52 protein-coding genes and 4 tRNA genes (1 of these 56 only partly in view) are annotated in these 55,113 nt (G+C 63.7%); 32 read left to right on the forward strand and 24 right to left on the reverse strand.

All coding sequences use genetic code 11. The features are described 5' to 3' along the window. Positions 1 to 395: 395 nt before the first annotated feature. Positions 396 to 1,775 carry a nitrite extrusion protein gene (locus tag VI26_RS08020; protein ID WP_053074315.1) on the forward strand — a complete coding sequence of 460 codons (1,380 nt, stop codon included), beginning with the start codon at positions 396 to 398 and terminating at the stop codon, positions 1,773 to 1,775. An 8-nt stretch (positions 1,776 to 1,783) separates the two neighbouring features. Then, positions 1,784 to 2,464: an energy transducer TonB gene (locus VI26_RS23190; protein WP_156183801.1), complete on the forward strand. Its 681-nt coding sequence runs from the start codon at positions 1,784 to 1,786 to the stop codon at positions 2,462 to 2,464. Positions 2,465 to 2,560: 96 nt separating this feature from the next. Here VI26_RS23190 and VI26_RS08030 read toward each other — a convergent pair whose 3' ends face one another. After that, positions 2,561 to 3,028: a MarR family winged helix-turn-helix transcriptional regulator gene (locus tag VI26_RS08030; RefSeq protein WP_019103187.1), complete on the reverse strand. Its 468-nt coding sequence runs from the start codon at positions 3,026 to 3,028 to the stop codon at positions 2,561 to 2,563. Between the two features lie 586 nt (positions 3,029 to 3,614). Between VI26_RS08030 and VI26_RS08035 the strand changes: the two genes are divergently transcribed. The 5 genes from VI26_RS08035 (at position 3,615) to VI26_RS08055 (ending at position 10,520) form a co-directional block, all read left to right on the forward strand. After that, a complete protein-coding gene (locus VI26_RS08035) occupies positions 3,615 to 4,799 on the forward strand; it encodes a cell division protein ZipA C-terminal FtsZ-binding domain-containing protein (protein ID WP_048409233.1) in 1,185 nt (394 codons plus the stop codon). 127 nt (positions 4,800 to 4,926) lie between these two features. Further along, positions 4,927 to 7,338: an NAD-dependent DNA ligase LigA gene (gene ligA, locus VI26_RS08040; RefSeq protein WP_048409234.1), complete on the forward strand. Its 2,412-nt coding sequence runs from the start codon at positions 4,927 to 4,929 to the stop codon at positions 7,336 to 7,338. A 199-nt stretch (positions 7,339 to 7,537) separates the two neighbouring features. Continuing rightward, positions 7,538 to 8,965 carry a tetratricopeptide repeat protein gene (locus VI26_RS08045; protein ID WP_048409235.1) on the forward strand — a complete coding sequence of 476 codons (1,428 nt, stop codon included), beginning with the start codon at positions 7,538 to 7,540 and terminating at the stop codon, positions 8,963 to 8,965. Positions 8,966 to 9,037: 72 nt separating this feature from the next. Next, positions 9,038 to 9,910, forward strand: a complete 873-nt coding sequence (gene galU, locus VI26_RS08050) for a UTP--glucose-1-phosphate uridylyltransferase GalU (RefSeq protein WP_048409318.1) — start codon at positions 9,038 to 9,040, stop codon at positions 9,908 to 9,910. 67 nt (positions 9,911 to 9,977) lie between these two features. Beyond that, positions 9,978 to 10,520, forward strand: a complete 543-nt coding sequence (locus VI26_RS08055) for a hypoxanthine-guanine phosphoribosyltransferase (RefSeq protein WP_048409236.1) — start codon at positions 9,978 to 9,980, stop codon at positions 10,518 to 10,520. Positions 10,521 to 10,886: 366 nt separating this feature from the next. Here the strand turns inward: VI26_RS08055 and VI26_RS24965 are convergent, their stop codons facing one another. From VI26_RS24965 to hemP, 6 genes are all read right to left on the reverse strand, one after another. Beyond that, entirely contained in the window at positions 10,887 to 11,702 is an 816-nt protein-coding gene (locus tag VI26_RS24965; protein WP_048409237.1) for an ABC transporter ATP-binding protein, read from the reverse strand. After that, positions 11,695 to 12,681, reverse strand: coding sequence for an iron ABC transporter permease (locus VI26_RS08065; RefSeq protein WP_231580976.1), 987 nt, complete (start codon positions 12,679 to 12,681; stop codon positions 11,695 to 11,697). The genes VI26_RS24965 and VI26_RS08065 overlap by 8 nt, the downstream gene beginning before the upstream one ends. Beyond that, on the reverse strand, positions 12,678 to 13,469 hold the full coding sequence (locus VI26_RS08070; protein ID WP_048409238.1) for a hemin ABC transporter substrate-binding protein: 792 nt from the start codon (positions 13,467 to 13,469) through the stop codon (positions 12,678 to 12,680). Before VI26_RS08070 ends, VI26_RS08065 begins: the two co-directional genes overlap by 4 nt. Further along, complete coding sequence (locus VI26_RS08075; protein WP_048409239.1) at positions 13,459 to 14,502, reverse strand: hemin-degrading factor; 1,044 nt, start codon at positions 14,500 to 14,502, stop codon at positions 13,459 to 13,461. The genes VI26_RS08070 and VI26_RS08075 overlap by 11 nt, the downstream gene beginning before the upstream one ends. Positions 14,503 to 14,562: 60 nt before the next feature. Next, on the reverse strand, positions 14,563 to 16,752 hold the full coding sequence (locus VI26_RS08080) for a TonB-dependent hemoglobin/transferrin/lactoferrin family receptor (protein ID WP_053074317.1): 2,190 nt from the start codon (positions 16,750 to 16,752) through the stop codon (positions 14,563 to 14,565). 82 nt (positions 16,753 to 16,834) lie between these two features. Further along, positions 16,835 to 17,008, reverse strand: a complete 174-nt coding sequence (gene hemP, locus VI26_RS08085) for a hemin uptake protein HemP (protein ID WP_048409321.1) — start codon at positions 17,006 to 17,008, stop codon at positions 16,835 to 16,837. 164 nt (positions 17,009 to 17,172) lie between these two features. Here hemP and VI26_RS08090 point away from each other — a divergent pair, with 164 nt between their 5' ends. Continuing rightward, positions 17,173 to 17,859: a 4'-phosphopantetheinyl transferase superfamily protein gene (locus VI26_RS08090; protein ID WP_048409240.1), complete on the forward strand. Its 687-nt coding sequence runs from the start codon at positions 17,173 to 17,175 to the stop codon at positions 17,857 to 17,859. 60 nt (positions 17,860 to 17,919) lie between these two features. Here VI26_RS08090 and VI26_RS08095 read toward each other — a convergent pair. The 4 genes from VI26_RS08095 to VI26_RS08110 all read right to left on the reverse strand — a co-directional run bounded on the left by VI26_RS08095 (position 17,920) and on the right by VI26_RS08110 (position 18,244). After that, positions 17,920 to 17,994: transfer RNA gene (locus VI26_RS08095), tRNA-Glu, on the reverse strand. 9 nt (positions 17,995 to 18,003) lie between these two features. Then, positions 18,004 to 18,080: transfer RNA gene (locus VI26_RS08100), tRNA-Arg, on the reverse strand. A 3-nt stretch (positions 18,081 to 18,083) separates the two neighbouring features. Continuing rightward, a tRNA-Glu gene (locus VI26_RS08105) sits at positions 18,084 to 18,158 on the reverse strand. 9 nt (positions 18,159 to 18,167) lie between these two features. Further along, a tRNA-Arg gene (locus VI26_RS08110) sits at positions 18,168 to 18,244 on the reverse strand. Between the two features lie 626 nt (positions 18,245 to 18,870). On the opposite strand from VI26_RS08110, the gene VI26_RS08115 reads away from it, so the two are divergent. From VI26_RS08115 to VI26_RS08125, 3 genes are all read left to right on the forward strand, one after another. Beyond that, entirely contained in the window at positions 18,871 to 19,128 is a 258-nt protein-coding gene (locus VI26_RS08115) for a hypothetical protein (RefSeq protein WP_048409241.1), read from the forward strand. A gap of 79 nt (positions 19,129 to 19,207) precedes the next feature. Next, positions 19,208 to 20,509 carry a Y-family DNA polymerase gene (locus tag VI26_RS08120; RefSeq protein WP_048409242.1) on the forward strand — a complete coding sequence of 434 codons (1,302 nt, stop codon included), beginning with the start codon at positions 19,208 to 19,210 and terminating at the stop codon, positions 20,507 to 20,509. Positions 20,510 to 20,623: 114 nt separating this feature from the next. After that, a complete protein-coding gene (locus VI26_RS08125) occupies positions 20,624 to 22,036 on the forward strand; it encodes an exonuclease domain-containing protein (protein ID WP_231580977.1) in 1,413 nt (470 codons plus the stop codon). Between the two features lies 1 nt (position 22,037). Here VI26_RS08125 and ubiB read toward each other — a convergent pair whose 3' ends face one another. The 5 genes from ubiB to queA form a co-directional block, all read right to left on the reverse strand. Next, positions 22,038 to 23,564 carry a ubiquinone biosynthesis regulatory protein kinase UbiB gene (ubiB, locus tag VI26_RS08130; protein WP_048409243.1) on the reverse strand — a complete coding sequence of 509 codons (1,527 nt, stop codon included), beginning with the start codon at positions 23,562 to 23,564 and terminating at the stop codon, positions 22,038 to 22,040. Positions 23,565 to 23,570: 6 nt separating this feature from the next. Continuing rightward, positions 23,571 to 24,155, reverse strand: a complete 585-nt coding sequence (locus VI26_RS08135) for an SCP2 domain-containing protein (protein ID WP_048409244.1) — start codon at positions 24,153 to 24,155, stop codon at positions 23,571 to 23,573. Between the two features lie 163 nt (positions 24,156 to 24,318). Continuing rightward, complete coding sequence (gene ubiE / locus VI26_RS08140; RefSeq protein WP_048409245.1) at positions 24,319 to 25,053, reverse strand: bifunctional demethylmenaquinone methyltransferase/2-methoxy-6-polyprenyl-1,4-benzoquinol methylase UbiE; 735 nt, start codon at positions 25,051 to 25,053, stop codon at positions 24,319 to 24,321. Positions 25,054 to 25,055: 2 nt separating this feature from the next. After that, on the reverse strand, positions 25,056 to 25,427 hold the full coding sequence (locus tag VI26_RS08145) for a gamma-butyrobetaine hydroxylase-like domain-containing protein (RefSeq protein ID WP_048409246.1): 372 nt from the start codon (positions 25,425 to 25,427) through the stop codon (positions 25,056 to 25,058). A gap of 28 nt (positions 25,428 to 25,455) precedes the next feature. Beyond that, positions 25,456 to 26,478 (reverse strand): tRNA preQ1(34) S-adenosylmethionine ribosyltransferase-isomerase QueA, encoded by a 1,023-nt coding sequence (gene queA / locus VI26_RS08150; RefSeq protein ID WP_048409247.1) that lies wholly within the window; start codon positions 26,476 to 26,478, stop codon positions 25,456 to 25,458. A 278-nt stretch (positions 26,479 to 26,756) separates the two neighbouring features. On the opposite strand from queA, the gene aroQ reads away from it, so the two are divergent. The 10 genes from aroQ to VI26_RS24445 all read left to right on the forward strand — a co-directional run bounded on the left by aroQ (position 26,757) and on the right by VI26_RS24445 (position 35,513). Beyond that, positions 26,757 to 27,206, forward strand: a complete 450-nt coding sequence (gene aroQ / locus VI26_RS08155) for a type II 3-dehydroquinate dehydratase (protein WP_048409323.1) — start codon at positions 26,757 to 26,759, stop codon at positions 27,204 to 27,206. A gap of 36 nt (positions 27,207 to 27,242) precedes the next feature. Further along, positions 27,243 to 27,698, forward strand: a complete 456-nt coding sequence (gene accB / locus VI26_RS08160) for an acetyl-CoA carboxylase biotin carboxyl carrier protein (protein WP_048409248.1) — start codon at positions 27,243 to 27,245, stop codon at positions 27,696 to 27,698. A 131-nt stretch (positions 27,699 to 27,829) separates the two neighbouring features. Next, entirely contained in the window at positions 27,830 to 29,188 is a 1,359-nt protein-coding gene (gene accC, locus VI26_RS08165) for an acetyl-CoA carboxylase biotin carboxylase subunit (RefSeq protein ID WP_048409249.1), read from the forward strand. Further along, positions 29,188 to 30,084, forward strand: coding sequence for a 50S ribosomal protein L11 methyltransferase (gene prmA / locus VI26_RS08170; protein WP_048409250.1), 897 nt, complete (start codon positions 29,188 to 29,190; stop codon positions 30,082 to 30,084). Before accC ends, prmA begins: the two co-directional genes overlap by 1 nt. Further along, entirely contained in the window at positions 30,081 to 31,187 is a 1,107-nt protein-coding gene (locus VI26_RS08175; RefSeq protein WP_048409251.1) for a DUF3426 domain-containing protein, read from the forward strand. The genes prmA and VI26_RS08175 overlap by 4 nt, the downstream gene beginning before the upstream one ends. Positions 31,188 to 31,448: 261 nt before the next feature. After that, complete coding sequence (locus VI26_RS24420; protein ID WP_156183802.1) at positions 31,449 to 32,453, forward strand: hypothetical protein; 1,005 nt, start codon at positions 31,449 to 31,451, stop codon at positions 32,451 to 32,453. Beyond that, a complete protein-coding gene (locus VI26_RS24425) occupies positions 32,444 to 32,947 on the forward strand; it encodes a hypothetical protein (protein ID WP_156183803.1) in 504 nt (167 codons plus the stop codon). Before VI26_RS24420 ends, VI26_RS24425 begins: the two co-directional genes overlap by 10 nt. 470 nt (positions 32,948 to 33,417) lie before the next feature. After that, a complete protein-coding gene (locus tag VI26_RS24435; protein WP_156183804.1) occupies positions 33,418 to 34,455 on the forward strand; it encodes a hypothetical protein in 1,038 nt (345 codons plus the stop codon). Further along, positions 34,446 to 34,955 carry a hypothetical protein gene (locus tag VI26_RS24440; protein ID WP_156183805.1) on the forward strand — a complete coding sequence of 170 codons (510 nt, stop codon included), beginning with the start codon at positions 34,446 to 34,448 and terminating at the stop codon, positions 34,953 to 34,955. Before VI26_RS24435 ends, VI26_RS24440 begins: the two co-directional genes overlap by 10 nt. Positions 34,956 to 35,000: 45 nt before the next feature. After that, positions 35,001 to 35,513 (forward strand): hypothetical protein, encoded by a 513-nt coding sequence (locus VI26_RS24445; RefSeq protein ID WP_156183806.1) that lies wholly within the window; start codon positions 35,001 to 35,003, stop codon positions 35,511 to 35,513. Between the two features lie 97 nt (positions 35,514 to 35,610). Here VI26_RS24445 and queF read toward each other — a convergent pair whose 3' ends face one another. From queF to murJ, 3 genes are read right to left on the reverse strand one after another with little or no spacing between them, the layout of a single operon-like run. Then, positions 35,611 to 36,450, reverse strand: coding sequence for an NADPH-dependent 7-cyano-7-deazaguanine reductase QueF (queF, locus tag VI26_RS08190; protein ID WP_048409252.1), 840 nt, complete (start codon positions 36,448 to 36,450; stop codon positions 35,611 to 35,613). 40 nt (positions 36,451 to 36,490) lie between these two features. Continuing rightward, entirely contained in the window at positions 36,491 to 37,258 is a 768-nt protein-coding gene (locus tag VI26_RS08195; RefSeq protein WP_053074320.1) for a CPBP family intramembrane glutamic endopeptidase, read from the reverse strand. A 2-nt stretch (positions 37,259 to 37,260) separates the two neighbouring features. After that, a complete protein-coding gene (murJ, locus tag VI26_RS08200; RefSeq protein ID WP_048409253.1) occupies positions 37,261 to 38,796 on the reverse strand; it encodes a murein biosynthesis integral membrane protein MurJ in 1,536 nt (511 codons plus the stop codon). Positions 38,797 to 38,922: 126 nt separating this feature from the next. Here murJ and rpsT point away from each other — a divergent pair, with 126 nt between their 5' ends. Next, positions 38,923 to 39,186, forward strand: coding sequence for a 30S ribosomal protein S20 (rpsT, locus tag VI26_RS08205; protein WP_048409254.1), 264 nt, complete (start codon positions 38,923 to 38,925; stop codon positions 39,184 to 39,186). A 94-nt stretch (positions 39,187 to 39,280) separates the two neighbouring features. Then, entirely contained in the window at positions 39,281 to 40,330 is a 1,050-nt protein-coding gene (locus VI26_RS08210) for a phospholipase A (protein WP_082150953.1), read from the forward strand. An 83-nt stretch (positions 40,331 to 40,413) separates the two neighbouring features. Here VI26_RS08210 and VI26_RS08215 read toward each other — a convergent pair whose 3' ends face one another. Genes VI26_RS08215 through fabI form a run of 3 tightly spaced genes read right to left on the reverse strand, consistent with a single transcriptional unit; the run spans position 40,414 to position 43,288 of the window. After that, positions 40,414 to 41,568 carry an acetate/propionate family kinase gene (locus tag VI26_RS08215; protein ID WP_048409256.1) on the reverse strand — a complete coding sequence of 385 codons (1,155 nt, stop codon included), beginning with the start codon at positions 41,566 to 41,568 and terminating at the stop codon, positions 40,414 to 40,416. After that, positions 41,565 to 42,500, reverse strand: coding sequence for a phosphate acetyltransferase (locus VI26_RS08220; protein ID WP_048409257.1), 936 nt, complete (start codon positions 42,498 to 42,500; stop codon positions 41,565 to 41,567). Before VI26_RS08220 ends, VI26_RS08215 begins: the two co-directional genes overlap by 4 nt. A gap of 11 nt (positions 42,501 to 42,511) precedes the next feature. After that, on the reverse strand, positions 42,512 to 43,288 hold the full coding sequence (gene fabI / locus VI26_RS08225; protein WP_048409327.1) for an enoyl-ACP reductase FabI: 777 nt from the start codon (positions 43,286 to 43,288) through the stop codon (positions 42,512 to 42,514). Positions 43,289 to 43,552: 264 nt separating this feature from the next. On the opposite strand from fabI, the gene VI26_RS08230 reads away from it, so the two are divergent. The 6 genes from VI26_RS08230 (at position 43,553) to VI26_RS23200 (ending at position 49,841) form a co-directional block, all read left to right on the forward strand. Then, entirely contained in the window at positions 43,553 to 43,813 is a 261-nt protein-coding gene (locus VI26_RS08230; RefSeq protein ID WP_048409258.1) for an FmdB family zinc ribbon protein, read from the forward strand. Positions 43,814 to 43,837: 24 nt separating this feature from the next. Then, the gene (locus VI26_RS08235) at positions 43,838 to 44,488 is read left to right on the forward strand and encodes a DUF502 domain-containing protein (RefSeq protein WP_231580978.1); all 651 of its coding nucleotides are present in this window, start codon (positions 43,838 to 43,840) and stop codon (positions 44,486 to 44,488) included. An 84-nt stretch (positions 44,489 to 44,572) separates the two neighbouring features. Next, positions 44,573 to 46,366 carry an aspartate--tRNA ligase gene (gene aspS, locus VI26_RS08240; protein ID WP_048409260.1) on the forward strand — a complete coding sequence of 598 codons (1,794 nt, stop codon included), beginning with the start codon at positions 44,573 to 44,575 and terminating at the stop codon, positions 46,364 to 46,366. Positions 46,367 to 46,656: 290 nt separating this feature from the next. After that, positions 46,657 to 47,271, forward strand: coding sequence for a peroxiredoxin (locus VI26_RS08245; protein WP_048409261.1), 615 nt, complete (start codon positions 46,657 to 46,659; stop codon positions 47,269 to 47,271). A gap of 144 nt (positions 47,272 to 47,415) precedes the next feature. Then, positions 47,416 to 48,618, forward strand: a complete 1,203-nt coding sequence (locus VI26_RS23195; RefSeq protein ID WP_053074321.1) for a GGDEF domain-containing protein — start codon at positions 47,416 to 47,418, stop codon at positions 48,616 to 48,618. Beyond that, the gene (locus VI26_RS23200) at positions 48,615 to 49,841 is read left to right on the forward strand and encodes a GGDEF domain-containing protein (protein WP_053074322.1); all 1,227 of its coding nucleotides are present in this window, start codon (positions 48,615 to 48,617) and stop codon (positions 49,839 to 49,841) included. The genes VI26_RS23195 and VI26_RS23200 overlap by 4 nt, the downstream gene beginning before the upstream one ends. Before the next feature lie 5 nt (positions 49,842 to 49,846). On the opposite strand, the gene VI26_RS08260 is transcribed toward VI26_RS23200, so the two are convergent. Beyond that, on the reverse strand, positions 49,847 to 51,094 hold the full coding sequence (locus tag VI26_RS08260; protein ID WP_048409262.1) for an MFS transporter: 1,248 nt from the start codon (positions 51,092 to 51,094) through the stop codon (positions 49,847 to 49,849). 134 nt (positions 51,095 to 51,228) lie between these two features. Then, entirely contained in the window at positions 51,229 to 51,828 is a 600-nt protein-coding gene (locus VI26_RS08265; protein ID WP_048409263.1) for an arylesterase, read from the reverse strand. A 2-nt stretch (positions 51,829 to 51,830) separates the two neighbouring features. Here VI26_RS08265 and VI26_RS08270 point away from each other — a divergent pair, with 2 nt between their 5' ends. The 3 genes in view from VI26_RS08270 to VI26_RS08280 are tightly spaced (at most 54 nt apart) and all read left to right on the forward strand, a layout consistent with a single transcriptional unit that may run on beyond the window. Beyond that, positions 51,831 to 52,523, forward strand: coding sequence for an ABC transporter ATP-binding protein (locus tag VI26_RS08270; protein WP_048409264.1), 693 nt, complete (start codon positions 51,831 to 51,833; stop codon positions 52,521 to 52,523). After that, on the forward strand, positions 52,520 to 55,012 hold the full coding sequence (locus tag VI26_RS08275) for an ABC transporter permease (RefSeq protein ID WP_048409265.1): 2,493 nt from the start codon (positions 52,520 to 52,522) through the stop codon (positions 55,010 to 55,012). The genes VI26_RS08270 and VI26_RS08275 overlap by 4 nt, the downstream gene beginning before the upstream one ends. A 54-nt stretch (positions 55,013 to 55,066) precedes the next feature. Next, on the forward strand, positions 55,067 to 55,113 hold the 5' end (the start) of the coding sequence (locus tag VI26_RS08280) for a DUF2946 family protein (RefSeq protein WP_048409330.1). The gene runs 478 nt beyond the window's last position; the window shows 47 of its 525 coding nt (coding positions 1-47); the start codon lies at positions 55,067 to 55,069; its stop codon lies beyond the right edge, outside the window.

Genomic DNA, 55,113 nt, shown 5'->3' on the forward strand with positions numbered 1-55,113 from the left:
GCGAGCGGAAGCTGAATACCAGCTTGCAGTTCATCCACTTGGCTTTCCTGGCTCTATTGCTCCGGAGATCGTAAACAGGTTCTAAGAACCTGTTTACGATCTGCTGCGCGTCGGCGATACGGCGTTGAAACCCGCTTCGAAATGCTCATGTACCACGTGTACATTCCGCTTTTTCAGCCGCAAGGTCTTTGGTATCCGACAACCGGCTACTGCCGGTGGCAAAGCCCGCCTGGCACCCGCCGGGTTTGTTAGCCATCGTTTAAACGGGCTGGCGCGGACTATTGCCGTCAGTTACAGTTTGACGGCGCGCAAACTAGGCCGCGCGCGCGGCTGGCATACTGCGCAGCTTCCCGGCGGCAACGGCCGTCGGGCGATATCGTTGCTGGATGAGTGGCATGACCGTAAGCATCAAGCGTTGGGAACCTGAAAACCCTATCTTCTGGCTGCGCCGCGGCCGGCGTATCGCCAATCGCAATCTCTGGCTGTCCATCCTGTCGCTGCACCTGAACTTCAATATCTGGATGATGTGGAGCATGGTGGTGGTCAACCTGCCGGCGGTGGGGTTCGCGCTCAGCAATCAGCAACAGTTCCTGTTGGTGTCGATACCGCCGCTGGTCGGCGCCTTGATGCGCTTGCTGTACTCCTGGATATGGAGCTGGGTGGGCGGCGGCCTGTGGCTGGGGATTTCCACCTTGCTGCTCTTGCTGCCGGCTGTGGGCGTGGCCGCGGTGGTGCAGGATATTTCGACGCCTTTTCCCATTCTGCTGCTGGTGTCCGGCCTATGTGGCATCGGCGGCGGCGCCAGCGCCTCGCATCTGTCCAATACCAGCTTTTTCTTCCCCAAGGCGGCCAAGGGGCTGGCGATGGGCTTGAACGCCGGCCTTGGCAATCTGGGTGTGTCGGTGGCGCAGCTGGCGATTCCGGTCGCCATCCTGCTGCCCTTGTTCGGCGCGGCCGGCGGCATGCCGCAGATCTGGGGCGTCGGCGGCGCCGTGCATCCGGTGTGGCTGCAGAACGCCGGCTATCTGTGGCTGCCCTTCATCGTCGTCATCGCGCTGGCCTGCCTGCTCTACGCGCATGACCTGCCCAAGCTGCGCATCACGCCGCATGATCAGCTGGACGCGATGCGAGATCCGCACACCTGGTATATCTGCCTGCTGTACATGGGCAGCTACGGCACCTTTCTCGGCTTCGCCGCCGCCTTCCCGCTGTTGGCGCGCAATATGTTTCCGCTGATCGACGTCACGCCCTACGCCTTCATCGGGCCGATGATCTGCGCGCTGTCGCGGCCGCTGGGCGGCTGGATGGGCGACCACATCGGCGGCGGCATCGCCACCATGCTCAGCAATGGGGTGATGGCGCTGGCCACCGTTGGCGTTTACCTGAGCATGCCCACCGCCAGCAGCGGCGGTTCGTTCTGGCTGTTCCTGGCGATGTTCCAGCTGATTTTCTTCGCCGCCGGCGTTGGCAACGGCTCATCTTTCCAGTTGGCGCCCAAGGTCTTTCTGTTGCAGGCCGGCCAGCAGGCCAAGGCCACCGGCCTGAACGTCGCCGAGGCCTATGCGCGCGGCGGCCGCCGTGGCGCGTCGGCGATGAATGTCAGCTCGGTGATGGCGGCCTTCGGTGGTTTCGTGATTCCCAAATCCTTTGGCAGCGCGTTGGCCGCTTTCGGCAGCTTCCTGCCGGCCTTCGGCATGTTCTTCGTTTTTTATCTGGTGTCCATGCTGGTGGCTTGGTGGCAATACAGCCGGCCGGGCAGCCGGATGCGTTGCTGAGGCGCGGGATGCGCGCGCGACCGGGGTGGGCTTGGGCCTTGCTGGCGTCCTTGCTGCTGCACGCGCTGCTCTTGTTTTGCTGGCGGCCGTTCGCATCGCGCCCCCCCGTCAGCCAGGCGGTGCTGACGCTGAGCTTGCCGGCGCCGCCGGCCGCCGGCGTTCCCGATGGCGCGGGGGCGGAAGCAGCCAAAGCGCCGCCGGTCGAGCGCCGTCAATCTCCACAGCCCAAGTCCGTTCCCGCTGCCAAGGCGATTGCGCGGCCGGCGGCGCAATCGGCCGAGGCTGCGTCGCAGCAGCGCCCATCGTTGCCGGCGGTGGTCGGAGGCGGCTCCGGCGTTGGGGAAGGCGAGCCGGCCGGCTTGGCGTCGGCGCAAGGCGCTTCCGGAGCGGCAAGGGCAGGCGGACAGGATAGCGTGGCGCTGTACCGGGCCGAATATCTGCGCAATCCGCAGCCGGAATACCCGGAGCGCTCGCGGGAAAACGGCGAAGAGGGCACGGTGATGCTGCGGGTCGGGGTCAGCGCCGCAGGCCGCGCCAGCGAAGTGACGGTGGCGGCCAGCAGCGGTTATCCGCGGCTGGACCGGGCGGCCAAGGCCGCGGTGGAGGGGTGGCGCTTTGTGCCGGCCAAGCGTAATGGCCAGCCGGTGGATTCGGTGTTGACGGTGCCGGTGCGCTTTGAGAGACGCTGAGCGTGGACCGGCGCCAAAGCAATGGCGGCGAGAGCGGCTCCGCAATGTGGGGGCCGCGCTTCGCCGCCGGGTGAGGGCGCCTAGCGCATGCTTGGCCTAGGCGGTGACTTCTTCTTGCTCTTCCAGCGCCAGGCTGAAGCCTTCGCGCAGGCGGCCCAGTTCCTGGCAGAAGCCGGACAGATCATGTTCGCCGAAGCGCTTGAAGGCGATCTGCATATAGTCGATATGGGCGGGGAAGGCTTGGTCGAACAGCCGCTCGCCGTGCTGGGTCAGCGACACGAACACGCTGCGGCGGTCGTTCGGCTGCATGGTGCGCGTTACCAGGCCCTTGTCTTCCAGCCGGTCGATGACGCCGGTCAGCGTCCCCTTGGTGATCAGCGTGCGGTCGGACAGCTCCTTGCAGTTCATGCCCTTGCTGTGGCCCAGCGTGGCGACCACGTCGAATTGCGGCGGAGTCAAGCCCAACTGACGAATGTGCTGGCTGGCAAACTGTTCAAACGCCTGGTAGGTGCGCGCCAGCTCGTGGACCACCGGAAGGAAACTGGCTTGAGAAGTGTTTTTCATCGATCTATCCCTTGCTTTCCTAAGCAGTGTTAAGACGGTTGGAATCATTCATTCATTTGCATGAACACGAAATATTCTGGCACGAGATATTCCAGAGCGCCCCTGTCAGAAATGTCATCTGTTGGACCTTATGAGCCCTGAAATGACGTTCCGCTTCCATTCGGCCCACTCGAGGCGGGCCGGCTGCGCGGTGCTGAACGGCCTGCTGCGGCAGTTTCGAACCAGGCGATGGAACCAGCAGGGGCGATTCGGCATCCAATTCAGGTTGTGATCCTGGTTTGAAACGCCAAACTGCCCGCATCAGCTATTGCCCCGGCTTGTATTTATGTTGGCGGCAAGGCATTTACGGCTAAATTGCTGCCAAATGATGCGCAAGCTGAGGCTTTCGTTATAATAACCGTGGTCTATCGCCGTTCACGACTGGCCGAAACGCCAGATTCGAACGGTTTTGTTGCCGAATACTTAAAGGGAGGCTGTCGGCCTGGCCATTGCCGAAAGACGCCGCATCGCGCATCGAAAGATGCGCCGGCGCGCGGCGATGAGGCTGCCGACGGCTTCGATTATTCGCCTTAATGCGGACTGGCTGATGAGCGAATTACAGATTGGTGTATTGATATTGGGCGGAGCGGTCATCGCCCTGGTATATGGATTCAATGCTTTTCAGGAATGGCGTTTTCGCAAGAAGACTCGCCAGGCCTTTACGCGCGGCGGTCATGACGATGTATTGCTGGACGTGCCCAAGAACAATGTGCGCGACGGCGTGAAGCAGGATCGGATGGAGCCGGTGCTGGTGGATGCCGCGCCGGAGCCGGACGATTACGCCGCCGCTTATTTCGAGCCGCAACTGCCGCCGGCGGAGCCGGAGCGACAGGAAGCCGCGCGGCCACGCGAGGCGGTTTTCGACGCGGTACCGGTTGTGGAAGAGGAAGAAGAGGTTCAGCAGATGGATTCCGCCGATCACCAGGCGCTGGTGGTGGCGATGCTGGACCCGTCGCTGGATTTCATCGCCGAAGTGGTGTTCCACGCGCCGCACGAACTGGCGGCGATTCCGCGCTTCAACGTCGGCAAGCGCACCCAGTTGATCGGCCGCACCGAGAAAGGCCTGTGGAAGCCAGCCGAGGCCTTGCCCGGCACCCGTTACAAGCAGATCAACGTCAGCATGCAGATGGTGGACCGCAGCGGCGCGGTCACCGAACAGGAACTGGCCGGCTTCTGCCAGCAGGTGTCGCGTTTCGCCGAGGAGCACGACGCGGCGGTCAGTTTCCCGCAGCGCCAGCAAAAGCTGGTGGCAGCGCGCGAACTGGACCGTTTCTGCGCCGATGTGGACGTGCTGATCGGCATCAACATCGTGCCGCAGGGGCCGATAGAAGGCACCCGCCTGCGCAGCTTCGCCGAGGCGGCCGGCCTGCAGCTGGAGCCGGACGGCGCCTTTCATTACCTGGCGGATTCCGGCAATACCCTGTATTCCCTGATGGCGGCCGACCAGATGCCGTTCACCTTCCACACCTTGCTGGACAAATCCTTCCCGGCGCTGACGCTGTTGTTCGACGTGCCGCGCGTGGCCGGCGGCGTCGAGGTGTTCGACCGCGCCGTTTACTTCGCGCGCCAGCTGGCGCAGGAGTTCGACGCCCAACTGGTGGACGACAACCGCCGTCCGCTGTCCGACGCCGGCCTGACCCGCATCCGCGACCAATTGCTGCACATCTACGGCAGCATGGACGATCGGGGCATCGCCCCCGGCAGCGTGGCCGCGCTGAGACTGTTTGCCTGAACCCGGCGGGAAGCCCTGGTGTCGCCTTGCTGTCCAGCCGCTACACTGGGGTGATAGGCCCGCTCGATAATCCTCCGTATCCAAGGCCGGCGCCACGCCGGCTTTTTCTGTTTGAGTCCGACTGAACATGACCGCCCAAACCCCGCAACAGCGCGTAGCCGAACTGCATCAACTGCTGAACCGCTACGGCCACGAATACTATGTGCTGGACACTCCCACCGTGCCGGACGCCGAATACGACCGCCTGTTCCGCGAGCTGCAGCAACTGGAGCAGGAGCATCCGGAACTGGCGAGCGCGGATTCGCCTACCCGTCGCGTCGGCGGCGCGCCGCTGGACGAATTTCAGCAAGTGACCCACAGCGTGCCGATGCTGTCGCTGTCCAACGCGTTTTCCGATATGCAGCTGAGCGAGCGCGAACTGCGCCATGAAGAGCTGCTGCAGTTCGACGAGCGGGTGCGCAAAGGCCTGGACGTCGCCGAGGTGGAGTACGCGACCGAGCCCAAGTTCGACGGCCTGGCGATTTCCCTGCTTTACCGCGACGGCATGCTGGTTCAGGCTGCCACCCGCGGCGACGGCGTGACCGGCGAGAACGTCACCGAGAATATCCGCACCGTGCGCGCGATTCCGCTGCGGCTGCCGGCCGGCGCGGCCACGCCCGGCCTGCTGGAAGTGCGCGGCGAGGTGCTGATGCTGAAGCAGGATTTCGACAAGCTCAACCGCGAGCAGGTCGCGCGCGGCGACAAGACCTTCGCCAATCCGCGCAACGCCGCCGCCGGTAGCCTGCGTCAGCTGGATTCGCGCATTACCGCCCAGCGCCGGCTATCCTTCTTCGCCTACGCCATCGCCCAGGTGGAGGGCGCGGACTGGCCGGCCAGCCACAGCGGAGAAATGGCCTGGTTGCGGGAACTGGGCTTCCCGGTGGTGGCCGAGGACCTGCGGCCGGTGGTGCGCGGCGTGGATGGCTTGATCGGTTATTACGAACAAGTGCAGCAGCGCCGCCCCGGCCTGCCTTTCGACATCGACGGCGTGGTGTACAAGGTCAATCAGCGCGCCTTGCAGGACGAACTGGGCTTTGTGTCGCGCGCGCCGCGCTGGGCCATCGCCCACAAATTCCCGGCGGAGGAGGCCTTGACCCAGGTCGAGGCGATCGAGGAACAGGTGGGCCGCACCGGCGCCATCACCCCGGTGGCGCGGCTGAAGCCGGTGTTCGTCGGCGGCGTCACCGTCACCAATGCCACCCTGCACAATGAGGACGAGGCGCGGCGCAAGGATGTGCGCGTGGGCGACACCGTGATCGTGCGCCGCGCCGGCGACGTGATTCCGGAAGTGGTGTCCGTGGTGATGGAGCGCCGGCCCATGCAGCCGGCCGCGGATGGCGGCTTGTTCGACGAAGCGCAATATCCGGCCTACCGGCTGCCCAGTACTTGCCCGGTATGCGGCAGCCATGTGGTGCGCGAAGAGGGCGAGGCGGTGGCGCGCTGCTCCGGCGGCCTGTCCTGCCGCGCGCAGCGCAGCCAGGCGATCCAGCATTTCGCCGGCCGCCGCATGATGGACATCGACGGCCTGGGCGAGCGCTATATCGACAAGCTGGTGGAGTACGACTATGTGCGCGGCGTGGCCGATCTGTACCGGCTGACGCTGGAAGACTTGCTGGAAATGAAGCGCCGCGCCGACGAGGACGAGGGCGTGACCCCGGAAACCGTCAAGGCCGGCAAGGTGGCCAGCAAATGGGCGGAAAACCTGATCGAGGCGATCGCCGCCAGCCGACGGCCGCCGCTGGCGCGGTTGCTGTTCGCGCTGGGCATCCGTCATGTCGGCGAATCCACCGCCAAGACCCTGGCCGATTGGCTGGGAACGATGGCCCTGGTCCGTCGCTCGCCGGCGGCCTTGTTCGCCGCGCTGCCGGACATCGGCGGCGTGGTGGCGGAATCGCTGGCGGACTTTTTCGCCGAAGCCAATAACGAAGCCGCGCTGGACGCCTTGTTGAGCCATGTGACGCCGGCCGACGAGCACGCGCCGTCGCCGCGCCTGGCCGAGCGTTTGCTGCCGGCGGCGCTGTTGGCGCGGCTGGATATCCCGCGTCTGACCGAGGTGCGCAGCCAACAGCTGGCGGGGCAGATCGACGGCCTGGCCGCGCTGGCCGGGCGCGAACGGCGCGCCTTGCTGGACCTGGAACTGCCGGCCGAGGTGATCAACGCGCTGGCCGATTGGCTGGACCTGCCGGGCAAGCGCGACAGCCTGTGCGCGCTCGCCGCCCTGGTCGACGAGATCCTGGCGGCGCTGCCGGCGCAAGCGGCGGCGGCCGGCGTGCTGGAAGGCAAGACCCTGGTGCTGACCGGCACCTTGCCGACACTGAGCCGCGACCAGGCCAAGGAATTGATAGAAGCCGCCGGCGGCAAGGTGTCCGGCAGCGTATCCAAGAAAACCCATTACGTGGTGGCGGGCGCGGAGGCCGGCAGCAAGCTGGCCAAGGCGGAAGAACTGGGCGTGACGATTCTGGACGAGGCCGGCTTGCAAGCCTTGCTGGCCGGAGAGTGACTTAAGAGCCTGTAGCCTCGGCGGGAAATGTTTTTTGCCACGGAAGCACACAGAAAAACACGGACCAAACCAAAGGCTGCTGTTGTTTTCGTGGATTTCGTGGCTAAAGGGTTTGCCTTCCGTGCCCTTCCGTATGCTTCCGTGGCTAAATCGGTTTTGGGGTTTTCGTGGCAGGTATTTTTAAGAAGGAACGGAACAGATGACGGCGGACCAAGCCTTCAAACAAGGCAACCGATTGGCGGCGGAGGGCCGCTGGCGCGAGGCGGAGCAGGCGTTTGGTCAATGCCTGCGCTTGAATGCGCAGGATTGGCAAGCGCTGGCCAACCGCGCCAACGCCCGCTTGCGTCAGGGCGACAGCGCGCGCGCGCTGGACGACTACCTGGCCGCCGCCGCGCTCAATCCGCAGTCGGTCAATATCAAATGCAATCTGGCGGTGCTGCTCAAGGAGTTGGGTGAGCTGGAGCTGGCGGAAGCGTTGCTGCGCGAGGCCCTGGCGGCGGAGCCCGAGCATGTCGACGCCTGGAGCAATCTGGGCGTGGTGTTGCAGCATCGGCTGCGATACCAGGACGCCATCGCCTGCCATCTGCGCGCCATCGAGCTGGCCGGAGCCAGCCCGGCGCGCTGCAACAACCTGGGCTACGCCTGCACCTGCGCCTTGCTGCTGGACGACGCCATCGCCGTGTTGCAAGGCGGTTTGGAGCTGGACCCGAACGACGCCAATCTGCGCTTCAGCCTGTCCATCGCGCTATTGCTGGCCGGCCGCTACGCCGAGGCCTGGCCGTATTATGAGGCGCGCTGGGAAGCCATCCTGCAGCCGCGTCACCGTGAACGGCGCTGGCAGGGCCAGGCACTGGACGCGTCCGTCCTGTTGCTGTGGGCGGAACAGGGCCTGGGCGACAGCCTGCAGATGGCGCGCTTCCTGCCGCGGCTGCGGGCCGAGCATCCGCGGGCGCGCCTGCTGCTGGCCTGCCCCAAAACCTTTCATCGCCTGTTCGCTCAATTCGACGGCATCGAACTGCTGGAAGCGGAGGCCGCGCCGGCTTTCGATTGGCAACTGCCGCTGATGTCCTTGCCCGGCGCACTGGGCGTGACGCTGGAGAATCTGTCCGGCCAGCCTTATCTGAGCGCGGTGCCGGCGGTCGCGGTCCCGGCGCGCGGCGGCGGCCGTCCACGCGTCGGCGTGGTGTGGGAGAGCGGGCAATGGGGCGTGGGCAAGGCCGATCATTGGCGCCGCCACAAATCGGTGCCGCCGGAGGACTTCGCCTCTTTGTGCCGGCTGCCCGGCATCGACTTCGTGTCCTTGCAGCCGGGAACGACGCCTTCGGCCTTGCAAGGTTTGTTGAGCACGCCGGCCCTGAACGATTTCGCCGATACCGCCGCCTGGGTGGCGGAGCTGGATCTGGTGATCACCGTCGATACCGCCGTCGCCCACCTGGCCGGGGCGATGGGCAAGCCGGTCTGGGTGCTGATGCGCGCGGAAAGCGCGCCCTTCTTCCTGGCCGCCGGCGAGCGCGCGCCGTGGTACGACTCGATGCGGGTCTGGCGCCAGGCCGAGGCCGGCGCTTGGGATGCGGTGCTGGAAGGCGTGGCGCAAGCGCTGGCTCAGCGATTTGCCGCCGCTTTGTAAGGCGGGACTTTCACCAGCGGGCCGCGGCGCGGTAGAATGCGCGGCTGTCAACGCTTGTTAACGAGAATGGGCATGAAAAAAATCACGAAAGCGGTATTCCCCGTCGCCGGGCTGGGTACCCGTTTCCTGCCGGCCACCAAGGCCAGCCCCAAGGAAATGCTGCCGGTGGTGGACAAGCCGCTGATCCAGTACGCGGTGGAAGAGGCGATCGCCGCCGGCATGACCGAGCTGATTTTCATCACCGGCCGCAACAAGCGTTCGATCGAAGACCATTTCGACAAGGCCTACGAGCTGGAAACCGAACTGGAAAACAAGAACAAGCAAAAGCTGCTGGACACGGTGCAGGGCATCATCCCGCCGTCGGTGTCCTGCATCTTCATCCGTCAGACCGAGGCGCTGGGCCTGGGCCACGCGGTATTGTGCGCGCGGCCGGTGGTGGGCAATGAGCCGTTCGCGGTGATCCTGGCCGACGACCTGATCGAAGGCGCGCCGGGCGCGATGGAGCAAATGGTCAAGCTGTTCGACGAAACCCATACCTCGGTGCTGGGGGTGGAAACCGTGGCGCCGGAGGAAACCGGCTCCTACGGCATCGTCAAGGTGGCGCCGGACGCGCGCGGCCATCAGCAAGTGGAACACATCGTGGAGAAGCCGCGCCCGGAAGTGGCGCCGTCCAATCTGGCGGTGGTGGGCCGTTACATCCTGACCCCGCGCATTTTCGACAAGCTGGTCAACACCACGGCCGGCGCCGGCGGCGAAATCCAGCTCACCGACGGCATCGCGGCGCTGATGAAGGACGAGCCGGTGTTGGCGCTGCCGTTCAAGGGCGTGCGTTACGACTGCGGCTCCAAGCTGGGCTATCTGAAAGCCACGGTCAATTACGGCTTGCAGCATCACGAGGTCGGCGCCGAGTTCGCCGCCTATCTGCAGTCGCTGGCCAGGAACTAATCGTTTTCTCAATCACGCCGCTCTGTCATGAAGAGCGGCGTTTGTACGTGTGAATCAAGGAGGCATCATGCCCAATATTGCCGAGGCCCGTGGCCTGATCAACAGTTCCGACGTGCTGTTCACCGCCGAGGAAGTCAGCGCGGCCGTCGACCGTATGGCGGTGGAAATCACCAAGGAACTGGGCGAAACCTACCCGCTGGTATTGTCCGTGATGGGCGGCGCCGTGGTGTTTACCGGTCAGTTGCTGCCGCGCCTGGCCTTCCCGCTGGACTTCGACTACGTTCACGTGTCCCGCTATGGCGACAAGACCCAGGGCGGCGAACTGGTGTGGAAGCAGGCGCCCAAGGAAGACGTGCGCGATCGCGTGGTGCTGGTGCTGGACGACATTCTGGATGAAGGCCACACCATGGCGGCGATCCGCGACAAAGTGATGGACATGGGCGCCAAGGCCTTCTACAGCGGCGTGTTCGCCAACAAGCTGATCAGCAAGGAAAAGCCGATGCTGGCGGACTTCGTCGGCCTGGACGTGCCGGACCGCTATGTATTCGGCTACGGCATGGACGTGCGCGGCGCCTGGCGCAATCTGCCGGCTATCTACGCGCTGAAATAAGCGCGGCCAGATCGCGAAAAACCCCCGGCTCGCGTCAGCAAGCCGGGGGTTTTTATTTTTGGACCTAGTCTAAGAACGTGTTTCCGATCTCGCGAGCTAAGGCGAGACAAGGCGAAAACGGGCGAAAAAGCGGAATGTACAAGTGGTACATGAGCATTTTGAGCTCGGTTTCAACGCAGTATCGCCGACGCGCAGCAGATCGTAAACAGGTTCTCAGAGTCTGTTCAAAGCCTCGCGAGCTAGGGCGAGACAAGGCGTTGCGGCTGAGAAAGCGGAATGCCCAAGTGGTACATGAGCATTTCGAAGCTGTTTTCAACGCCCTTTACCTATCCATCCCGCCGACGCGCAGCAGATTATGAACAGGCTCTAGGCGCCGGCCGCCAGCGCCGCGGGCTGCTGCGCCTGCGCCAAGGCGGCGTTGAGCTGCCAGTCATTGCCGCTGCGCTGCAAGCGCACCGGCCAGCGGTAGACCGCCAGCAGTCGTTCCGGCGTCAACACCTGCTCCGGCGCGCCGGCCACCACCAGCCGGCCCTGCTCCAGCAAGGCCACATGATCGGCATAGCTGGCCGCCAGCGCCAGGTCGTGCAGCACCTGCACCACGGTCTTGCCCTGGCGCGACAGCTCCAGCAGCAATTGTTGCAGGCGGTGCTGGTGGCGCAGATCCAGATGGTTGGTGGGTTCGTCCAGCAACAGCACCGGCGCCTGCTGCGCCAAGGCGCGGGCGATGGCCGCGCGCTGCCGCTCGCCGCCGGACAGGTGATCCAGCCGCTGGTCGGCGTAATCGTCCAGCTCCACCGTGGCCAGCGCGTCGGCCACCGCGCTCTTGTCTTCCACCTTGGGGCGGGAGAACGCGCCCAGATAGGGCATGCGGCCCAGCATCACGAATTCGCGCACCGTCAGCGGAATCCCGGAGGGGATGTGCTGCGGCACCCAGGCGATGCGGCGCGCGCGCACCGCCGCGTCCATGCGGCCCACGCATTGGCCGGCCAAGCGCACCGCGCCGGCCCCGGGCGTGGATAGGCCGGCCAGCAGGCGCATCAGCGTGGTCTTGCCGGCGCCGTTGGGTCCCAGCAGCGCGCTGACGCGGCCAGCGGGCAGGTCCAGGTTGATGCCGTCCAGAATCCGCTTGTCGCCGATATCGTAGGCCAGCTGGCGCACGCACAGGGTAGTGGTTTCAGCCATTGATCAGACTCCTTTGTTGCCGCCGGAACACCCAGACGAAGAACGGCGGTCCGGCGAATGCCGCCATCAATCCCACCGGCAGATCGATGGGCCAGGCTATGGTGCGCGCCAGCGTGTCCACCGCCAGCAAGAACAAGGCTCCGGCCCAGGCCGACAGCAGGATCAGCCGGCGGCGGCAGCCGCCCAGCACCAGCGCCAGCGCATTGGGAATCATCATGCCGACGAAGCCTATCACCCCGGACAGCGCCACCGCGCCGCCGGTGGCCAGCGCCGCGCCCACGGCGGTGAGGCGGCGGGTGCGGCGCACATCTATGCCCAGCGACTGAGCGGCGTCCTCGCCCAGCAGCAGGCAATCGAGATCGCGGCCGACCGCGGCCAGGATCAACAGCCCCAGGCCGGCCACGCCCAGGCAGGCCAGCAGGCGTTCCGACGTAGCCGACGACAGATTGCCGGCCAGCCAGCTGGTGGCGGCGCGCAGGGTCAGGTCGTCGGACATGAAAATCATCAGGCTGGTGATGGCGCCGCAGAAAGCGCCCACCACCAGGCCCATCAGCAGCAGGCCGGCCAGGCCGCCGCGCACCAATCGCGCCAGCAGCAGGATCAGCCAGGTGGCCAGCAGGCCGCCGCCGAAGGCGGCCAGCGGCAAGGACAGGCCGGCGGCGCCGATGGCCAGCATGCTGACCACGGCCAGCGCCGCGCCGCTGGAAGTGCCGATCAGGCCGGGGTCGGCCAGCGGATTGCGAAACAGCGCCTGCAAGGCCGCGCCGCTGGCGGCCAGCGCCGCGCCCACGCCCAGCGCCGCGGCGATGCGCGGCAGTCGCAACTGGGTCAGCAGCGGATCGCTGAAGTCCGGCCAGGCCAGGCCGTTGCCGCCGCTGGACAAGGCCAACAGCGGCAGCAGCAGGCTGGCGGCGATCAGGCCCAACAGCAGCCAGCGAGCGCGGCTGGGCGCGGCGGCTTCCATGCTCAGCGTGCTCACATCTTCACCATTTGCTCGACCACCGCCGGGCTGTTCAGTCCCACCATCATCGCGTCCTTGGCCGGCAGCAGATAGATGCGGCCCTGCTTACCGGCCGGGGTGGACGCGATCTCCGGCCGTTTGGAGAAGGCCTCCTTGCCGCCATGCACCGCGCCGGTGTGGCTGCCCAGGATGATCACGTCGGGTTGCAGGCTTTGCCAGGCGTCGCGGGCCATAGGCTTGAAGCCGGACAGCTGGCTGGCGACGTTGACGCCGCCGGCGGCGCGGATCAGGGTGTCGGCGGCGGTGTCGCGGCCGGCCACCAGTTGGCCGTCGTAGCTGACCAGGTAGCGCACGCCGCGCGCCGGGCGCGGCGCCATCTCGCGCTGCCAACGGCTGGCCAGTTGCTGGGCGTTGGCGTCGCGGCCCAAGAGTTGTCCCACTTTGCGGATCGCGTCGGCGAAGTCCGCGCCGTCCTCGCGGCGCGTCACCTTCTCGGCGCGCACCTGCAACTGGCGCAGCTGGGTCCACACCGTCGGCGGCTGCGCCTCGGCGCTGCCCAGCACCAGGGTGGGCTTGAGCCGGGCGATGGTTTCGGCGTTCAGCGCGCGGGAAAAGCCCACCACCTGCGCCTGAGCCAGCGCCGGCGACTTGCTGGAACGGTCGCGGCCGACGACTTCCTTGCCGGCGTCCAGCGCCACCACGATGTCGGCGATGTCGGGGGTCATTACCACGATGCGTTGTACCGCCCAGGCGGGCAACGCGGCAGCCAGGCCCAGCAGGGCGGCGAAGGCGAATTTAGGCGACATCGGCGCGCTCCAGTGCCGGCAGCTCGCCCAGCAGCTTGATCCATTCCACGCGTTCCGCCTGGCCCGGCTTGCGCTCGCCGAAGAAAGTGGCCAGCGACAAGCCCTTATCGTCGAACAGCTCCAGCGAGGTGACCACGCCGTGATCGCCCGGCTTGCGAGTGACCCAGGCCTCGGCGATCAGATCGGTGCGCAGATGCAGGTTGAAGTGCGGGTCCAGCACATTGAGCCAGTTGCCGACGATCTGCACATTGCGCACCGGACCGGTGTGAATCTGGATCATGCCGCGGTTGCCGGCGAACACCATGATGGGGGCTTCGATATGGGCGGCGCGGCGCAGCAGCTGCTCCACCGCTTCCGGCAGCACGCGCCAGGCCTGGCCTTCCGGCGCCAGGCGGAAGCCCTGCTGGCGCGACACGCCCCAGCGGCGCAGGAAGGGATGGAAGGCGTGCACGTCCTGCAAGCTCTGCCATTCCTGCTGGAAGCCGGCCTTGTCGATGGCCTCGTCGTCCAACTCCGCCGCCTCGGCTTCCTGTGGGTCTATGCTCAGCGCAGCCTTGGGCGTGGCGAAGGTGTCCACCAGGCGCTGGTAGGCGGCCAGATCGCTATTGGCGGTCAGGTAGATCTTGTGCACCGCCTCGCCGAAACGGTCGAAGAACTGCAGGCTGCGCTGCTCGCCGCGCGCGTTGGCCGTGGTGACGGCGAAGGCATGCTGCCAATGGAACAGGAAGATGCGCAGATCGATGATAGGGTTGATGGCCAGGCCTATCTTGCCGTCGATCTGCACATTGCGGTAATCGCCGGTGGTTTCATGCACGCAGGCGTGATTGCGCGTCAGCGCCATCACCGGACCCAGATGGGCGATCTGGCTGAGAATGTCGTTCCAATGCGGCTGCAAGGCCTGGCTGGCCGGATCGGCGGCCACCAGTTCGGCCTCGCTGACGCCCAGCGCGTCGGCGGCGTCGCGCGCGCGCAGTTTCGGCTGGCTGGCTTTCAGGACTTGGAAGCGATCCCACAGCTGGCTGAAGTCGGTCATATTCGGGTTCTCCTTGGAGCGATCAAAAGCGGGCGCCCGCCACGGGACGGGCGCTCGCGGTTAGAAGGTGTATTCGATGCTGGCGCTGAGGTTGCGGCCAGGCTGGGTGAACAGGTCCAGCGTGCGGTCACTGCTGGGCTTGCCGCGCACGTCGGCGGCTTTCCAGTATTTCTGGTCGAAGACATTGAACACGCCAGCGCGCAGCGTGGTGTTCTTGGCTGGCTTCCAGTAAGCGGTCAGGTCCAGCACGGCGTAGCCGGGGGCCTGGAACGAGGACTGGCTTTGACCGCCGCTCAGAGCCCCAATATTCGGCAGGCGGGTATTGGCTCGGGCCAGTTTCAGCAAGGCCTCGCCGCCGAAGCTGGCCTGGTCGTAGCGCAGGCCCAGCGTGGCGTTGAGCGGGGTGATGCTGGCCAGCGGCTCGTTCTTCTGCTTGTTCTGGCCATGGGTGTAGGCGATGGACGCCATCGCGCGCCAGCTCGGCGCGAAGCGCCAGGCGGCGCGGCCTTCCACGCCCTTGATCTCGACTTCGCCGATGTTCTGGTACTGGAAGGCGGACAGGCCGTTGATCATGCCGATGTCGGCCAGATCGATGAAGTCCTTGTAGCGGTTGGCATAGGCGGTGAGGCCGAAGTCAAAGCTGTCCCACTGGCCTTTCAGTCCCAGTTCCACGCCGCGGCTGGTTTCAGACTTGAGGTTGGGGTTGGGCAGTACTTGATAGCGCTGAATCGGGTTGGTGAACGCCATATTGGCGTCGTCGAACGGCGGCGCGCGGAAGCCGGAGGAGAACTGCAGGAAGCCGGTGTAGTGATCGGCGAACGGCAAGCTCAGACCCAGCTTGGGTGAGAAGGCGCTGTCCTTGAAGGTGGGCACCTGGTAGTTGTTGGGATTGCCGTTGGCGAACGCTTGGTCCAGCTGCGGCGTCATCTTGTAGTGATCCCAACGCAGCGACGGAGACGCCACCAGACCGTTGCCGAACTTGATCTCGTCCTGGACGAACAGGCCGATGCGCTCGGAGCGGCTGTCCGGGAAGGTCTTGTTGGGGTAGGTTTCGCCGCCGACGATATTGCTGGTGCTGCCGTTTGGATTGTATTGGGTCTTGAGGCGCGGACGGCTGGTGTCGGTGCGGCTCAAGTCCGCGCCCCACAACAGCTGGTGTTCGGCGGAGAGGGCTTGGAAGTTGTGCTCGGCTTCCAGGGTCAGGCCGTAGCTGTCCTGCTTGAAGCCGTAGTCGGACAAGATGCGCAGGCCGTTGCTGCGCCACTCGGTATTGGTGTCGGCGTTGTCCAGCTTCTGATAATAGGCTTTCACCGCCAGCCGGTCGAAGGCGCCGAGCTGCTTGCCTTCCCAGGCCAAGGACGCGCGGTCGCGCTGGGTGCGGTCCTGCGCCTGATTGTTGGTGACGACGTAGGCGTTGCGCGGGCCGGGACCCAAAGAGTTCAACAGATTGCTGTCGGTGTCGCGCCGGTAATGTTCCAGCGTCAGCTCCAGCCGCTGATTGGCGGCCGGCTTGAAGCCCAGCTTGGCCAGCACATTGTCGCTATCCCAGCTTTGCGGATTCGGCTTGGTGCGCAGCGTGCTGCTGCTGTCGTTATTGCCCTGGTTGTCGGTTTCGTGGCCGTTGCGGTGGGTGTAGAGCAGCATCAGATCGGCGCGCTCGCCCTTGACGCCCACGCCGGCGCTGCTGCCCCAGCCATTGTTGGCGGTGCCGCCAAAGCCCTTGACGCTGCCGCCCACGCCTTGCTCTTCCGGCACGAAATCGTCCACGGTCTTGGTGCGGTAGCCGACCACGCCGCCGATGGCGTCGGAGCCGTAAAGGCTGGAGGTGGGGCCCTTGACGATGTCGATGGCGCGCAGGGTTTCCAGTTCCACGTAATCGCGGCCGGAGATGGCCCCGCTATTGTTGCCGCCGCCGGCATAGGATTCCGGCAGGCGGATGCCGTCGATCAGCATCAGGATGCGGTTGCCGTCTATGCCGCGGATGGTGTAGCCGGCATTGCCGCGGCGCGCCGGATCGGTGGCCACTTCCACGCCGGGCTCGTATTTGACCGCGTCGGCGATATCGCGCACCAGTTGCTCGTCCAGCTTGTGGCGCGAGATCACGCTGGCGTTGGGCGCGGTTTCCGCCAGCGACTTGCTGCTGCGGTGGGCGGTGACCTGAACGGTCTCCAGTTCCGCCGGCGTTGCCGCCAGCGCGGGCCAGGCGGCGGCCAGGCTCAGAACCAAGGGGGTGGCGCGAAATAAGGCCATGGAAACTCCAAACTTCCTAAAGGTTGGGTGCTTCCGCTGGCTGGCTAGTCTTGGCTGGCTTGCGGTGTGTGTGGTCTGGGACCTATTTGATCAGGATGAGCTTGCCGTTGCGGGTCAGTTGCAAGCGATACATTTCGCCCTGATGTTCGATCAGGATTTCCTTGCCTTTGGCGAACAGTTCGCAACTGCGCAGCACCGGGGGCAGGCTGGCAGCGCTGGTTCCGGTGCCGGGCTTGGAGGCGGTGTGGGCGTGCATGAATTTATCCATGGCCAAATGGTAACGATTCTCATTATCGAATTCAACCTGGAACAGGCCTTGAGGCGAGCGAAAGGGGCGAGGCTGTGGCGCGGCGGTCACAAAACGGCATGGCTTAGCCGGCGCTGGCCGGGGATAATGGCGGTTTTTGCGCGGAGAGGCGGATGGACCTGAACGCTTTGATCAAGCTTTTGCCCAGCCCGGCGGGCGCGCCGCAGGCCTTGCGCCTGTATCGCGTGCGGCTGGATGTGGATTGGCCGGTGGACGAGGCGCTGCTGGCGGGCTTGAGCCAGGACGAGCGCAAGCGCTGCCTGCGCTATCTGCGTACCATCAATCAGTTGCAGTTCGCGCTGACCCGGCTGGCCTTAAGGCGGCTGCTGGCGCAAGAAACCGGCCTGGCGCCGGACGCGCTGATGTTTGAGCTGGGCGCGCATGGGAAACCGGTCTTGAGCCTGCCCGGCGCGCCGGTGTTCAATGTGTCGCATTCCGGCGCCTACGCGTTGATCGCCATCGCGCGTGGCGGCCAGGTGGGCGTGGACATCGAAACGGTGCAGCCCATGCGCGACGTGCCGGCGCTGGCGGAACAGACGCTGCGGCCGGAGGAGCTGGAATTGTGCCGGCACGGCCAGGACGTGGCGGCCTTCTTTCAGTTGTGGACCATTAAGGAAGCGGTGTTGAAAGCCTGGGGCGTGGGCATTGCCCAGCATCTGTCCGCATTCGCCGCCACCGGACTGGCGCGGGGCGAACTGCCTTTGAGCATTGCCGAACCTGACCGCTGGCCGGCGACGCGGGCCTGGGCCTTGCCCGCGCCGGAGGGCTATGCGGCCACGCTGGCCTGGGCGGAGCGCTGAAACGGGGCGGCGGAATGACAAAAAACCCGCCATGTTGCCATGACGGGCTTTTGCTAATGCTGGCGTCCCCACGGGGAATCGAACCCCGGCTACCGCCGTGAAAGGGCGGTGTTCTAACCGCTAAACTATAGGGACTTCAAATTGTGGCGCACCCGGAGCGATTCGAACGCCCGACCCTCTGGTTCGTAGCCAGATACTCTATCCAACTGAGCTACGGGTGCTAGTGGCGTCCCCACGGGGAATCGAACCCCGGCTACCGCCGTGAAAGGGCGGTGTTCTAACCGCTAAACTATAGGGACACTAAGTTGTGGCGCACCCGGAGCGATTCGAACGCCCGACCCTCTGGTTCGTAGCCAGATACTCTATCCAACTGAGCTACGGGTGCGCTGTTTCGCGAGACGTTGTGTCTTGCGAGAAGCGGAATACTATAGATTCGCTTTTTAAGTGTCAATCCTTTTTCCAAAAAAATTTAGCCGGCCGCGCATGGGCCGGCCGCGGTTGTCGTGCCGGGCCAACAGGGAGGCGGGATCGCGCGTCTGTTTTCATTGAGATCAGACGGGGGGCGAAATCTTCGGCTCGAACCTTTGCGTGCCTCGGGCGGCGGGGGACTGCTCAAGCATTGTTTCCTGGCTTGCCTTGGGGCCCGCGTTCTCTTGACGCTCCCGGCCCGCCTCAGTACCCTGAGCCTCGCGCTGCGCCGAATAACGCTGCGCCGGGAGTAGAAGCCCAATCGAATTACTAGACCGCAGGCTAGCCGCGTCCGACTGGATACAGCTACGCCTGCTGCCACGTCATGCTCATTCGGGGCAGGCCGTGGCAAGGAGCCCTTGTGGCTACCGGTCTTGGTCTAGTAAACCGGTCTTCTACCCTTGTCACGTGCCTGCTCAAACCTGCTGTCCGGGCAGGCCTTCTCTCAGGAAACGACATGGAGGCCGCGATGCGATTCTTCCCTTTTCCCCTTTCCCTTTCCCTTTCTTTTAATCCGAAGTCCTCGTCACAGGAGGGCAGACCATGAGTCAAGCGTGCGAAACGGTGACGCGGCAGCAATTGCTGGGCCGCGTATTGGAAGCCAGCCAACTGGGGCTGGAAGCCCTGGAAATGCTGCGCCCGGCGTTGGAGGTGGCGACGCGGCTGGGCACGCAGGCGGAGGCGGAGGAAGGCGCCCAGGCCGCCGGGGTTTGCCGGCTGGCGCGCTGGGCGCTGGACGAGTATCACAATGCGCTGGACCTGATCCGCGAAGAGACGGCGCGCAGCCTGCGCGAGGCCTGATCGCTTGAACCGTAAAGGGGCGGCGCCTGCCGCCCCATGATCGCGCTCGCGCGCGGCCGCGCTCAGGCGCTACACTGCAATGATCCCCAAGCCGCCGCGCGCCGCCATGCCATCCTGTTACGCCCAAGTCGATTGCAACTCCTTCTATGCCTCCTGCGAGCGGGTATTCAATCCGCGTCTGGCCGGCGTGCCTATCGTGGTGCTGTCCAATAACGATGGCTGCATCGTGTCGCGCTCGGCCGAGGCCAAGGCCTTGGGCGTGCCGATGGGCGCGCCTTATTTTCAGCAGCGGGCGCGGCTGGAGCAATTGGGGGTGGCGGTGTTTTCCTCCAACTACACGCTGTACGGCGATTTGTCCGGCCGCGCGATGCGTCTGCTGGCCGGCTTCGCGCGCGCGCAGGAGGTGTATTCGATAGACGAATGCTTCCTGGACATCAGCGGCGAGCCGGAACCGACGCGGCTGGCGCAGCAGATGCGCGACACGATGTTGCGCGGCCTGGGCTTGCCGGTGTGCGTCGGCATCGGCCCCAGCAAGACCTTGGCCAAGCTGGCCAACCACCTGGCCAAGCTGGACCCGTCCCGCGACGGGGTGATGAATTTGCAGGCGTTGGACGCGAGCGAGCGGCTGGCCTTGCTGGCCATGGTGCCGGTGGAGGAGATCTGGGGCGTGGGCCGCAAGCTGTCGGCCAAGCTGCGGCTGGAGCGCATCGGCCACGCGGCGGCGCTGGTGGAGGCGGACCGGGATTGGTTGATCCGCCGTTTCGGCGTCACCGTGGCGCGCATCGCCGACGAATTGGACGGCCTGTCCTGCCTGAGCCTGGAAGAGGCGTTGCCACCACGGCAGTCCTTGATGTCCACGCGTTCCTTCGGCCACAAGGTGACGCGGCTGGAGGAGGCGCGCGAGGCGGTGGCGATGCACGCGGCCATGGTGGCGGAGCGCTTGCGGCGCCAGGGCTCGCTGGCCACTTTTCTGCAAGTGAGTTTGCAGCGCGGCGTGTACCAGCTGGGCACGGTGCAGAGCGATAGCGAGGTGGTGCCGCTGCTGCCGCTCAGCGCCGACAGCCGCGCGTTGGTGAAGGCGGCCTTGTTGGCGCTGGAGCGCTTGTGGCGGCCCGGCGCCGCTTATCAGAAGTGCGGGGTGATGGCCTGGCAGCTAGTGGACGCGGACAAGGCGCAGGGTGATCTGTTCGCCGGGCCGGCGGAGGATGAGAAGAGCCAGCGCCTGATGGCGGCGATGGATGCGATCAACCGCCGCATGGGGCGCGGCACGGTCAAGCTGTTGGCCGAGGGCCTGGAGCAGGGCTGGAAGATGAAGCAGGATTTGCTGTCGCCGGCCTATACCACGCGTTGGAATGAGGTGCCGGTGGTGAAGGCGAAGTAGCGCTTGCGGTAGAATGCCGCGATCGATGTCGCCGGCCGCCGGCGGCTATAGTGTAATCAGCATCCCCATGAGTCCCCGCGCCGCGAGCCGCGCGTCGCCTCCGAAAGCGAGATATTGAATCCTCTGTTTGCCCAGCCTTGCGCCATCGTCGATCTGGAAACCACCGGCGGCCACATCAGCCGCGACCGCATCACCGAGGTGGGGGTGATCCTGATCGACGGGGAGCGGGTGGAGCGCTTCAGCTCCCTGGTCAATCCCGGCCAGCCCATTCCGCCCTTTATCGAGAACATGACCGGCATTTCCGACGCCATGGTGGCGGCGGCGCCGAGCTTTGCCGATCTGGCGGAACGCTTGCTGACGATGTTGTCCGGCCGCCTGTTCCTGGCGCATAACGCGCGTTTCGACTATGGCTTTTTGAAGAACGAATTCCGCCGCGCCGGCCTGCGCTTCCAGAGCCAGTCGCTGTGCACGGTGAAGCTGTCGCGCCGCTTGTATCCGCAGTTTTTCAAGCACAGCCTGGATAGCTTGATCGAGCGCCACGACATCCGCCTGCCGGAACGGCACCGGGCGCTGGCGGACGCGGAGGCGGTGCACCGTTTCCTCGGCATCGCCAATCAGGAGCTGGGCGCGGCGGCCGTGGGCGCGGCGATGGCGGCGGTATTGGCCGCGCCGCCGGAATTGGCCGGTCTGCCTGCGGCCTTGCAGGAGCAGCTGGAGTTGCTGCCGGATGTGCCGGGGGTGTACACGCTGTACGGCGAGGACGGCAAGCCCTTGTACGTGGGCAAGGGCAGCAATCTGCGCACCCGCGTGCTGGCGCATTTCGCCGCGGTCAAGGGCGGCGGCAAGAGCCGCGAAGTGCATATCGGCGAGCCCATCGGCCGGGTGGAGTGGCAGGAGACACTGGGCGAGTTCGGCGCGCATTTGCTGGAACTGCGGCTGATCCACGCCTTGAAGCCGCAGCATAATCACCGCGGCAAGCTGAGCCCGGAGCTGTGTTCCATCCAGCTGGAGGAGGCGGACGGTTTCACCCGTCCCAAGGTGGTGTACGCGCGCGAGCTGGATTTCAGTCGCACCGCGGATTTGTACGGTTTGTTCCGCCATGCGCGCGAGGCGCGCAAGATCCTGGCGGAAATCGCGCTGGGCAACGCGCTGTGTCAGTCGGTATTGGGCGTGGAGGCGGTGACCAGCCGCAAGGGCGCGCCGTGCGCGGCTTTGAAGCTGGGCCGCTGCCGCGGCGCCTGCATCGGCCGCGAGCCGGCGGAGGTGCACAATATCCGGCTGCTGGGCGCCTTGGCCAAGCTGAAGGTGAAGGCCTGGCCGTTCGCCGGCGCGATCGCGGTGGTGGAAACCGATGAGGTGACCGGCGAGCGCGCCGAGCATGTGTTCGACCGCTGGTGCTATCTGGGTTCGCGCCAGGGCGACGGCGGCCCGTTGGAGGGCGCGCCGTCCTTTGACCTGGACAGTTACAAGCTGCTGGAGGGCTGGCTGCGCAAGCCGGCGGAGGGCACGGCGCTGCGCGAGCTGTGAGTCAGAGCCAGTTTTTCAACAGCAAGGCCGCCAGCAGGATGGCGATCAGCGCCAGCAGCCAGTTCTGGCGCTTCTGTTCCCGCATCAGTTGGATGTAGCCGCTGATCAGCAACTCGCTGTTGGCGGAGGACAGCGCGTCATTCAGTTTGCGCGGCAGCGTGGGCAGGGTGGTGGCCCATTGCGGCGCTTCGTGCTTCAGCGTGCGCAGCAGGCCGCGCCAGCCTATCTGCTCGTTCATCCACTTGGTCAGGAAGGGCTTGGCGGTATCCCACAGGTCCAGGTTGGGGTCCAGCTGGCGGCCCAGGCCTTCGATATTGAGCAGGGTCTTTTGCAGCAGCACCAGTTGTGGCTGGATTTCCACATTGAAACGGCGGCTGGTTTCGAACAGGCGCAGCAGCACCATGCCAAAGGAGATTTCCGACAGCGGCTTTTCGAAGATGGGTTCGCACACGGTGCGCACCGCCGCTTCCAGCTCCTCGGCGCGGGTGTCTTTCGGCACCCAGCCGGATTCGATGTGGGCGGTGGCGACGCGGTGGTAGTCGCGGTTGAAGAAGGCGAGGAAGTTGACCGCCAGGTAGTGCTTGTCGGTGTCGGTCAGGGTGCCGACGATGCCGAAGTCCAGCGCGATGTAGCGGCCGTCGGCGGCGACGAAGATATTGCCCGGGTGCATGTCGGCGTGGAAGAAGCCGTGGCGGAACACTTGGGTGAAGAATATTTCCACGCCGTAGCGGCTGAGCTTGGTGAGGTCCACGCCGGCTTCGCGCAGCCGGTCCACCTGGCCCACCGGGATGCCGTGCATCCATTCCAGCGTCAGCACGTCGCGGCTGGTGTAGTCGTAGAACACCTCGGGCACGATCAGCATGTCCGAGTTCTTGAAGTTGCGGCGCAGCTGCGAGGCGTTGGCGGCCTCGTGCATCATGTCCAGTTCGTCGTGCAGGTATTTGTCGAACTCGGCCACCACTTCGCGCGGCTTCAGCCGCTTGCCGTCGGTGAACAGTTTTTCCACCCAGCCGGCCAGCGTGGCCATCAGCGCCAGGTCTTGCTCGATCACCGGCTGGATGCCGGGGCGCAGCACCTTGACCGCCACTTCGCGGCCGCGGCCGCCATCGGGCTGGCGCAGCCAGGCCTTGTGCACCTGGGCCACCGAGGCGCTGGCCACCGGGGTGTTGTCGAAGTCGAGGTAGAGTTCGTCGACCTTGCGGCCCAGGCTGCGTTCAATCACCTCGCGCGCCAGCAGGCCGTCGTAGGGCGGCACTCGGTCTTGCAGCCGCGCCAGTTCGTCGGCGTAGTCCGGCGGCAGCAGATCGCGGCGGGTGGACAGCACCTGGCCGAATTTGACGAAGATGGGGCCCAGGCTTTCCAGCGCCAGCCGCACCCGTTGCGGCAGCGGCGCGCTGGTGTCGCGGCGCAGCGGCAGCAGGCCGAACAGCTTGTGGACGATGCCGAGTTTGGAGTGACCTTCCAGGAAGTCGTCCAGGCCGAAGCGGTAGAAGGTGGAAACGATCTTGAAGAAGCGCGAAATCCGCATGTGCCGTCAGGCCTTTGTCTGTTCTTGTTGCAGCGCGGCCCGCAGCCGCGCCAGGCGTTTTTCCAGGCGGCCGGCGTCGTCGCGCAGCGCGTCGACTTCGGCGACGAAGCCTTGCACCAGTCGGCGGCTGGCCAGCACCGGCGTTTCCTCGCGCAGGTGCTCCACCCAGTTGGCGGCCAGCCGCCAGGCCACTTGGCCCTTGAAGCCGAGCAGGCCGCGCGCCAGGGTTTCCGCGCGCTGGGCGGCGGTGTCGCCCACCAGCCGCGACAGGTCCTCGGCGGCGTTCCATTGCAGGCGGCCCAGCAGGCGGCCGACGGCGGCGGCTAGTTCGGCGTCGCCGCTGAACTGGACATCGTTCAGCGCCGGGTCGCGCCCGGCCACCGCCGCCAGCGCGGCGGCGTGCTTGAGGCGGACGGTGGCTTCCGGCTCGCCCTCGCAGGCGGCCAGCCAGCCTTCATCGGTGAGCACGCCGGCCACTTGCAGCGGCGGCAGCGCCACGGCGATGCGCCGTCCGGCGTGCGCGGCCAGTTCCGCCCGCACCGCCGGGTGCTGGTTCAACAGGTGGTTGAATGCGGCTATCTGGATGCCCATGCGCTGTCTCCGTGCGTGGATGGTTAAGGGGGGCTTGGAGCGTGTTCACGATCCCGTGAGCTAGGCGAGACCAGGCGTGGAGTCTCCGTGCGCTGCATCAGTATTTCGAAGCGGACGCTCGCGCAAGGTCTCCGCTGGCGCGCGGCAGATCGTAAACAGGTTCTTAGAACTTGTAGCCCTTGTGCAGCGCCACCACGCCGCCGCTCATATTGTGGTAATCCACCTTGCCGAAGCCGGCGTCCAGCATCATCTGCTTCAGCGTTTCCTGATCGGGATGCATGCGGATGGATTCGGCCAGGTACTGGTAGCTGTCGGGGTCGTTAGCCACCAGCTTGCCCATCACCGGCAGCGCCTTGAAGGAGTAGAAGTCGTAGAACGGCGACAGCGGTTTCCACACTTTGGAGAACTCCAGCACCATCAGCTTGCCGCCCGGCTTCAGCACCCGGCACATTTCCTTCAGCGCCGCGTCCTTGTGGGTCATATTGCGCAGGCCGAAAGCCACCGACACCGCGTCGAAGTAGTTGTCGGGGAAGGGCAGCTTCTCGGCGTCGGCCAAGGACACCGGCAGCACCAGGCCGTCGTCCAGCAGGCGGTCGCGGCCCACGGTCAGCATCGAGCTGTTGATGTCGGTCAGCCACACTTCGCCGCTCTTGCCCACGCGCTTGGCCCAGCCGCGCGACAGGTCGCCGGTGCCGCCGGCGATGTCCAGCACCTTGTCGCCGGCCTTGACGCCGGAGGTGGTCAGGGTGAAGTGCTTCCACACCCGGTGCAGGCCGCCGGACATCAGGTCGTTCATCACGTCGTATTTCTTGGCCACCGAGTGGAACACATCGGCCACCTTGGCGGCTTTTTCGCTTTCGGCAACGGTCTTGAAGCCGAAGTGGGTCGTCTTGTCCATGGTCACTCCCTGCTCGCGCCAGCGGCGGCGAGGCGGTTGAGGTAATCCTGCCAGTACTGGTCGCGCTTGGCGCCCAGCTCGTAAAGGTATTGCCAGCTGTAGAGGCCGCTGTCGTGGCCGTCGTCGAAGGTGATCTTCAGCGCGTAATGGCCCACCGGCTCCAGCGCGGTGATGGCGACATGGCGCTTGCCCACTTGCAGCACTTCCTGGCCGGCGCCGTGGCCGCGCACTTCCGCCGAAGGCGAGTAGACGCGCAAGTATTCGCAGGGCAGTTCGAAGCGCGCGCCGTCGTCGAAGCTGATTTCCAGCACGCGCGATACCGCGTGCAGCTGGATTTCCTGCGGCGCCGCTGCGCCAGGGGTGAGTCCGGACATGGGTGCTCCTAAACGGTCAAGCCGCGTATCAGTCTTTGCGTTCCAGCAGCATGGCGTCGCCATAGCTGAAGAAGCGATATTCCCGCTCCACCGCGTGCTGGTAGGCGGCGCGCATTTCCTCGTAACCGGCGAAAGCCGACACCAGCATCAGCAGCGTGGACTTGGGCAGGTGGAAATTGGTCAGCAGGCGGTCCACCACCCGGAAGCGGTAGCCCGGGGTGATGAAGATGTCGGTTTCGCCGCAGCCGGCCGCCAGTTCGCCGCCGCGCGCGGCGGATTCCAGCGCGCGCATGCTGGTGGTGCCCACCGACAGCACTTTGCGGCCGCTGACGTGGGCCTCGGCGATCAGCGCGCGGGTGGCTTCCGGCACTTCGTAGATTTCGCTGTGCATCTTGTGCTCGGCGATATTGTCCACGCGCACCGGCTGGAAGGTGCCGGCGCCGACGTGCAGGGTGACGTAGGCCAGGTGCACGCCCTTGGCGCGCAGCTGTTCCAGCATGTCTTCGGTGAAGTGCAGGCCGGCGGTGGGCGCGGCCACCGCGCCGCGCTCGCGGGCGTAGACGGTCTGGTAGCGCTCGTCATCCTCGTCGTCGGCGCCGCGTTCTATATAAGGCGGCAGCGGCAGCTTGCCGGAAGCTTCCAGGATGTCGAACAGATTGTCCTCGGCCAGGAAGCGCAGCTTGAACAGCTCGCCGTGACGTTCTACCATCTCGGCCTCCCAGCGTTCGGCGAAGATCAGCCGGGTGCCGGGCTTGGGCGATTTGGAGGCGCGCACATGGGCCAGCGCGGTGTGGGCGTCCAGCACGCGTTCTATCAGCGCCTCGACCTTGCCGCCGCTGGCTTTTTCGCCGAACAGCCGCGCCTTGATCACGCGGGTGTCGTTGAACACCATCACGTCGCCGGGGCTGATGTGGTCGATGAAGTCGCTGAAGCGCAGGTCGGCGCGGTTTTGGCCGGCGACGTGCAACAAGCGGCTGGCGCCGCGCTCCGCCGGAGGGTGCTGGGCGATCAGTTGCTCGGGCAGGTGGTAGTCGAAGTCGGAAAGCTGCATAAGACGTAAAAGATTCAGAATGGGCAAATTATACCCGTGCCGCCGCCGGCCGGCATCAGCTTGTGCGGGGTATGGCGGGATTTGCGCTGAATCAACATCGATTTTCGGCAAGTTGGTAAAAACTTGCCAGGCGGAAAAACGCCCGTGGATACTAGTGCTTTGACTCGAGTCGTGTCGCCGTTTTGCATCCAAACGACTGTTTGAAATGACGCAAAAGCTAGACATCTTGCAGCGAATTGCGGCAAACTCGCGCCCAAGATGATAAACAGGAGCAGGCTTTGACCGGAAAAATCCTTGTGTTGCATGGCCCCAACCTCAACCTGCTGGGACAGCGGGAGCCGCAGCACTACGGCCGGGAAACGCTTGACGATATCAACCAGCGGCTGGAACAGCAGGCTAGCGCCGCGGGGTTTGAGTTGTCCGCGTTGCAGAGCAACGCCGAGTATGTACTGATAGATCGCGTGCAGCAGTGCCTGAATGACGGCACCGCTTTCATTCTGATCAATCCGGCGGCTTTCACCCATACCAGCGTCGCCTTGCGCGATGCGCTGGCGGCGGTGAAGCTGCCGTTTATAGAAGTCCACCTTTCCAACGTTCATGCCCGCGAACCGTTCCGTCAGCATTCGTATTTCTCCGACCTCGCGGTCGGCGTGATCTGCGGACTCGGCGCCCACGGCTATGAACTGGCGCTTGCGCACGCCATCCGGCGTCTTGCCGCGCAGGCCTGACCCACTCTACCGAATATCCCACTCGAAGGATTATCAATGGATCTCCGTAAACTCAAGAAGCTGATCGATCTCGTCGAGGAATCCGGCATTGCCGAACTCGAAGTGACCGAGGGGGAAGAAAAAGTCCGCATCACCCGCGTATCCGCCGCGCCGCAGATGGCCTACGCTCAACCGATGACCGCTCTGCAAGTGCCCAACGCCCAAGCCGCCGCCGTGGCCGCTCCGGCCGCCGAGGCCGCCGCGCCGGTCAGCAATGACAAGAACGCGATGAAGTCGCCGATGGTGGGCACCTTCTATCGTTCGCCGAGCCCGGGCGCCAAGAGCTTCATCGAGGTGGGCCAGAGCGTGAACGCCGGCGATACCTTGTGCATCATCGAAGCGATGAAGCTGATGAACGAGATCGAAGCCGACCGCTCCGGCGTGGTCAAGGCCATCCTGGTCGAGGACGGCCAACCGGTGGAATTCGGCGAGCCGCTGTTCATCATCGAGTAAGCGCCAAACGACAGGCTTAGCAACAGGGCACGGCGCAGCGTCTGTGCCCTTGTTGTTTGCCAAGACAGCATTGGCGGCTCCGGCCGCGCCGGCGACAAGGCCGGCCGCGGAGCCCGCCAGCGGAGAATTCCATGTTTGAAAAAATTCTGATTGCCAACCGGGGTGAAATCGCCCTGCGCATCCAGCGCGCCTGCCGCGAAATGGGCATCAAGACCGTGGTGGTGCATTCCGAGGCCGACCGCGAAGCCAAGTACGTCAAGCTGGCCGACGAGTCGGTCTGCATCGGACCGGCGCCCAGCGGCAAGAGCTACCTCAATGTGCCGGCGCTGATCGCCGCCGCCGAGGTCACCGATTCCCAGGCCATCCACCCGGGTTACGGCTTCCTGTCGGAAAACGCCGACTTCGCCGAGCGCGTGGAGCAGTCCGGCTTCGTGTTCATCGGCCCGCGCCCGGACACCATCCGCCAGATGGGCGACAAGGTGTCGGCCAAGAACGCGATGATCGCGGCCGGCGTGCCTTGCGTGCCCGGTTCCGACGGCGCCTTGCCGGATGATCCGGCCGAGATCGTCAAGATCGCCAAGAAGATCGGTTTCCCGGTGATCATCAAGGCCGCAGGCGGCGGTGGCGGTCGCGGCATGCGCGTGGTGCATACCGAGGGCGCGCTGATCAACTCGGTGCAGATGACCCGCACCGAAGCCGGCGCGGCGTTCGGCAATCCCACCGTCTACATGGAAAAATTCCTGGAAGAGCCGCGCCACATCGAAATCCAGATCCTGGCCGACGAATACGGCAACGCCATCTACCTGGGCGAGCGCGACTGCTCGATGCAGCGCCGCCACCAGAAGATCATCGAGGAAGCGCCAGCTCCCGGCATCACCGACAAGCAGCGCCAGAAGATAGGCGAGGCCTGCGCCGAAGCCTGCCGTCGCATCGGCTACCGCGGCGCCGGCACTTTTGAATTCCTGTTCGAGCGCGGCGAGTTCTACTTCATCGAGATGAACACCCGCGTGCAGGTTGAGCACCCGGTGACCGAGATGATCACCGGCATCGACATCGTGCAGGAGCAGATCCGCATCGCCGCCGGCGAAAAGCTGCGCTACAAACAGAAGGACGTGGTGCTGCGCGGCCATGCGATGGAATGCCGGATCAACGCCGAAGATCCGTTCACCTTCGTGCCGTCGCCGGGCAAGATCGAAAGCTACCACCCGGCCGGCGGCCCGGGCATCCGCATCGACTCGCATATTTACCAGGGCTACACCGTGCCTTCGCACTACGATTCCATGGTGGGCAAGCTGATCGCCTATGGCGATACCCGCGACCAGGCGATGGCGCGGATGCGGGTGGCGCTGTCGGAGATCTCGATTTCCGGCATCAAGACCAATATCCCGCTGCACCAGCAATTGTTCCTGGATTCGGCCTTCCAGCGCGGCGGCACCAGCATTCACTACCTGGAGCACCGCTTGGCCGAACAGAAAAAAGGGGAAGCCTGATGGCATGGCTGCAAGCCACCATTGACGCCGAGTCAACCGTAGCCGAGCGTCTGGCCGACGCGCTGATGGACGCCGGCGCGCTGTCCACGGCGATCGAGGACGCGTTTGCCGGCACCGAGCGCGAAGAGCCCATCTTCGGCGAACCCGGCGAGCCGGTGGACAAGCTGTGGAGCCGCAGCCGCATCATCACCCTGTTTGATGAAGCGGCCGACGTGGCGCTGCTGATCGCCGCCGCCGCCACCGCCTGCGAGCTGACGCTGCCGGGCTATAGCGTGGAGCGGGTGGAGGAGCAGGACTGGGTGCGTTTGACCCAGTCGCAGTTCGACCCTATCCGCATTTCCGACCGTCTGTGGATCACGCCGACCTGGCACGAGCCGCCGGCGCCCAACGCGGTCAATCTGCAACTGGACCCGGGCCTGGCCTTCGGCACCGGCAGCCACCCCACCACCCGCTTGTGCCTGCAATGGCTGGATGCCCAACTGCAGGGCGGCGAAAGCGTGCTGGACTACGGCTGCGGTTCCGGCATCCTCGCCATCGCCGCGCTGAAGTTGGGCGCGGCCTCCGCGCTGGGCGTGGACATCGATCCGCAAGCGGTGCGCGCCAGCCATGACAATGCCGAGCAGAACCAGGTGAAGGCCGATTTCTGCCTGCCGGACCAGAACCCGGAAGCGGTTTACGACGTGGTGCTGGCCAATATCCTGGCCAATCCGCTGCGCATGCTGGGCCAGTTGCTGGCTAGCCATGTCAAAACCGGTGGTAGAATCGTGCTTTCAGGCATTCTCGCCGAACAGGCCGAAGAGCTGTCCGCCATCTATGAACAGTGGTTCCAGATGGACGCTCCGGTGTTCGACGAAGGATGGACCAGACTGACAGGAATCCGACGCCCCACGGTATGACATATACGACACAGTGCCCCAGTTGCCAGACTCGCTTCAAGGTCAATGACGCCCAGTTAGCGGCCGCCAATGGTTTGGTGCGCTGCGGGCGCTGTTCGCACGTGTTCAACGCCACCGAGTATTTCGTGGTGGCGGACGCGCCGCCGCCGGAGCCTCCGCGCGCCGCGGCGCCTCCGCCTGTTCAGCCGCCCGCCCAAGCGAGCGAGGCGCTGGACGATTTCGAACTGGAAGTGCCGGATTTCGATCCGGGCGCCGGCGCGGAAGCCCCGCCGCCGGACGAGTTGCTGATGCCGCCGCCGCTGCCGGCGCAGGAAGAAACGCCGGCCGCGCGCGCCGATGTCGAGGAATTCCAGCGCGCGCTGGCCGAGGCGATGCAGAACCGCCATGTCAGCGCGCCGCTGGGCAATCCTTTCGGCGCGGAAGAAGCCCTGCTGGAAGAGCCGACGCCGGAAGTGTTCGGCAACCGTCGCCGCGCCGAGCCGCAAGCCGAACCGGAAGCGCCGGCCGCCGTCATCGAGCCGGAACGGCCGTTCGAGCGCCGCGAACCGGAACCGGAGTGGAAACCGGCGCCCAGCGCGGCGCAGGAGCCGGAAGCGGATGAGGATGCGCCGCGCCGGCGCAACCCGCTGCTGACGGCGCTGGCGGTACTGGTTTCCGTGTTTGGCGTGCTGGTGTTGGCCGGCCAGCTGGTCTACTTCAACCGCACCCGCATCGCGGCCGAAGTGCCGGAATTGCGTCCGACGCTGGAGGCCTTGTGCGTGGGCATGGGTTGCGCGGTGCCTTGGCCCACCGATATCGCTCGCGTGCGCACCGAATGGTCCGAGCTCGCCTTCGTGCCGGACTATCCCAACCTGATCCAGCTATCCGCCACGCTGAAAAACCACGCCACTTACTCCCAGGCCTACCCGATGCTGGAAGTGACGCTGAAGGACTCCGACGACCAGGTGCTGATCCGCAAGGTGTTCGCGCCCAAGGAGTATTTGAAGGCCGATGATTTCAAGCTTGGCCATTTCAATTCCAATAGCGAGGTCAAGGTCACCATGCGGCTGGATGCCGGCAAGGTGCATGCGATGGGGTATAGCCTTTATTGGTTCTATCCCTAGCGATCAATAGAGATAGCACCTTTCCCGTACAGGTGCATGGTTGCCAGTGCGCTGTTTACCTCTAGTGGCCGCTCCGGCAGTAGGCTGCTTCTTCAAAGGCCTGCCATGCTTGGCAGGCCTTTTTGTCTCCTTGGAACTTGGTGATCTGCCCTTTGTGACAGGCGGCAGCGCATTTCTTTTATTGTAATTTAATAAATTAATTAATTTGGTAAAACAATCTGTCCCGGGGATGCGCTCATAACTTGCGATGCGAGGTGAGGAATGCTGTACCGTGTCAGCTGTGCGCTGGTGTTGTCAGGCATGCCATTTTTAGCTGTGAAAGCTGAAACGCTGCCGCTGGTGACGCCGGCGAAAACCGTATACGTGGTTTACCCTCCTGGGATCAACTGGGATAAGCGATCCGATACTCAACAAGGCGCTTGCGCCAACTTCAATACCACCTTTCTACCACCGGACCGCTGCCGGCAACCCAATTTGCCTGACTATATGGCCTTGTCGCTGATGACTTCGGCGGAGTGCCCTCCTGGCGCGGGCTATATGCCCAGCATCCATAGCTGCGTATTGCCGGCCTGCCCGGATGCTTCCTGGACCTTGTCTGAGAATGGGCGCAGCTGCAGCCGACCAGACCCGGAGCAATGCGTGGAAACAGCAATGCTGGCCCCATGGGCCAAGGCCGCTCCCGGCAAACCCTGCCCGCCGCCTTGCAAGCCCGATATCAATGCCGTTACCCAAGAAAAGCTGCTGGCCGCCATCGTGTACGGTGAAAGCTCGGTGCAGCAAGTGAGGGAGGAGATGTACGGCATTGCTTCGGCAATGGTCAGGAGGCGCGATGCCTGGCAGCAGGGAGGATCGCTGCAAAAGTTCCTGAAGAAGTACCCACGATATGCCTATGCGGTTACCGATGGCAATGTGCGTTACAAGGAGTTGATGTGCGCCAGTGATGCTAAAAAATACACGCAGGCATATGAAGCGGCGAGGAATGCTCTGGCCTATGGAGTAGATTATAGCAATGGAGGGTGTTTTTGGGATGGGGCTGATCTTAAGACCAAAGGGAAAAAGCATTATAGGTATAGCGATGGATTTCGCTTTGTCATGCAAGAGCATAATATCTATGGCATTGCCTCCCCTGTAGGTTTAAATAGAAAGGGAGGGCTTGGCTCATATTACAATTATGCCTATGACTCCACTGCGGCATATGGAGGTACTGTTTTTTGGAAATACAATGCTGATTTTATAGCAGCAGAAGGAGTAAAACAATGCAGGTGATTAAGGTTTTTTTAAGTTTGGTTGTGATGTCATCTTGCGCTTGGTCCTCTCCATATGTTGATGTTGTTAATAGCTGTCGTAATGGAGAGCCTGCTGCAAAAGAAATAGGACTGACGAGGCTGGATGGCGGTGCTTTTGTTTTAAAGCCAAATAGTGGTTGCGAGTACCAATATCAAATACCATTTGGTGGTCGAAACTATGGTTATAGTACTTGTAATGATCAGCAGTATTTAATAGTTTCTGATCGATTTTTTCTCTCATCACAAGCGATTAATCATTCCATAGATAAGAATATTTCCCCTGGTTATCCCTTTGCTGCGGGCTCTACTCGTTTCTATAGTGTTTTGAAAGGGAAGGAGTCTTATATTTGTGTGACGGCACCTGCTTATGAAAGTGGGAAGGGGGCTGCTTATACTACTTTTTATCTTATCAAGCATGAGCCAAATTTGGCTACGCCAGAAGTGGATTTTTATTTTTTAGATGAAATAAAATAAATATTAAAAAGTGATAGCTAGTTATTTTCCTAGATGACTGCAGTGATCCAGCACTGATTGGCAGAGTCTTTGTATTCAATAAGCATTTGAAGGTGGATGGCTTCAAACTTGGCCATTTCAATTCCAACAGCGAGGTCAAGGTGACCATGCGGCTGGATGCGGGCAAGGTGCATGCGATGGGGTATAGCCTTTACTGGTTCTATCCCTAGCGACCAATGGAGATAGCACCTCTTCCGTACAGGTGCATGGTTGCCAGTGCGCTGTTTACCTCTAGTGGCCGCTCCGGCAGTAGGCTGCTTCTTCAAAGGCCTGCCATGCTTGGCAGGCCTTTTTGTCTCCTTGGAACTTGGTGATCTGCCCTTTGTGACAGGCGGCAGCGCATTTCTTTTATTGTAATTTAATAAATTAATTAATTTGGTAAAACAATCTGTCCCGGGGATGCGCTCATAACTTGCGATGCGAGGTGAGGAATGCTGCACCGTGTCAGCTGTGCGCTGGTGTTGTCTGGCGTACCATTTTTGACTGCTAAGGCCGAAACGAGGCCTGCCCAGCGCGCGGATGTTGTCAGGTGTGGCTCCAATGGCACCTTGCTGATGACGGGGGAGGCTTGTGGCAGCAAGGCTGGATATGAAAAGTTGGTCGCGAACCATTGTGGCTCGATACCAAACTGGGGACCGGTTGTCACTTTTGTGTTCGACGAAGTCGATACCCCGAATTATCAATATGAGAAAGTTCAATGTAATAGGCCTAGCGGCGGGACTCTTGATATCTACTACTACTCTCGCTGGATTGGGGAGGGCCCAGCCTTCTGCCCGGACGCTTCGTGGACGTTATCCACGGATGGCCTTAGTTGCAGCAGGCTGGACCCAGAGCAATGCGTAGAAACCGCAATGCTGGCCCCATGGGCCAAGGCCGCTCCCAGCAAACCCTGCCCGCCACCTTGCAAGCCGGATATCAATGCCGTTACCCAAGAAAAGCTGCTGGCCGCCATCGTGTACGGTGAAAGCTCGGTGCAGCAAGTGAAGGAGGAGATGTATGGCATTGCTTCGGCAATGGTCAGGAGGCGCGATGCCTGGCAGCAGGGAGGATCGCTGCAAAAGTTCCTGAAGAAGTACCCACGATATGCCTATGCGGTTACCGATGGCAATGTGCGTTACAAGGAGTTGATGTGCGCCAGTGATGCTAATAAATACACGCAGGCATATGAGGCAGCGAGAAATGCGTTGGCCTATGGGGTGGATTACAGTAATGGAGGGTGTTTCTGGGATGGGGTATCTAAAGATCTCAAAATAAAGGGTGAAAAGCATTACAGATATAAAGTTGGGTTCCGTTTTGTTGAACCTGAGCACAATATCTTTGGGGTAATGCCACCACCAGCACGAAAGGAGCAAGGGACATTTGATACATATGATTATATGTATGATTCAACAGCTGCTTATGGAGATACCATTTTTTGGAAAGTTAATGATCGATATTTAAAGGCAGAAAGGGCGAAGCAATGCAAGTGAGAAAATATATGGCCAGTGTGTTATTGGTGTGCTTTAACTATGTGTTGGCGGCTCCACCTGATGACGTTGTAAAAAGTTGTTATAACTGGGGTCCGGCATCTCATAATATCAAAATGACCAAGTTGTATGGGGCTTTTTCAGATAAGCCAGATTTTGGCTGTGAAGATCAGCTAGATATTTTTGTTGATGGTAAAAAATATGGCTATGGTTTTGTAACTTGTAATGATCAATCATACCTAATTATAGGTAGTGAAAAGTTTTTGGCAGCGCAAGCAGTTAATAACTCTGTTGATGGACGGGTTAAACCTGGTGACGGCTTTTCAAATGCTGGGACTGTTTTTTTTGATATCACAAAAGAGAGACAATCTTATATTTGTGTGTTGACGCCGGCTTTTGAAACAGGGAAGGGGGCAGCTTATGCTACCTTTTATCTTATTAAGCGTGCTTCATCATCAGTTAAGCCTGAGGTGAATTTTTACTTTTTAGATGAAATAAGATAATTGAAATGCTTATATTGTTTGTTTAAGGGTAAGGAAATCAGGGCGATGCAATTAATTAAATGTACCATTGGTGTGGTAATGATGGGGTCAAGCTATGCTATAGCAAATCCATCTGTGGACATAGTTAATAGTTGCTATCAAAGAGGGGCGGTTTCTAATGGTATAAAAAAGGTGGATATAGAAGGCACTTTTGTTGATAAGCCTTCAGCAGGTTGCGAAGATCAATTGGAAGCTAATTTTGAAGGGGAAACCTATGGGGCAGCTACTTGTAATGATAATCAATACTTGATAGTTGCTAATAAAATGTTCCTCGCCTCGCAGGCCATTAACCTCTCAATTGATAAGCGAATTAGGCCGGGTGATGATTTTTCAGCAACAAGATCGGTTTGGCTTGCATTTTCGAAAGGCAATGAATCCTATGTGTGCATGCTTAGAACTGCATTTGAAATGGGGAAGGGGCGTGGGTATGCGGCTTTTTATTTAATGAAACATAGGCCCGCTCCTGCTAAGCCAGAAGTATATTTTTATTTTCTAGATAAAGTTGATTGGTCTAAATGAATTCTGTCTGTGAATGGGTGGTTCGCATCACACCGTTGTCATTAACAAACAGGCCGGCATTTGCCGGCCTGTTCGCTTTTCCCGCTCAGTAAGGATCTTATTGCCGCGCGGTACGGCTATTGCCCACCGGCATCTCGCCGCAATTGCTGCGGAAGGGGTTGATGTCCAGCCCGCCGCGGCGGGTGTAGCGCGCGTAGACGGTGAGGCGGCTGGGCGCGCAGGCGCGGAGCAGATCGGTGAAGATGCGTTCCACGCATTGTTCGTGGAATTCATTGTGCTGGCGGAAGCCTATCAGGTAGCGCAGCAGCGCCTCGCGGTCCAGCCGCGGGCCGGTGTAGCGGATCTGCACGCTGCCCCAGTCCGGCTGGCCGGTGACCAGGCAGTTGGATTTCAGCAGATGACTGCACAGGGTTTCGCTGACGATGTCGCTGGCGTCGGCGCGCAGGATCTGCGGGCAGGGCGCGTAGTTGTCCACCTCGATGTCCAGCTCGTCGATGCATTCGCCAGCCAGTTCGGCGATGGTTTCGCCGCCAAACTGCTGCGGCAGCATGATGTCGACGCCTATCGGCTTGCCGGCGGCGGCGGACAGGTCGTCGGCTAGTTGGCGGCGCAGCGCGTCCAGGCCGGCCATCCGGGTCTGGTTGTAGCTGTTCAGATAGAGCTTGAACGATTTGGATTCGATCAGGCTAGGGCTGTCGGCCGGGATGCGGAAGGTGGCGATGCCTACCTGCGGCTTGCCGCGGGCATTGAGCCAGGACAGTTCGAAACCGGTCCAGATGTCCACGCCGGCAAACGGCAGCGCGGCGGCGTCCACGCCGATTTCATCGCGCTTGACTTGGCGCGGGATCGGAAACAGCAGGCTGGGATCGTAATGATCCTGATAGCTGACGGTTTTGCCCAGGGGGGAGTGTTCCGGGGACATGGCTTGTGTGTTCATGGTTTGAATTATATCGGTTTCCGCCGCGGCGGCCTTCTCGTCAGAGCAGGCCCTTGCGCCACAGCGCCATCAAATCCATGGTCAGCGCCACGCTGCAATGCAGCGCGATGCCCAGCCAGATGGAGCGGTAGCGGTAGCTGAGCGCGCCCAGCGCGACGCCGGCGATGATGGCGGCCAGGCTTTCCAGCAGCGGTTTTTCAAAATGGATCATGCAATAGGGCAGCACCATCACGAAGATGGCGCAGACGCCCAGCCGTGGTTTGAGGCCGTGCACCATATAGCCGCGGAAGAAGAATTCCAGCGCGGCGAATTGGGCGAAATACAAGAGCTCCCACAGCAGCCAGTGCGGCCACATGCTTTCGCCGGAGCTGAGGCGGAAGAAGGGGTAGATCTTCAAGAAGCCGGGCTGGCCGGACGCCCACCACACCAAGGGCAGCATCACGGCGTAGAACAGCGGGAACAGCTTGAGGTCGGCCTTCAGCGTGGCGCGGTCCGGCCAGGCCAGGCCGAAGTCGCTCAGCGGGCGGCGGTCGATCAGGCGTATGGCCAATAGCGGCAGCAGGCAGTAGCTGATGATGCTGGCCAGCGCCCAGTAAGCGACGCGGTAGAGGTCGGTATCCGGGTTGTGCGCCACTTGTTGGCGGAAGGACAGGCCCAGCGCCGGCCACCATTGCTGCAGCCAGTCCAGCATCCAGTGGCGGTTGGCCGGGTAGTACAGCAAGGTCAGGCTCAGACAGCTGACCAGCAGCACGCCGGCCGTCTGGCGGTCGGCTGGGCTCAGCACAGGCGGGCGCGGCTGGCTGGCCATGTTCAGCGTTCGCGGCGCATGAAGTCGCGTGGGCGGAAGCCGAGCGCGAACAGCGCGGCGAAATAGGTGATTGCGCCGGCCACCACCAGCAGGCTGAGCCAGGACACGCGCTGCCAGGCCGGGCCATGCCAGTGAACCGGCAGCAGCCATTGCAGCGCCAGCAGCACCGCGGTCATCGCTAGGATGGCGACGGCCATCTTGCCCAGGAAGCCGCCCCAGCCGGCGGAGGGCAGGTACAGGCCGCGCTTGAGCAGCGCGCGCAGCAGCAGGCCGGCGTTGAGGCAGGAGGCGAGGCCGATGGACAGCGCCAGGCCGGCGTGCTTGAGCGGAAACACGAAGGTCAGGTTCATCAACTGGGTCAGGCACAAGGTGATCAGCGCGATGCGCACTGGGGTCTTGATATCCTGGCGCGCGTAGAAGCCGGGCGCCAGCACCTTGACCAGGATCAGGCCGAGCAGGCCGAAGGAGTAGGCGATCACCGCCTGCTGCGACATCAGCGCGTCGTGGGCGGTGAATTTGCCATAAGTGAACAGGGTGGCCAGCAGCGGGCCGGACAACAGGCCCAGGCCCACCGTGGCTGGCACCGCCAGCAGCAGCGACAGGCGGATGCCCCAGTCCAGCAGCACGCTGAATTCGCCGTCGGAGCGAGTGGCGGCGTGTTTGGACAGCGAGGGCAGCAGGATGGTGCCCAGCGCCACGCCCAGCACGCCGGAGGGGAATTCCATCAGCCGATCAGCGTAATACATCCAGGACACGCTGCCGGTGGGCAGGAAGGAGGCGAAGGTGGAGTTGATCAGCAGCGAGATCTGCGCCACCGACACGCCGAAGATGGCCGGCCCCATTTGTTTGATCACGCGCCAGACCGCCGGGTCGCGGAAGGCGAACACCGGGCGCGCCAGCATGCCTATCTGTTTCAGGAAGGGCAGTTGCCACACCAGCTGCACCAGGCCGCCGACGAAGACCGCCCAGGCCAGCGCCATGATGGGCGGGTCGAAGTGGCTGCTGAAGAACAGCGCGAACACGATGAAGCTGAGGTTGAGGAAGGTGGGCGTGAAGGCCGGAATCGAGAACTTGCCCCAGCTATTGAGCACGCTGCCGGTCATCGAGGACAGCGAAATGAAGAAGATATAGGGAAAGGACACGCGCAGGATGTCGGCGAACAGGGCGGCCTTGGCCGGCTCGCGGTAAAAGCCGGGCGCGGAGATCCACATGATCAGCGGCGCGGCCAGCATGCCGATGGCGGTGACCAGCAGCAGCACCGAACCCAGCACGCCGGTGATCTTGGCGATGAATTCGCGGGTTTCCTCTTCGCTGCGCTGGTTCTTGTATTCGCCGAGAATGGGCACGAAAGCCTGCGAAAACGCGCCTTCGGCGAACAGGCGGCGCAGCATGTTGGGAATCTTGAAGGCGGCGTTGAAGGCGTCGGCGGCCATGCCGGCCCCGAACACGCGAGCGATGATGGTATCGCGGACCAGGCCCAGGATGCGGGACACCATGGTCATGCTGCTGACAGCAGCCAGAGCCTTGAGCAGATTCATGTTGCGGGTGGTTTATCTAGCGTTGAGCAAGCCCGCTAGTGTACGCCGCCAGGTTTATTGTTGCAAAACCTGAGTTTAGGGCTTAGAATCGCGGGTTTCAGATTCCGCTCATCAGGAGAAAGATTCATGGCTAACAGCGCACAAGCTCGCAAGCGTGCACGCACAGCCCTTAAGCAGCGCGCGCACAACGCCAGCCTGCGTACTGCGTTCCGTACCGCAGTTAAGAAAGTGCTCAAGGCAGTTGAAGCAGGCGATAAAGCCGCTGCCAAGGTAGTGTTCCAGACTTCCGAAAAAGTGATCGACCGCATTGCTGACAAGGGCGTGTTCCACAAGAACAAGGCCGCTCGTCACAAGAGCCGTCTGTCGGCTCAGATCAAGGCCATGGCCTGATCAACAGCCCAGCGCTGAAGAATACGCAAAGGCTCCGCATCGCGGGGCCTTTTGTGTATCTGGCGTTTCGATTTCCCTCGCTGGAGGCGTGGCAATGTCGGGATGGATGGCTTGGGCGCTGGCCTTGTGCGCGGCGCAGACCCTGGCGGCGGAACTGCCGCAGCAATTGGCCGAATGCGGCCGCCTGGCGGACGCCAAGCTGCGTCTGGCCTGCTATGACGGGCTGGCCGCCGGCCTGCCCGAGGTGGCGCGGCCTGTGCCCGCGCCGGAACCGCCATTGGCCGCCGCGCCTGGCGGCGCGGAGCGGGTAATGCCGGACACGGTGGCGGTGGCCAGCCGGCTGGCCGAGGCCTGGGACTTGGATGGACGCTCGCGCGGCGATACCTTCGGCTTCCGCATGTATCGCCCCAATTACTATCTGCCGGTGTGGCAGATGGCCAAGCCCAATAATGAGCCGCAGTCGCCGACCCGGCCGCCCAGCCAGACTCCTGGCGGCGATCTGGACAAGACCGAGGCCAAGTTCCAGCTGTCGTTCAAGACCAAGGTGTGGGAAGACATCTTCGATACCCCGCTGAACCTGTGGTTCGCCTATACCCAGCAGTCGCATTGGCAAATTTACAACAAGGCGCATTCCGCGCCGTTCCGCGAAACCGATTACGAGCCGGAGCTGATCCTGAGCTTCCCGCTGCCGTCCTCCTGGGCCTGGGGCGATACCCGGCTGCGCATGGGCGGCCTGGGCCTGCTGCACCAGTCCAACGGCCGCGCCAATCCCCTATCGCGCAGCTGGAACCGGGTGTACGCGATGGCGGCGCTGGATAATGGTCCGTTCACCTTGCAGGGCCGCTGGTGGGCGCGGCTGCCGGAGTCCGGCGACAACGATGACAATCCGGACATAATGAAATACATGGGGCACGGGGATCTGCAGGCGATCTACCAATATAGGGGCCAGACCTTCAGCGCCTTGTGGCGGCCGAATTTCGACAGCGGCAAGCATGGCTTGCAACTGGACTGGAGCTTCCCGCTGAAGGGCAAGCTGCGCGGCTATGTGCAGGCTTTCGATGGTTATGGCGAAAACCTGATCGATTACAATGCGCGCACCCGCGCGCTGGGCGTGGGGCTGACGATGAGCGACTGGCTGGAATAAGAGCGGCCGGCGACGCGCGCGTCTTGCCTTGGGCATGTCGCCGCCGCTCCAAACCGGCCCGCCTTGTGGACGGGCCCGGCGTTTTACTGCAGCAGCGCGGCCACCTGGCGCGCCATTTCGCCTTCCTCGTCGGTGGGCAGCACATAGGCGGCGCGCGCGCTGGCTGCGGTGGTCAGCCGCCGCGCTTGGGCCAGGTTGGCGGCCTGGTCGACTTCGAAGCCCAGCCAGGCCAGTTGCTGCAGCACCCGGCCGCGCACTTCCGGCGAGTGCTCGCCCACGCCGGCGGTGAACACCAGCGCGTCAAGGCCCTTCATCGCCGCCGCCAGGCTGGCCGTTTCGCGCGCCACGCGGTAGCAGAACAGTTCCACCGCCTCGCGCGCCGCTGGCAGATCGCTGGCCAGCAGTTCGCGCATATCGGACGAGATGCCGGAGACGCCGAGCAGCCCGGAGTTCTTGTACAGCTCGCGCCTCACCTCGGCCACGCTCATGCCGGCCTGTTCCTGCCAGTAGAGAATGACCTCCGGATCGATATAGCCGGGGCGGCTGCCCATCATCAGCCCGTCCACCGCGGAGAAGCCCATGCTGGACGCCATGCTGCGGCCGGCGTCCAGCGCGCAGGCGCTGGCGCCGCTGCCCAAGTGGCAGACCACCACCTTGGCGCGCTCCAGGCCCAACTCCGGCAGCCGCCGCGCGATGGCGGCATAGGACAGGCCGTGGAAGCCGTAGCGGCGGACGCCCTCGTCATGCCAGTGGCGGGCGATGCCGAAGCGGGTGGCCACTTCCGGCTGCTGGGCGTGGAAGGCGGTGTCGAAGCAGGCGAACTGCGGCAGCCTGGCGTCGTATTCCTCGAAAGCGGAAATCACCGCCAGGCTGACCGGCTGGTGCAAGGGCGCCAGCGCCACATACTCTTCCAGCTGGGCGCGGATGTCGGCGTTCAGCCGCGTCGCGGCGGTGAAGCGGCCGCCGCCGTGCACCACGCGGTGCACCACCGCCACGGGTTCCAGTTGCTGATCGGCCAGGCTGTTGATCACCGAGGCGATGGCGTTGGCGCGGCCGCCGTCGTCCAGCGCGCGGCAGCTCAGCATCTGGCCCTTGCCGTCCAGCAATTGCAGCTCCGGCTTGGCCTGGCCGAAACGGTCCACCATGCCGCGCGCCAGTAGTTGGCGTCCGTCCGGCGCGAAGGCGCGGAATTTCAGCGTGGACGAACCGGCGTTGACGGCAAGCAGCACCCGGCTCATGGCCGCGGCCCGCTTTGCCGGCGCTTGTGCGCCAGCAGATTGGCCACCGCGGCGGAGGCCAGGCGGCCGGTGGCGTCGTCGGCGCGGCTGGTCAGCACGATGGGCGCGCGCGCGCCCATCACGATGCCGGCGGAGGCCGCTGCGGCCAGATAGGTCAGCTGCTTGCCCAGCATATTGCCGGCTTCCAGGTCCGGCACCAGCAGGATGTCGGGATCGCCGGCCACCGGCGAGACGATGCCCTTGCTGTCGGCGGCTTCGCGCGAGATGGCGTTGTCGAAGGCCAGCGGGCCGTCGAGGATGGCGCCGGTGATCTGGCCGCGATCCGCCATCTTGCACAGCGCGGCGGCGTCCAGCGTGGAGCGCATCGCCGGATTGATGGTTTCCACCGCGGCCAGGATGGCCACCTTGGGCTGGGAAATGCCCAGCGCCTGGGTCAGGTCGATGGCGTTCTGGCAGATGTCGCGCTTGGTCAGCAGATCGGGCTCGATATTGATCGCGGCGTCGGTGATGAACAGGTAGCGCGGATAGGTTTCCACCTTCATGATCCAGACGTGGCTGATGCGGCGGTCGGTGCGGATGCCGGTGCCGCGGGCCAGCGCCTCGCCCATGAATTCATCGGTGTGCAGGCTGCCCTTCATCAGGATGTCGGCGTAGCCGTCGCGCACCAGGCTCACCGCCTGTTCGGCGGCGGCGTGGCTGTGTGGCACGTCGACCAGCTCGAAGCGGCTCAGGTCCACTTCCAGTTCGTCGGCCAGCTTGGCCAGCCTGGCGGCGGGGGCCACCAGGATGGGGGTGGCGATGCCGTGGTCGGCGGCTTCCACCGCGCCCAGCAGCGCTTCGCGGCTGCAGGGATGGGCCACCGCCATCGGCAGCGGGCCCAGGCCGATGGCCTGTTGCAGGATGTCGGCGAAAGCGTGTTCGTCGCGTGTCATGGCGTGCTCCCTCAGGCCTTGATGTGGTGGCCGCCATCGACATAGATGGTCTGACCGGTCAGGCCGCGGGCGGCGTCGGAGATCAGGAAGGCGCAGGTGGTGCCCACGTCCTCGATTTCCACCAGGCGGTTTTGCGGCGCGCGGGCGATGGCGTCCTCGATCAACTGGTCGAAGTGGGCGATGCCGGAGGCGGCGCGAGTGCGCAGCGGGCCGGGGGAGACCGCGTGCACGCGGATGTTCTTGGAGCCCAGTTCGCTGGCCAGATAGCGCGACACGCTTTCCAGCGCCGCCTTGACCGGACCCATGATGTTGTAGTTCTCCACCACTTTGTCGGCGCCGTAATAGCTCATGGTGATCAGGCTGCCGCCCTGGCTCATCAAGGGCTCGGCCAGGCGCGCCATTTCGATGAAGGAGTAGCAGGACACGCGCATCGCTTGCTGGAAGCCCTCCAGCGAACAGTCGGTGACGCGGCCGTGCAGATCGTCCATCGGGCAGAAGGCGATGGAGTGAATGACGAAATCCAGTTTGCCCCATTGCTGACGAATGGCCTCGAACACCGCCTCCATCTGACCGGGCTGCTCCACGTCCAGCGGCAGCACCAGCGGCGAACCCAGCTGGTCGGCCAGCGGGCGCACGTATTTCTCCGCTTTCTGGTTCAGGTAGGTGACGGCGAACTCGGCGCCCAGGTCGCGCAGCACGCTGGCGCAACCATAGGCGATGCTGTTCTCGTTGGCGATGCCTACGATCAGGCCTTTCTTGCCGGCAAGAATGTTGCGAATGCTTTCCATCTGACCCTCTTGGTAAACCATGTGACCTCCGGGATTTGTAGGGTTGCAGGGCAGTATTGCGGGCTAATGAAGCAAAGGGATTTTTGTATTGACGATTCAGTCGGATATAATCGACGATTCGGCGGATGGATGACTCGACGTTGGAGCCGTTCATCCGCGTCTGTCCGACTAGGCATGTCGAGCGGAAGTTCACGCTCGGATAGTGCAGTGCAGCATGAGTTCGGTCTATTATGCCATCATGATTACTGGTGGGGAAGCAAAGCTATGCCAATCTACGAATACCGTTGCGGCGCCTGCGGCGTCGCCAAAGAGCACCTGCAAAAACTCAGCGACGAGCCGATCGCGCAATGCCCGGCCTGTGGCAGCGCCGAATACCGCAAGCAGCTGTCGGCCGCCGGCTTCCAGCTGAAGGGTTCCGGCTGGTACGCCACCGACTTCAAGGGCGGCGCGTCCAGCGGCTCGTCCTCCGCGTCTTCTGACAGCGGCGGCGGTCATAGCTGCGGCACTGGCTGTGGGTGCGCGTAAACCCCGATGACGCCGCAAATAAAAATGACGCTGAAGGGCTACCTGGTCACCGGCTTGCTGGTGTGGCTGCCCTTGGCCGTGACCTTGTGGGTGCTGAACCTGATCGTCACCTCGCTGGACCAGACGCTGAACCTGCTGCCGCAGGAATGGCAGCCCGAGGCCTTGCTTGGCTTCCACTTGCCCGGCCTGGGCGTGGTGCTGTCGGTGCTGATTCTGTTGGGCACCGGCATGTTGGCCGCCAATGTGCTGGGCCAGCGCGTGCTGGACATGTGGGACGCGCTGCTGTCGCGTATCCCGGTGGTGAAGAGCATCTACAACAGCGTCAAGCAAGTCAGCGACACGCTGCTGTCCGACTCCGGCCAGGCCTTCAAGAAGGCGCTGCTGGTGCAGTTTCCCCATTCCGGCATGTGGACGGTGGCGTTTCAGACCGGCCCGCTGCCTGATGTCGTGTCCGCATCCTTGTCCGACGACGAGTTCATCGGCGTTTACGTGCCCACCATCCCCAACCCGACTTCGGGTTATTTCGTGATGGTGGCCAAGAAGGACACCCGCGAATTGAACATGAGCGTGGACGAAGCGTTGAAATACGCGATTTCCATGGGCATGGTGGCGCCTAACCCGCCGCCGGCCGCTCAGCGTCCGCGCCTGAACGACGAACATAATCGACAGGGCTAGGCCGCCACCCTGTCTAGCCCATAAAGCCTTCTTTTCCCCCTGGCGGGGATACCTCAGCGAATTTGAATAAAAGGGTTTACCCAAATGCGAACCGACTATTGCGGACTTATTGACAAAAAATACCTGGGTCAGACCGTGACCGTGAAGGGCTGGGCTCACCGCCGCCGCGACCATGGCGGCGTGATCTTCATCGACCTGCGCGACCGCGAAGGCCTGGTGCAGGTGGTGATCGATCCGGACACCCCGGAAGCGTTCCAACTGGCCGACAGCAGCCGCGGCGAATACGTGCTGTCCATCACCGGCATCGTGCGCGAGCGTCCGGCCGGTACCGCCAACAGCAAGATGATTTCCGGCGAGATCGAAATCCTGGCCAAGGAAATCGAAATCCTCAACGCCGCCGCCACGCCGCCGTTCCAGATCGACGACGAGAACCTGTCCGAGAACGTGCGTCTGACCAACCGCGTGATCGATCTGCGCCGCCCGGCGATGCAGAAAAACCTGCGTCTGCGCTACAAGGTGGCGATGGGCGTGCGCAACCATCTGGACAAGCAGGGCTTCATCGACATCGAAACCCCGATGCTGACCCGCTCCACGCCGGAGGGCGCGCGCGATTACCTGGTGCCGTCCCGCGTGCACCCGGGCGAATTCTTCGCGCTGCCGCAATCGCCGCAGCTGTTCAAGCAATTGCTGATGGTGGCCGGCTTCGACCGCTACTACCAGATCACCAAGTGCTTCCGCGACGAAGACCTGCGCGCCGACCGTCAGCCTGAATTCACCCAGATCGATATCGAGACCTCGTTCCTGAACGAGGACCAGATCATGGATATCACCGAGGGCATGACCAAGGAGATCTTCCGCGACGTGCTGGGCGTGGAGCTGCCGCAGTTCCCGCGCATGACTTACGCCGACGCGATGTTCTACTACGGCTCGGACAAGCCGGACATGCGCGTGGACCTGAAATTCACCGAACTGACCGATGTGATGAAGTCGGAAGAGTTCAAGGTGTTCCGCGGCGCGGCCGACATGGCCAACGGCCGCGTGGTGGCGCTGCGCGTGCCGGGCGGTTCCGGCCTCAGCCGCAAGGAAATCGACGACTACACCCAGTTCGTCAGCATCTACGGCGCCAAGGGTCTGGCCTACATCAAGGTCAACGACGCCAGCAAGCCGACCGAAGAAGGCCTGCAGTCGCCCATCGTCAAGTTCCTGTCCGCGGATGGCCTGAAAGCCATCATCGAGCGCACCGGCGCGCAAAACGGCGACATCATCTTCTTCGGCGCGGACAAGGCCAAGGTGGTGAACGAGGCCATCGGCGCGCTGCGCATCAAGATCGGTCACGAACATGGCCTGGCCAACGGCTACTTCGTCAAGGAATGGCGCCCGCTGTGGGTGGTGGACTTCCCGATGTTCGAGCACGACGAGGACGACGACCGCTGGACCGCCTGCCACCATCCGTTCACCAGCCCCAAGCAGGGCCATGAGGACCTGATGGCCACCAATCCGGGCGCCTGCCTGGCGCGCGCCTACGATATGGTGCTGAACGGCTGGGAAATCGGCGGCGGCTCCATCCGTATCCATCGCGCCGAGATCCAGGAAAAAGTGTTCGGCGCGCTGAAGATCAGCCCGGAAGAGCAGCAGAACAAGTTCGGCTTCCTGCTGGACAACCTGAAGTTCGGCGCGCCGCCGCACGGCGGCCTGGCTTTCGGCCTGGATCGTCTGGTGACGCTGATGTGCGGCGCGGAGTCCATCCGCGACGTGATCGCCTTCCCGAAAACCCAGCGCGCCCAGTGCCTGCTGACCAACGCGCCCAACGCGGTGGACGACAAGCAGCTGCGCGAACTGAACCTGCGTCTGCGCCAGAAGGCCGAGCCGTCCGCTTGATGCCGGCTTGACGCGATGTTGACGGCCGCTGCCCATGCAGCGGCCGTTTTTATTTGGCGCGGCTGGACGGCTCGGCTTGAACCTTGGGCATTCGCCCCGATCTAATAGCAGCCTTAGCTATTCTCAAGGCGCGCCCGCCGCAGCGGCATTGCAAAACTTTATCGCAACGATATGGATTTACAATTTGCCGATCCCGGCCGGGCTGATTTATAAAGCCTCGCATTCCGCCGCGTTTCCCGATGCCCGATCAGGGAAGCGCAGTCACACCAAGACCTTTAAGGAGATCCGCAATGGCCGTACTCGTTGGCAAGCAAGCCCCCTTCTTCGATGGCGCGAAAACCTTTTCCGCCGTGCTGGGCGATGGTCAGATCGTTGACAACTACTCCTTCAAGCAAGCTACCGCCGGCAAGTACGCGGTAGTGTTCTTCTACCCGCTGGACTTCACCTTCGTGTGCCCGTCCGAGCTGATCGCCTTCGATCACCGCCTGGCCGACTTCAAAGCCAAGAACGTGGAAGTGATCGGCGTGTCCATCGACAGCCAGTTCTCCCATGCCGCATGGCGCAACACCCCGGTGGAAAAAGGCGGTATCGGCCAAGTTGGCTACACCCTGGTGGGCGATATCCAGCACGAACTGTGCAAGGCCTTCGACGTTGAAGCCGAAGGCGGCGTCGCTTTCCGCGGCTCCTTCCTGATCGACCGCTCCGGCGTGGTGCAGCACCAAGTGGTGAACAACCTGCCGCTGGGCCGCAATGTGGACGAAATGCTGCGCATGGTTGACGCGCTGCAGTTCACCGAAGAGCACGGCGAAGTGTGCCCGGCCGGTTGGAACAAGGGCAAGAAGGGCATGAAGCCCAGCGCCGAAGGCGTGGCTTCCTACCTGGCGGAAAACGCCAAGGATTTGTAATCGGTATTCGGATCGAACACGATCCGGCATACACGCCCCGCGCGCCTTGGCCCGCGGGGCTTTTTCATGCCCGGACGCACCGGACTGGCGCTTTGCCCGCTATAACGGAAAAATAAGCCATCCGGAATTCGTCAGACGCCAGCCATGCCTCCGCCGATCAGCCAGTTGGACAGCCTCACCATGCTGCATGTCATGCGCTCGACCCACGTGGTGGTACCGCATGCGCTGCTGGGCTCGGCGCTGCTGGCGGCGCTGGAGTGGGGCCGGACGCCGTGGCTGCCGTCGCTGCTGTGGCTGGTGGCGTTCTGGCTGCTGTTGCTGGCCCTGTGGGGCACTACCTGGCGAGCCAGCCGCTGCCCCGACCACGACGACTGGCAGATCGCCGCGCTGCACCGCCGTTTCGCTGCGCAGATCACCTGTGTCGGCGTGGGCTGGGGTCTAGCCGCCTGGGTGCTGATGCCGAGCGGGGACCTGACCTACAGCCTGATCGTGGTGTTGTGGGGGATTGCGGTCAGCGCGGTCCAGGGCGCGATGCTGTCCGCGCGGCGCGAATTGTTCTTTGGCTTCGTGCTGCCGATCTGGGGCTTGATCCTGCTGCGCCTGTTTCTGTCGCCGGAAGCGGTATTCCGCTGGGTGGGCGTTTCCGGCGCGATCTACCTGCTGGTGCTGGTGCAGTTCACCGCCAGGTTGCACCGCTTCGCCCATGAGTCCATGAGCCAGCGCGCGCAGAACACCGACCTGTTGCGCGAACTGATGCTGGAGCAGCGCCAGCTGGAGAGCTACAACGCGATGCTGGAACAGAAGAACGTGGAGCTGGACCAGGCGGTGGAGCGCATCAGCGAACTGGCCTCGCGCGACCCGCTGACCGGCGCCTTGAACATGCGCGCGCTGATGCGGGAAATGGAGCGGCTGCTGGCGCGTTCGGAAACGCAAGGCGCGCCCTTCGCCATCGCCATCATCGATCTGGACCATTTCAAGCGCATCAACGACAGCCACGGCCATGCGCGCGGCGACGATGTGCTGCAGCAGTTGTGCGTATTGGTACAAGAGGAATTGGCGGATGGCGAATTGTTCGGCCGCTACGGCGGCGAAGAGTTTCTGCTGCTGGCGCCGGCCTGCAACGGCGCGGAACTGAGCCGGCGCATGGAAGCGCTGCGCGGCAAGATCAGCGGCTGGGACTGGCGACGCTGGAGCGGCGATCTGCCGGTGACCTTGTCCTGCGGCGTGGCCGCCTGGCGGCCGGGAGCCGGACCGCAGGCCCTGCTGCAACAGGCGGACAAGGCGTTGTACCAGGCCAAGGAAATGGGACGAGACCGGGTTTGCCTGGCACGGGAGGGCGAGGCATGAGGCGCTGGCTAGGCGCGCGCCCCTTTCCCTGGGAAAGCCCGCAACCGCAGCTGGAGGCGGAATTGGTGCGCCAATTTGTGTCCATGCTCAATATTTCCATCTTGCAGTCCTTTGTCGCTATTCCCTTGTTTGGTCTGCTGATGTACCGCCATGCGCCCGGCTGGCGCATCCTGTTCTGGTCGGGCTTGTTCCTGCTGATGGAGTTGCTGTTCGCGCGGCTGGCGCATCGCTTTCGCCTGCAGGCGCGGCGCCAGGAGCAGGTGTTCGCGCATTACCTGGGATTGCGGCGCTTGATGCTGTGCAGCGCCATGGTGTGGAGCATGATGATGTGGTTCATGTTTCCGGAGCAGGAGGGCGCTTATCGCATCGTCGTGGTGCTGTGGCTGGCCGGCGGTTTCGCCGCGGTCTGTCTCTTGATGGCTCCCTGTCGTGATTTGCATCTGACTTTCTTCATCGGCTATTGGGCCTATCCGCTGTACCGCTTTTATAGCGAGGGCGGCGTGCTGTACAGCGCCTTGCTGGCCGGCGCGGTGATCTTCATCCTGGTGCAATGGGAGTTTCTATCCAGTTTCAATCCGCTGCTGCGCGACACCGTGCGGCTGCGCGAACAGAATGCGGTGGTGCTGCGCCGGCTGCAGAGCGTGCACGCGGAAAGCGAGGGGAAACGGGAGTTGCTGGAGCAGCGGCGGAACATGCTGCGCCAGGCGGTGGAGCAATTGCACGCGCTGGCCGAATCCGATGTGCTGACCGGCTGTCTCAATCAGCGGGCCTTGCGCAGCCGCATGGCGGCGCTGGATCAGGACGCGGAAGCGGCGTGGAGCCTGGCAATGCTGGATCTGGATGATTTCAAGTCCATCAACGATCGCTTCGGCCACCTGGTGGGCGACCAGGTGTTGCAGCAGTCGGCGCAACATATCGCCGCTTGTCTGCAGCCGGAAATGATCTTGGCGCGCTACGGTGGCGAAGAGTTCGTGGTGCTGGCGCCGGGCCTGGCGCCGGAGCGGCTGGCGGAGACGATGGAGCGGGTGCGGCTGGTGTTGGCGGAGGCTGGTTTGGATGGCTTGCCGGCGGGGCTGGCGCAGACGGTGTCGATAGGCGTGGCTGGCCGGCCGGAGGAGGGCGGCAGCCAGCAGGCCTTGCTGCGGGCGGACGCCGCCCTGTATTCGGCCAAGCAGCAGGGGCGCAACCGGGTGCGCGTCTGGCGCGAAGACCGGCAGGCTTGAGCCCGTCAGGCTGTGGCTGTCGCGCGGGCCGGTCCCAGGATTTCACGCAACGCCGCGTGCTGGAGCAGCGCGGACACGCAGACGACGGCCGCGCACAGCCACCAGAGCGAGATGCCGCCGAAATGACCGTACAGCCAGGTGCCCAGCGCCGGCGCGAACAGGGTGCGGCCTTGCCAGATCGCGTTGTACAGGCCCAGGTAACGGCCGCGCAGCCGACCTTCGGAGCGGTGCATCACCAGCATGGTGTAACAGGGGGAAATCAGCAGCTCGCCCAAGGTCAGCGTGAACATCATCAATAACGCCCAGACCGGGCCGACGCCGGCGGTCAGCCACAGAAAGGACAAGCCGGTCAGCAGCACCCCGGCCTGGGTGCTGGCCAGCAGGCCCCAGTCCAGGATGCGGCGGCTGATCGGGATCTGCAGCGCCACCACCATCAGCCCGTTCAGGGTGAACAGATAACCCATCCATTGCGGGCCCAGTTGATAATGCTCGCGAAGGAATAAACCCAGCGTCACATAGATCTGGTCGAATACCGCGGTCATCAGCATCAGGGCCAGCAATATGCGCAGAAAGGGAAGGTCGCGCCAGGGACCGACCAGATCCGCGGCGCTGGTTTCGGCGGTTTCTAGCGTCGCCTGGTGGATGGACGCCGCGTCGTAGCGACGGTAGGCCCAGGCCAGCCAGGCGGCCGCGCTCAAGGTGGCGGCGGCGTTGGCCGCGTAGACCCAGCCATAACCGATGGCGGCCAGCGCGCCGCTGATCAGGCCGGCGATGGCGACGCCCAGGTTGAAGGCCACCCGCAGCATGCCCTGCGCCACCGCGCGTTGCTGCGGCTGGCAAGGCTCCAGCGCCAGCCGCTGATTGACCGGACGGAAGGCGCCGTCGCCGAGGCCGGACACCAGCAGCACCGGCACAAACAGCCATAAGGGAATGGCCAAGGCCAGCAGCAATAGACAGACGCCGGACGTGAACAGGAACAGGGTGGCCAGCTTGCGGCCATCGAAACGGTCGGACAGCGCGCCGCCCTTGAGCGAGCCCAATAGCGCGCCGGCGCCGTAGGCGGCCATCAGCAGGCCGATGGTGCCATAGCCCAGCTGATAGCTTTCGCGCAGATAGAGCGGCAGGAACAGCTTGGTGATACCGCCGATATTATTGATCAAGCTGCACAGCACCTGGATGTAGACCGTGGTGGGCAAGCCGCGGTAGGGCGCTATCAGGCGTTGTGGCCAGGGTGGGCGTGGCGGACGGCTCATGGCGATTCAGGATATGATTATGCTGTTGGCTTATCTTGCTGCATTGCAATACGAAATGTCAATGTAACAAATATCCTGTGGCCCTGAGGTCTGCTCAAAGGCCGGCGAGCAAGCGCGAGACAAAGCCCGGAGGCTCAGTTGAGCGGCAGCTTGGCCTTGACCGTGCGCATCATCTGCGGCTGGGCGGCGGCGATGGGATGCAAGCCGTCCGGCTGGAACTTCGACAGATCGGCCTCGAAGCCAGCCACCAGCAGCGGCACGAAGGGTAGGCGCTCGCGCTTGGCCAGCTCGGCGTAGGCGTTGCGGAACTCGGCGCCGTATTGCGGGCCATAGTTCGGGGGCAGGGCCATGCCCACCAGCAGCACCCTGGCCTTGCTTTGTTTGGCCAAGGCGATCATCTTGGACAGATTGCCGCGCATCTGCGCCAGCGGCAGGCCGCGCAGGCCGTCGTTGGCGCCCAGCTCCAGCACCACGATGTCGGGGCGATGGCGCGCCAGCGCGTCCGGCAGCCGGGCCAGCCCGCCGGCGGTGGTTTCGCCGGAGATGCTGGCATTGATGATACGGTGTTTCGCCCCCATCTCCTTGGCGAGCAGGCTGACCCAGCCCTGGCCCGGAGACAGGCCGTAGCCGGCGGACAGGCTGTCGCCGAACACCAGCACCGTGGCGGCGGAAGCCGGCTGCAGCAGCAAGCCCAGGCTGGCGGAAAGTAGAACTTTGCTTAGTATCGAGCGCATAAATGAATCCAATTGAAACCCAGGCGGTTTTGGCGGCCAGCGAACTGGCCAAGCAAGTGCATTTTCACGGTGAGCCGCTGAACATTCTGCGCAGCGCCACGCTGACCCTGTATCCAGGCGAGAGCGTGGCCATTGTCGGCGCGTCCGGTTCCGGCAAGTCTACCTTGTTGTCCTTGCTGGCGGGCCTGGATCACCCATCCGGTGGCGAAGTGGCCTTGTTCGGCCAGGCGCTGGCGGGCCTGAGCGAGGACGCGCGCGCCTTGCTGCGCAGAGACAAGGTGGGGTTCGTGTTCCAGAATTTCCAGTTGATGCCGCAATTGAGCGCGCTGGAGAACGTGATGTTGCCGCTGGAGCTGGCCGGCCGCGCCGACGCGCGCGAGGCTGCGCGCCAGATGCTGGACCGCGTCGGCCTCAGCCACCGGCTGGGCCATTACCCGCGGCATCTGTCCGGCGGCGAACAGCAGCGGGTGGCGCTGGCGCGCGCCTTCGTCATTCATCCTGGCCTGCTGTTCGCCGACGAGCCCACCGGCAATCTGGACCCGCACAGCGGCCGCCAGATCATAGACCTGCTGTTCCAGCTCAACGCCGAGCAGGGCACCGCCCTGGTGCTGGTCACCCATGACACCGAGCTGGCCAGCCGCTGCGATGCGATCTACCGGCTGGTGGAAGGCAAGCTCAACGGAGCGCGCTCATGACCTTGAGCGGCCGTTTGACCCTGGTGCTGCGCTTCATCCGCCGCGAACTGGTGTCCGGCGAACTCACCATCCTGGCCTTGGCGCTGGTGGTGGCGGTGATGGCGATGAGCAGCGTGGCCTTCTTCTCCGACCGGGTGGAGCGCGCGCTGACCACCCAGGCCACGCAGCTGCTGGCCGCCGATCTGGTGCTCAACGGCAACGCTCCGGCGCCGGAGTCCATCCGCCGCGAGGCGGAAAAGCGCGGCTTGCGGCTGGCCGACAATATCAGTTTTCCCTCCATGGTGTTCGCCGGCGGGCAGGCGACGCTGGCCACGTATAAGGCGGTCAGCGACAGCTATCCGCTGCGTGGCGAAGTCAGCGTGCGCCTGGCCGACGGCCGCGTCGAAACCGGCAGCCTGCGACCGGCCGCGGGCAGCGCCTGGGCCGACGCTCGCCTGATGCGGCGCTTGAAGCTGAAGCTGGGCGACACCCTGGGCGTAGGCGGCGCGCAATTGCGCCTGGCCGGCGAAATCGTCCGCGAGCCGGACGGGGCGATGGACTTGTACAACTTCGTGCCGCGGCTGATGTTCAACCGCGCCGACCTGGCCGCCACCGGCTTGATCCAGGAAGGCAGCCGAGCGCGCTGGCGCCTGATGTTCGCCGGGGACGACCGCGGCGTCGCCGACTTCCGCCAATGGCTGGACAAGGCCAAACCCAAGGACGCCCGGCTGGAAAACGTGGAGGAAGCCAGGCCGGAAGTACGCACCGCGCTGGAGCGCGCCCGGCGTTTCCTCGGCCTGACCGCGATGCTGACGGTGGCGCTGGCGGCGTCGGCGGTGGCGCTGGTGGTGCGCCGTTATCTGGCGCGTCATTGGCAGCAAGTGGCGGTGCTACGCTGCCTGGGGCTGACCGCCGGCGAGGTGTGGGGCTTGTTTGTCAGCTTGTTCCTGCTGCTGGGCCTGCTGGCCGGCGCGGTGGGCACCGCCGGCGGTTTCGGCGTGCAACTGGCGCTGATGCGGCTGGCCAGCGGCTATGTCGGCGAAATCCTGCCCGACCCGGGCTGGCTGACCTGGCTGGTCGGGCCGCTGGCCTCGCTGGTGCTGCTGGCCGGCCTGGCCTTGCCGCCCCTGATGGGCATACGCGATGTGCCACCGGCGGCGGTGCTGCGCGATGAATTGGAACCCACGCGCCAGGGCGTGCTGGCGCCGCTGTTGGCGCTGGTGGCCTTGCTGGGCCTGGCCGCCTGGCAAGTGGGCGACCTGGCGGTGGCGGGCTGGCTGCTGGCCGGCATGCTGGGCTTTTTCTCCGCCGTCGGCGCGCTGGCGCTGGGCGTGATCTACCTGATGCGGAGGCTACCACGTGGCCGCCGCGTGGGCTGGCGTTTCGGCATCGCCAATATCGCGCGCCGACACTGGCTGGCGGTGATCCAGATCGTGTCCCTGTCGGTGGGCCTGATGGCGCTACTGACGCTGACCATTGTGCGTGACGATCTGATCGGCGCCTGGCAGCGCAGCGTGCCGGCGGACGCGCCGAACAAGTTCGTCATCAATATCCAGCGTAATCAGCTGGACGGCGTGCGCAACGCGTTCGCCTCGGAAGGGCGGGCGATGCCGGAGCTGGCGCCGATGGTGCGGGCGCGGCTGATCGCCATCAATGAACAACCGGTGCGGCCATCGGCCTACGAGGACGAGCGCGCGCGACGCTTGGCCGAACGCGAGTTCAACCTGTCCTGGCGCGACGAGCTGCCGCCGGGCAATAAACTGGTGGCCGGCCAATGGTGGCCGCAACAGAAGCGGATCAAGCCGCAGTTCTCCGTGGAGCGCGGGCTGGCGGACACGCTGGGCATCAAGCTGGGCGACACGCTGGCCTTCGATCTGGCTGGCACGACTTATCGCGCCAAGGTGACCAGCTTGCGCGAAGTGCCGTGGGACAGTTTCCGCGTCAACTTCTTCGTGATCGGCACGCCGGGCCAATTCAGCCAGCAGCCAGCCAGCTGGATCACCAGTTTCCGGCTGGACCCGGCGGACGAGGACTTCGTCAACCGCTTGGTGGGCGAGTTTCCCAATCTGACCGTGATCGACGTCGGCGCCATCCTGAGCGAGGTGCGGGCGATGATGGACAAGCTGGCGCGCGGCATCGAGGCGATGTTCGGCCTGGCGCTGGCCGCCGGCGTGCTGGTGTTGTGGGCGTCGTTGGCCGCCACGCGCGACGAGCGCTTGTTCGATGTCGGCCTGATGCGGGCGCTGGGTGCGTCGCGGCGGCAGGTGCGCAGCGTGGTGCTGGCGGAGCTGGCCTGGCTGGGCGCTTTTTCCGGTTTGCTGGCGGCGCTGGGCGCGATGGGCATAGGCGCTTTGGCATCGGTCAAATTATTCAATCTGCCCTTGGTGTTCAATCCATGGTTGTTGCCGGCCGGGGTGCTGTGCGGCGCACTGGTGGTGGTGGTGGCCGGCTGGCCCTTGGTGGGGAGGGTCACCCGCACCTCGCCGATGGCGGTGTTGAGAGCGATCTGATTTAGTGGTCAAAGCTGAGAATCAAGCGGGAGCAAACCCGCAAGGAGACGCATGATGGATGCGATAGTACAGGCGGCAATGGCCAAGTGGCCGAATGTGCC

Source organism: Chromobacterium sp. LK1, assembly GCF_001043555.1.
GTDB lineage: Bacteria > Pseudomonadota > Gammaproteobacteria > Burkholderiales > Chromobacteriaceae > Chromobacterium > Chromobacterium aquaticum.

What these genes read in the sequence shown, in the direction of transcription:
- VI26_RS08020 (WP_053074315.1), top strand. Translation starts at nt 396, where the DNA reads ATGACCGTAAGCATCAAGCGTTGGGAACCTGAAAACCCTATCTTCTGG.
- VI26_RS23190 (WP_156183801.1), top strand. Translation starts at nt 1,784, where the DNA reads ATGCGCGCGCGACCGGGGTGGGCTTGGGCCTTGCTGGCGTCCTTGCTG.
- VI26_RS08030 (WP_019103187.1), bottom strand. Translation starts at nt 3,028, where the DNA reads ATGAAAAACACTTCTCAAGCCAGTTTCCTTCCGGTGGTCCACGAGCTG.
- VI26_RS08035 (WP_048409233.1), top strand. Translation starts at nt 3,615, where the DNA reads ATGAGCGAATTACAGATTGGTGTATTGATATTGGGCGGAGCGGTCATC.
- ligA (WP_048409234.1), top strand. Translation starts at nt 4,927, where the DNA reads ATGACCGCCCAAACCCCGCAACAGCGCGTAGCCGAACTGCATCAACTG.
- VI26_RS08045 (WP_048409235.1), top strand. Translation starts at nt 7,538, where the DNA reads ATGACGGCGGACCAAGCCTTCAAACAAGGCAACCGATTGGCGGCGGAG.
- galU (WP_048409318.1), top strand. Translation starts at nt 9,038, where the DNA reads ATGAAAAAAATCACGAAAGCGGTATTCCCCGTCGCCGGGCTGGGTACC.
- VI26_RS08055 (WP_048409236.1), top strand. Translation starts at nt 9,978, where the DNA reads ATGCCCAATATTGCCGAGGCCCGTGGCCTGATCAACAGTTCCGACGTG.
- VI26_RS24965 (WP_048409237.1), bottom strand. Translation starts at nt 11,702, where the DNA reads ATGGCTGAAACCACTACCCTGTGCGTGCGCCAGCTGGCCTACGATATC.
- VI26_RS08070 (WP_048409238.1), bottom strand. Translation starts at nt 13,469, where the DNA reads ATGTCGCCTAAATTCGCCTTCGCCGCCCTGCTGGGCCTGGCTGCCGCG.
- VI26_RS08075 (WP_048409239.1), bottom strand. Translation starts at nt 14,502, where the DNA reads ATGACCGACTTCAGCCAGCTGTGGGATCGCTTCCAAGTCCTGAAAGCC.
- VI26_RS08080 (WP_053074317.1), bottom strand. Translation starts at nt 16,752, where the DNA reads ATGGCCTTATTTCGCGCCACCCCCTTGGTTCTGAGCCTGGCCGCCGCC.
- hemP (WP_048409321.1), bottom strand. Translation starts at nt 17,008, where the DNA reads ATGCACGCCCACACCGCCTCCAAGCCCGGCACCGGAACCAGCGCTGCC.
- VI26_RS08090 (WP_048409240.1), top strand. Translation starts at nt 17,173, where the DNA reads ATGGACCTGAACGCTTTGATCAAGCTTTTGCCCAGCCCGGCGGGCGCG.
- VI26_RS08115 (WP_048409241.1), top strand. Translation starts at nt 18,871, where the DNA reads ATGAGTCAAGCGTGCGAAACGGTGACGCGGCAGCAATTGCTGGGCCGC.
- VI26_RS08120 (WP_048409242.1), top strand. Translation starts at nt 19,208, where the DNA reads ATGATCCCCAAGCCGCCGCGCGCCGCCATGCCATCCTGTTACGCCCAA.
- ubiB (WP_048409243.1), bottom strand. Translation starts at nt 23,564, where the DNA reads ATGCGGATTTCGCGCTTCTTCAAGATCGTTTCCACCTTCTACCGCTTC.
- VI26_RS08135 (WP_048409244.1), bottom strand. Translation starts at nt 24,155, where the DNA reads ATGGGCATCCAGATAGCCGCATTCAACCACCTGTTGAACCAGCACCCG.
- ubiE (WP_048409245.1), bottom strand. Translation starts at nt 25,053, where the DNA reads ATGGACAAGACGACCCACTTCGGCTTCAAGACCGTTGCCGAAAGCGAA.
- VI26_RS08145 (WP_048409246.1), bottom strand. Translation starts at nt 25,427, where the DNA reads ATGTCCGGACTCACCCCTGGCGCAGCGGCGCCGCAGGAAATCCAGCTG.
- queA (WP_048409247.1), bottom strand. Translation starts at nt 26,478, where the DNA reads ATGCAGCTTTCCGACTTCGACTACCACCTGCCCGAGCAACTGATCGCC.
- accB (WP_048409248.1), top strand. Translation starts at nt 27,243, where the DNA reads ATGGATCTCCGTAAACTCAAGAAGCTGATCGATCTCGTCGAGGAATCC.
- accC (WP_048409249.1), top strand. Translation starts at nt 27,830, where the DNA reads ATGTTTGAAAAAATTCTGATTGCCAACCGGGGTGAAATCGCCCTGCGC.
- prmA (WP_048409250.1), top strand. Translation starts at nt 29,188, where the DNA reads ATGGCATGGCTGCAAGCCACCATTGACGCCGAGTCAACCGTAGCCGAG.
- VI26_RS08175 (WP_048409251.1), top strand. Translation starts at nt 30,081, where the DNA reads ATGACATATACGACACAGTGCCCCAGTTGCCAGACTCGCTTCAAGGTC.
- VI26_RS24420 (WP_156183802.1), top strand. Translation starts at nt 31,449, where the DNA reads ATGCTGTACCGTGTCAGCTGTGCGCTGGTGTTGTCAGGCATGCCATTT.
- VI26_RS24425 (WP_156183803.1), top strand. Translation starts at nt 32,444, where the DNA reads ATGCAGGTGATTAAGGTTTTTTTAAGTTTGGTTGTGATGTCATCTTGC.
- VI26_RS24435 (WP_156183804.1), top strand. Translation starts at nt 33,418, where the DNA reads ATGCTGCACCGTGTCAGCTGTGCGCTGGTGTTGTCTGGCGTACCATTT.
- VI26_RS24440 (WP_156183805.1), top strand. Translation starts at nt 34,446, where the DNA reads ATGCAAGTGAGAAAATATATGGCCAGTGTGTTATTGGTGTGCTTTAAC.
- VI26_RS24445 (WP_156183806.1), top strand. Translation starts at nt 35,001, where the DNA reads ATGCAATTAATTAAATGTACCATTGGTGTGGTAATGATGGGGTCAAGC.
- queF (WP_048409252.1), bottom strand. Translation starts at nt 36,450, where the DNA reads ATGAACACACAAGCCATGTCCCCGGAACACTCCCCCCTGGGCAAAACC.
- VI26_RS08195 (WP_053074320.1), bottom strand. Translation starts at nt 37,258, where the DNA reads ATGGCCAGCCAGCCGCGCCCGCCTGTGCTGAGCCCAGCCGACCGCCAG.
- murJ (WP_048409253.1), bottom strand. Translation starts at nt 38,796, where the DNA reads ATGAATCTGCTCAAGGCTCTGGCTGCTGTCAGCAGCATGACCATGGTG.
- rpsT (WP_048409254.1), top strand. Translation starts at nt 38,923, where the DNA reads ATGGCTAACAGCGCACAAGCTCGCAAGCGTGCACGCACAGCCCTTAAG.
- VI26_RS08210 (WP_082150953.1), top strand. Translation starts at nt 39,281, where the DNA reads ATGTCGGGATGGATGGCTTGGGCGCTGGCCTTGTGCGCGGCGCAGACC.
- VI26_RS08215 (WP_048409256.1), bottom strand. Translation starts at nt 41,568, where the DNA reads ATGAGCCGGGTGCTGCTTGCCGTCAACGCCGGTTCGTCCACGCTGAAA.
- VI26_RS08220 (WP_048409257.1), bottom strand. Translation starts at nt 42,500, where the DNA reads ATGACACGCGACGAACACGCTTTCGCCGACATCCTGCAACAGGCCATC.
- fabI (WP_048409327.1), bottom strand. Translation starts at nt 43,288, where the DNA reads ATGGAAAGCATTCGCAACATTCTTGCCGGCAAGAAAGGCCTGATCGTA.
- VI26_RS08230 (WP_048409258.1), top strand. Translation starts at nt 43,553, where the DNA reads ATGCCAATCTACGAATACCGTTGCGGCGCCTGCGGCGTCGCCAAAGAG.
- VI26_RS08235 (WP_231580978.1), top strand. Translation starts at nt 43,838, where the DNA reads ATGACGCTGAAGGGCTACCTGGTCACCGGCTTGCTGGTGTGGCTGCCC.
- aspS (WP_048409260.1), top strand. Translation starts at nt 44,573, where the DNA reads ATGCGAACCGACTATTGCGGACTTATTGACAAAAAATACCTGGGTCAG.
- VI26_RS08245 (WP_048409261.1), top strand. Translation starts at nt 46,657, where the DNA reads ATGGCCGTACTCGTTGGCAAGCAAGCCCCCTTCTTCGATGGCGCGAAA.
- VI26_RS23195 (WP_053074321.1), top strand. Translation starts at nt 47,416, where the DNA reads ATGCCTCCGCCGATCAGCCAGTTGGACAGCCTCACCATGCTGCATGTC.
- VI26_RS23200 (WP_053074322.1), top strand. Translation starts at nt 48,615, where the DNA reads ATGAGGCGCTGGCTAGGCGCGCGCCCCTTTCCCTGGGAAAGCCCGCAA.
- VI26_RS08260 (WP_048409262.1), bottom strand. Translation starts at nt 51,094, where the DNA reads ATGAGCCGTCCGCCACGCCCACCCTGGCCACAACGCCTGATAGCGCCC.
- VI26_RS08265 (WP_048409263.1), bottom strand. Translation starts at nt 51,828, where the DNA reads ATGCGCTCGATACTAAGCAAAGTTCTACTTTCCGCCAGCCTGGGCTTG.
- VI26_RS08270 (WP_048409264.1), top strand. Translation starts at nt 51,831, where the DNA reads ATGAATCCAATTGAAACCCAGGCGGTTTTGGCGGCCAGCGAACTGGCC.
- VI26_RS08275 (WP_048409265.1), top strand. Translation starts at nt 52,520, where the DNA reads ATGACCTTGAGCGGCCGTTTGACCCTGGTGCTGCGCTTCATCCGCCGC.